At 71.7% G+C, this 55191-nt stretch carries 65 protein-coding genes (2 of these 65 running past the window's edge); 8 read left to right on the top strand and 57 right to left on the bottom strand.

Annotated elements, in window-relative coordinates:
• Positions 1-1033, bottom strand: the 5' portion of a protein-coding gene (locus tag EPO13_03350) for a glycosyltransferase (protein ID TAK70026.1). The gene continues 311 nt to the left of window position 1, outside the view; the window shows 1033 of its 1344 coding nt (coding positions 1-1033); its start codon is at positions 1031-1033; the stop codon falls past the left edge of the window.
• A gap of 255 nt (positions 1034-1288) precedes the next feature.
• Complete coding sequence (locus tag EPO13_03355; protein ID TAK70027.1) at positions 1289-3256, bottom strand: PAS domain S-box protein; 1968 nt, start codon at positions 3254-3256, stop codon at positions 1289-1291.
• Positions 3257-3411: 155 nt separating this feature from the next.
• On the opposite strand from EPO13_03355, the gene EPO13_03360 reads away from it, so the two are divergent.
• Entirely contained in the window at positions 3412-3600 is a 189-nt protein-coding gene (locus EPO13_03360; GenBank protein ID TAK70028.1) for a hypothetical protein, read from the top strand.
• A 103-nt stretch (positions 3601-3703) separates the two neighbouring features.
• On the opposite strand, the gene EPO13_03365 is transcribed toward EPO13_03360, so the two are convergent.
• The 4 genes from EPO13_03365 to EPO13_03380 all read right to left on the bottom strand — a co-directional run bounded on the left by EPO13_03365 (position 3704) and on the right by EPO13_03380 (position 7200).
• A complete protein-coding gene (locus EPO13_03365) occupies positions 3704-3907 on the bottom strand; it encodes a cold-shock protein (GenBank protein TAK70029.1) in 204 nt (67 codons plus the stop codon).
• 235 nt (positions 3908-4142) lie between these two features.
• Positions 4143-5264: a type III polyketide synthase gene (locus EPO13_03370; GenBank protein TAK70030.1), complete on the bottom strand. Its 1122-nt coding sequence runs from the start codon at positions 5262-5264 to the stop codon at positions 4143-4145.
• Positions 5258-6445 carry an acyl-CoA dehydrogenase gene (locus tag EPO13_03375; protein TAK70031.1) on the bottom strand — a complete coding sequence of 396 codons (1188 nt, stop codon included), beginning with the start codon at positions 6443-6445 and terminating at the stop codon, positions 5258-5260. Before EPO13_03375 ends, EPO13_03370 begins: the two co-directional genes overlap by 7 nt.
• Positions 6442-7200: a methyltransferase domain-containing protein gene (locus EPO13_03380; GenBank protein ID TAK70438.1), complete on the bottom strand. Its 759-nt coding sequence runs from the start codon at positions 7198-7200 to the stop codon at positions 6442-6444. Before EPO13_03380 ends, EPO13_03375 begins: the two co-directional genes overlap by 4 nt.
• A gap of 209 nt (positions 7201-7409) precedes the next feature.
• On the opposite strand from EPO13_03380, the gene EPO13_03385 reads away from it, so the two are divergent.
• Genes EPO13_03385 through EPO13_03395 form a run of 3 tightly spaced genes read left to right on the top strand, consistent with a single transcriptional unit; the run spans position 7410 to position 12547 of the window.
• Positions 7410-10163, top strand: a complete 2754-nt coding sequence (locus EPO13_03385) for a hypothetical protein (GenBank protein ID TAK70032.1) — start codon at positions 7410-7412, stop codon at positions 10161-10163.
• A 46-nt stretch (positions 10164-10209) separates the two neighbouring features.
• Positions 10210-10989, top strand: a complete 780-nt coding sequence (locus EPO13_03390; protein TAK70033.1) for a response regulator transcription factor — start codon at positions 10210-10212, stop codon at positions 10987-10989.
• 16 nt (positions 10990-11005) lie between these two features.
• Positions 11006-12547, top strand: a complete 1542-nt coding sequence (locus EPO13_03395) for a HAMP domain-containing protein (protein TAK70439.1) — start codon at positions 11006-11008, stop codon at positions 12545-12547.
• On the opposite strand, the gene EPO13_03400 is transcribed toward EPO13_03395, so the two are convergent.
• The gene (locus EPO13_03400) at positions 12457-12924 is read right to left on the bottom strand and encodes a methylglyoxal synthase (protein TAK70034.1); all 468 of its coding nucleotides are present in this window, start codon (positions 12922-12924) and stop codon (positions 12457-12459) included. The two genes, EPO13_03395 and EPO13_03400, sit on opposite strands and share 91 nt — an antisense overlap.
• A 100-nt stretch (positions 12925-13024) precedes the next feature.
• Entirely contained in the window at positions 13025-13963 is a 939-nt protein-coding gene (locus EPO13_03405) for an aldo/keto reductase (GenBank protein ID TAK70035.1), read from the bottom strand.
• A gap of 61 nt (positions 13964-14024) precedes the next feature.
• On the opposite strand from EPO13_03405, the gene EPO13_03410 reads away from it, so the two are divergent.
• On the top strand, positions 14025-14948 hold the full coding sequence (locus tag EPO13_03410) for a sugar phosphate isomerase/epimerase (protein TAK70036.1): 924 nt from the start codon (positions 14025-14027) through the stop codon (positions 14946-14948).
• A gap of 833 nt (positions 14949-15781) precedes the next feature.
• Entirely contained in the window at positions 15782-16327 is a 546-nt protein-coding gene (locus EPO13_03415; protein TAK70037.1) for a hypothetical protein, read from the top strand.
• Positions 16328-16372: 45 nt separating this feature from the next.
• On the opposite strand, the gene EPO13_03420 is transcribed toward EPO13_03415, so the two are convergent.
• The 4 genes from EPO13_03420 to EPO13_03435 all read right to left on the bottom strand — a co-directional run bounded on the left by EPO13_03420 (position 16373) and on the right by EPO13_03435 (position 20775).
• The gene (locus tag EPO13_03420; protein ID TAK70440.1) at positions 16373-17233 is read right to left on the bottom strand and encodes a hypothetical protein; all 861 of its coding nucleotides are present in this window, start codon (positions 17231-17233) and stop codon (positions 16373-16375) included.
• A 200-nt stretch (positions 17234-17433) separates the two neighbouring features.
• Positions 17434-18264, bottom strand: a complete 831-nt coding sequence (locus tag EPO13_03425; GenBank protein TAK70038.1) for a pilus assembly protein TadB — start codon at positions 18262-18264, stop codon at positions 17434-17436.
• 28 nt (positions 18265-18292) lie between these two features.
• The gene (locus tag EPO13_03430) at positions 18293-19477 is read right to left on the bottom strand and encodes a TadA family conjugal transfer-associated ATPase (GenBank protein TAK70039.1); all 1185 of its coding nucleotides are present in this window, start codon (positions 19475-19477) and stop codon (positions 18293-18295) included.
• Complete coding sequence (locus EPO13_03435; GenBank protein ID TAK70040.1) at positions 19474-20775, bottom strand: hypothetical protein; 1302 nt, start codon at positions 20773-20775, stop codon at positions 19474-19476. Before EPO13_03435 ends, EPO13_03430 begins: the two co-directional genes overlap by 4 nt.
• 78 nt (positions 20776-20853) lie before the next feature.
• Here EPO13_03435 and EPO13_03440 point away from each other — a divergent pair, with 78 nt between their 5' ends.
• A complete protein-coding gene (locus EPO13_03440; protein ID TAK70041.1) occupies positions 20854-21762 on the top strand; it encodes an HAD-IB family hydrolase in 909 nt (302 codons plus the stop codon).
• 727 nt (positions 21763-22489) lie between these two features.
• Here EPO13_03440 and tsaE read toward each other — a convergent pair.
• The 10 genes from tsaE to EPO13_03490 form a co-directional block, all read right to left on the bottom strand.
• Positions 22490-22999 (bottom strand): tRNA (adenosine(37)-N6)-threonylcarbamoyltransferase complex ATPase subunit type 1 TsaE, encoded by a 510-nt coding sequence (tsaE, locus tag EPO13_03445; GenBank protein ID TAK70042.1) that lies wholly within the window; start codon positions 22997-22999, stop codon positions 22490-22492.
• Entirely contained in the window at positions 22996-23607 is a 612-nt protein-coding gene (locus tag EPO13_03450) for a uracil-DNA glycosylase (protein TAK70043.1), read from the bottom strand. The genes tsaE and EPO13_03450 overlap by 4 nt, the downstream gene beginning before the upstream one ends.
• A complete protein-coding gene (locus tag EPO13_03455; GenBank protein ID TAK70044.1) occupies positions 23595-24725 on the bottom strand; it encodes an alpha/beta hydrolase in 1131 nt (376 codons plus the stop codon). Before EPO13_03455 ends, EPO13_03450 begins: the two co-directional genes overlap by 13 nt.
• 46 nt (positions 24726-24771) lie before the next feature.
• Positions 24772-25899, bottom strand: coding sequence for an alanine racemase (gene alr, locus EPO13_03460; protein TAK70441.1), 1128 nt, complete (start codon positions 25897-25899; stop codon positions 24772-24774).
• A gap of 47 nt (positions 25900-25946) precedes the next feature.
• A complete protein-coding gene (locus EPO13_03465) occupies positions 25947-27524 on the bottom strand; it encodes an NAD(P)H-hydrate dehydratase (protein ID TAK70045.1) in 1578 nt (525 codons plus the stop codon).
• A complete protein-coding gene (locus EPO13_03470; protein ID TAK70046.1) occupies positions 27521-27967 on the bottom strand; it encodes a holo-ACP synthase in 447 nt (148 codons plus the stop codon). Before EPO13_03470 ends, EPO13_03465 begins: the two co-directional genes overlap by 4 nt.
• A 15-nt stretch (positions 27968-27982) precedes the next feature.
• Positions 27983-29833, bottom strand: coding sequence for a glutamine--fructose-6-phosphate transaminase (isomerizing) (glmS, locus tag EPO13_03475; protein TAK70047.1), 1851 nt, complete (start codon positions 29831-29833; stop codon positions 27983-27985).
• 59 nt (positions 29834-29892) lie between these two features.
• The gene (locus tag EPO13_03480; protein ID TAK70048.1) at positions 29893-31254 is read right to left on the bottom strand and encodes a phosphoglucosamine mutase; all 1362 of its coding nucleotides are present in this window, start codon (positions 31252-31254) and stop codon (positions 29893-29895) included.
• Between the two features lie 74 nt (positions 31255-31328).
• On the bottom strand, positions 31329-31826 hold the full coding sequence (locus EPO13_03485) for a 30S ribosomal protein S9 (protein TAK70049.1): 498 nt from the start codon (positions 31824-31826) through the stop codon (positions 31329-31331).
• A 27-nt stretch (positions 31827-31853) separates the two neighbouring features.
• Positions 31854-32303, bottom strand: coding sequence for a 50S ribosomal protein L13 (locus EPO13_03490; protein TAK70050.1), 450 nt, complete (start codon positions 32301-32303; stop codon positions 31854-31856).
• A 350-nt stretch (positions 32304-32653) separates the two neighbouring features.
• Here EPO13_03490 and EPO13_03495 point away from each other — a divergent pair, with 350 nt between their 5' ends.
• Positions 32654-33367, top strand: a complete 714-nt coding sequence (locus tag EPO13_03495; GenBank protein ID TAK70051.1) for an NYN domain-containing protein — start codon at positions 32654-32656, stop codon at positions 33365-33367.
• Positions 33368-33504: 137 nt separating this feature from the next.
• Here the strand turns inward: EPO13_03495 and truA are convergent, their stop codons facing one another.
• From truA to EPO13_03670, 35 genes are all read right to left on the bottom strand, one after another.
• Positions 33505-34395: a tRNA pseudouridine(38-40) synthase TruA gene (gene truA / locus EPO13_03500; GenBank protein ID TAK70052.1), complete on the bottom strand. Its 891-nt coding sequence runs from the start codon at positions 34393-34395 to the stop codon at positions 33505-33507.
• Between the two features lie 71 nt (positions 34396-34466).
• On the bottom strand, positions 34467-35084 hold the full coding sequence (locus tag EPO13_03505) for a 50S ribosomal protein L17 (GenBank protein ID TAK70053.1): 618 nt from the start codon (positions 35082-35084) through the stop codon (positions 34467-34469).
• A gap of 80 nt (positions 35085-35164) precedes the next feature.
• A complete protein-coding gene (locus EPO13_03510; GenBank protein TAK70054.1) occupies positions 35165-36178 on the bottom strand; it encodes a DNA-directed RNA polymerase subunit alpha in 1014 nt (337 codons plus the stop codon).
• Between the two features lie 61 nt (positions 36179-36239).
• Complete coding sequence (locus tag EPO13_03515) at positions 36240-36866, bottom strand: 30S ribosomal protein S4 (GenBank protein ID TAK70055.1); 627 nt, start codon at positions 36864-36866, stop codon at positions 36240-36242.
• Positions 36867-36884: 18 nt separating this feature from the next.
• Positions 36885-37292, bottom strand: coding sequence for a 30S ribosomal protein S11 (locus EPO13_03520; GenBank protein ID TAK70056.1), 408 nt, complete (start codon positions 37290-37292; stop codon positions 36885-36887).
• Positions 37293-37359: 67 nt separating this feature from the next.
• Complete coding sequence (locus EPO13_03525; GenBank protein ID TAK70057.1) at positions 37360-37740, bottom strand: 30S ribosomal protein S13; 381 nt, start codon at positions 37738-37740, stop codon at positions 37360-37362.
• 175 nt (positions 37741-37915) lie between these two features.
• Positions 37916-38029, bottom strand: coding sequence for a 50S ribosomal protein L36 (locus EPO13_03530; protein ID TAK70058.1), 114 nt, complete (start codon positions 38027-38029; stop codon positions 37916-37918).
• 86 nt (positions 38030-38115) lie between these two features.
• Entirely contained in the window at positions 38116-38337 is a 222-nt protein-coding gene (locus EPO13_03535) for a translation initiation factor IF-1 (protein TAK70059.1), read from the bottom strand.
• A gap of 436 nt (positions 38338-38773) precedes the next feature.
• Entirely contained in the window at positions 38774-39619 is an 846-nt protein-coding gene (gene map, locus EPO13_03540; protein TAK70060.1) for a type I methionyl aminopeptidase, read from the bottom strand.
• A 1-nt stretch (position 39620) separates the two neighbouring features.
• On the bottom strand, positions 39621-40190 hold the full coding sequence (locus EPO13_03545) for an adenylate kinase (protein TAK70442.1): 570 nt from the start codon (positions 40188-40190) through the stop codon (positions 39621-39623).
• Positions 40187-41551, bottom strand: a complete 1365-nt coding sequence (gene secY, locus EPO13_03550) for a preprotein translocase subunit SecY (GenBank protein ID TAK70061.1) — start codon at positions 41549-41551, stop codon at positions 40187-40189. Before secY ends, EPO13_03545 begins: the two co-directional genes overlap by 4 nt.
• 161 nt (positions 41552-41712) lie before the next feature.
• Positions 41713-42153 (bottom strand): 50S ribosomal protein L15, encoded by a 441-nt coding sequence (locus EPO13_03555; protein TAK70062.1) that lies wholly within the window; start codon positions 42151-42153, stop codon positions 41713-41715.
• 1 nt (position 42154) lies between these two features.
• The gene (locus EPO13_03560; GenBank protein ID TAK70063.1) at positions 42155-42337 is read right to left on the bottom strand and encodes a 50S ribosomal protein L30; all 183 of its coding nucleotides are present in this window, start codon (positions 42335-42337) and stop codon (positions 42155-42157) included.
• Positions 42337-42936 (bottom strand): 30S ribosomal protein S5, encoded by a 600-nt coding sequence (locus EPO13_03565; protein TAK70064.1) that lies wholly within the window; start codon positions 42934-42936, stop codon positions 42337-42339. The genes EPO13_03560 and EPO13_03565 overlap by 1 nt, the downstream gene beginning before the upstream one ends.
• 43 nt (positions 42937-42979) lie before the next feature.
• Positions 42980-43360 carry a 50S ribosomal protein L18 gene (locus EPO13_03570; GenBank protein TAK70065.1) on the bottom strand — a complete coding sequence of 127 codons (381 nt, stop codon included), beginning with the start codon at positions 43358-43360 and terminating at the stop codon, positions 42980-42982.
• A gap of 2 nt (positions 43361-43362) precedes the next feature.
• Complete coding sequence (locus EPO13_03575) at positions 43363-43902, bottom strand: 50S ribosomal protein L6 (GenBank protein ID TAK70066.1); 540 nt, start codon at positions 43900-43902, stop codon at positions 43363-43365.
• 14 nt (positions 43903-43916) lie between these two features.
• On the bottom strand, positions 43917-44315 hold the full coding sequence (locus tag EPO13_03580) for a 30S ribosomal protein S8 (GenBank protein ID TAK70067.1): 399 nt from the start codon (positions 44313-44315) through the stop codon (positions 43917-43919).
• A gap of 66 nt (positions 44316-44381) precedes the next feature.
• On the bottom strand, positions 44382-44567 hold the full coding sequence (locus EPO13_03585) for a type Z 30S ribosomal protein S14 (protein ID TAK70068.1): 186 nt from the start codon (positions 44565-44567) through the stop codon (positions 44382-44384).
• 2 nt (positions 44568-44569) lie between these two features.
• Complete coding sequence (locus tag EPO13_03590) at positions 44570-45145, bottom strand: 50S ribosomal protein L5 (protein TAK70069.1); 576 nt, start codon at positions 45143-45145, stop codon at positions 44570-44572.
• Positions 45145-45507 (bottom strand): 50S ribosomal protein L24, encoded by a 363-nt coding sequence (locus tag EPO13_03595; GenBank protein TAK70070.1) that lies wholly within the window; start codon positions 45505-45507, stop codon positions 45145-45147. The genes EPO13_03590 and EPO13_03595 overlap by 1 nt, the downstream gene beginning before the upstream one ends.
• A gap of 4 nt (positions 45508-45511) precedes the next feature.
• Positions 45512-45880, bottom strand: a complete 369-nt coding sequence (locus EPO13_03600; protein TAK70071.1) for a 50S ribosomal protein L14 — start codon at positions 45878-45880, stop codon at positions 45512-45514.
• Between the two features lie 91 nt (positions 45881-45971).
• Positions 45972-46256, bottom strand: a complete 285-nt coding sequence (locus EPO13_03605; protein ID TAK70072.1) for a 30S ribosomal protein S17 — start codon at positions 46254-46256, stop codon at positions 45972-45974.
• Entirely contained in the window at positions 46253-46486 is a 234-nt protein-coding gene (locus tag EPO13_03610; GenBank protein TAK70073.1) for a 50S ribosomal protein L29, read from the bottom strand. The genes EPO13_03605 and EPO13_03610 overlap by 4 nt, the downstream gene beginning before the upstream one ends.
• On the bottom strand, positions 46486-46908 hold the full coding sequence (locus tag EPO13_03615; protein TAK70074.1) for a 50S ribosomal protein L16: 423 nt from the start codon (positions 46906-46908) through the stop codon (positions 46486-46488). The genes EPO13_03610 and EPO13_03615 overlap by 1 nt, the downstream gene beginning before the upstream one ends.
• A 2-nt stretch (positions 46909-46910) precedes the next feature.
• Positions 46911-47750 (bottom strand): 30S ribosomal protein S3, encoded by an 840-nt coding sequence (locus EPO13_03620; GenBank protein TAK70075.1) that lies wholly within the window; start codon positions 47748-47750, stop codon positions 46911-46913.
• Between the two features lie 7 nt (positions 47751-47757).
• Positions 47758-48138: a 50S ribosomal protein L22 gene (locus EPO13_03625; protein TAK70076.1), complete on the bottom strand. Its 381-nt coding sequence runs from the start codon at positions 48136-48138 to the stop codon at positions 47758-47760.
• 79 nt (positions 48139-48217) lie between these two features.
• A complete protein-coding gene (locus tag EPO13_03630; protein ID TAK70077.1) occupies positions 48218-48499 on the bottom strand; it encodes a 30S ribosomal protein S19 in 282 nt (93 codons plus the stop codon).
• An 8-nt stretch (positions 48500-48507) separates the two neighbouring features.
• Entirely contained in the window at positions 48508-49344 is an 837-nt protein-coding gene (locus EPO13_03635) for a 50S ribosomal protein L2 (protein ID TAK70078.1), read from the bottom strand.
• A 39-nt stretch (positions 49345-49383) separates the two neighbouring features.
• Entirely contained in the window at positions 49384-49683 is a 300-nt protein-coding gene (locus EPO13_03640; protein ID TAK70079.1) for a 50S ribosomal protein L23, read from the bottom strand.
• Positions 49680-50354 carry a 50S ribosomal protein L4 gene (locus EPO13_03645; GenBank protein ID TAK70080.1) on the bottom strand — a complete coding sequence of 225 codons (675 nt, stop codon included), beginning with the start codon at positions 50352-50354 and terminating at the stop codon, positions 49680-49682. Before EPO13_03645 ends, EPO13_03640 begins: the two co-directional genes overlap by 4 nt.
• 2 nt (positions 50355-50356) lie before the next feature.
• Entirely contained in the window at positions 50357-51001 is a 645-nt protein-coding gene (locus EPO13_03650) for a 50S ribosomal protein L3 (protein ID TAK70081.1), read from the bottom strand.
• Positions 51002-51017: 16 nt separating this feature from the next.
• Positions 51018-51326 (bottom strand): 30S ribosomal protein S10, encoded by a 309-nt coding sequence (locus EPO13_03655; protein ID TAK70082.1) that lies wholly within the window; start codon positions 51324-51326, stop codon positions 51018-51020.
• A 108-nt stretch (positions 51327-51434) separates the two neighbouring features.
• Positions 51435-52631 carry an elongation factor Tu gene (gene tuf, locus EPO13_03660; GenBank protein TAK70083.1) on the bottom strand — a complete coding sequence of 399 codons (1197 nt, stop codon included), beginning with the start codon at positions 52629-52631 and terminating at the stop codon, positions 51435-51437.
• 135 nt (positions 52632-52766) lie between these two features.
• Positions 52767-54866, bottom strand: a complete 2100-nt coding sequence (fusA, locus tag EPO13_03665; protein ID TAK70084.1) for an elongation factor G — start codon at positions 54864-54866, stop codon at positions 52767-52769.
• A 48-nt stretch (positions 54867-54914) separates the two neighbouring features.
• On the bottom strand, positions 54915-55191 hold the 3' portion of the coding sequence (locus tag EPO13_03670) for a 30S ribosomal protein S7 (protein ID TAK70085.1). It continues 194 nt past the right edge of the window; only the last 277 of its 471 coding nucleotides appear in the window; its start codon lies off the right edge, out of view; the stop codon is at positions 54915-54917.

A 55191-nucleotide genomic window follows, 5' to 3' on the forward strand; every position in this document is an offset into this window, starting at 1 on the left:
CGCCGCAGGCCATCGCGTGCAAGGCGATGGCCGGACCATCGGCCGCCCCGGTGAGCAGGCACACGACGTCGGCGGCCGGGATCCACCCCGGATCACCCGGGGATACCCGGGTCACGCTGACCACGTCGTGCAGACCGAGGCGGTCGACCCGAGCCGAGATGTCGGCGAGGTCGGACGTTTCCCAGGGTCCAAGCAGCTGCAGGTCGAGGTGCACCCGCGGCGACCGGGAGGCTGCCGCGAGAGCCAGTGCGACCGCGCCGCGATCGGTGGCCGCGACCGGGACCGCGACATGCAGCGGGTCTCGGCTGAGCCGGGGCGGAACCTCGTGCCAGGGACACGGGCTCACGCCGGGCCCGAGGACCGTCACGCGGCCGAGCGGTACGCCGAGCAGGTGCAACCGGTGCGCGTCGGCCGCCGACCGAGGCAGGCAGTGGTCGGCCGCGCGAGCCACGGCCAACTCCAGCCGCGCCCGGGCCGGATGCTCGGCTGGCTCGGCTGCCGCCGTACGACGCTCCTTCGCCGGCAGCACCGTCGCCGCCCGAGCCCCGCGCTGCGCCGAGGCGAGGCCGGACGGTACGCCGCGGGACTCGGCCGAAGCGACACCGCGCGGCCCACCGGCGCTGGCGAGGTCGGGGAGCCGCTGCAGGCACGCCACTGTCGTCCCGGCCACCGCGGCACGGACAGCCAGACCCGCGACCCACGTCATGGCCACCACGGCATCCGGCCGGCCGGCGGCAATGCGGTCTCCGAGGCCCTCGGCGTACTGCCCGACGTGGTCGATGAGGGCACCGGCGGACGTCCGACCGGTCGGGCCGGCCACCACCCGCTCGACGGTGACGGCATCGACCACCTGGGTACCACGCCGACGTGCCCCGGAGCGCCGGGTGACGACGGTGACGTCGTCCCCCAGCGCCGCGAGGGCAATCGCGAGCGCCGGGAGTTCGGGGTCGTCGACGACGTCAGCCTGATCGCGTACGCCGTCCGTCCAGGCGTCGACGTGGGCCGAGTCCAGGCTCGCCAAGAGCAGGTGCACGCCGCCTCACTCCGTCTCGATCGTCGTTGATCACTACGGCGTGCGCAGTCAGGCAGGTCCGGGCACGGGCGGCCCGATGTCGGGCTCGGGGCGACCCGGTGGGTCCAGCGGCTGCGGCACCGGATCCGGCGTCGGGGGGTCGATCGGCTGCGGCACCCCGGGATCGGGGGCCGGGGGCACGGGGACGGTCACGACGCCTCCTCGAACGGGCCGGCCGCGCAACTGCACGGCCGAGTTCGGGTTGCCCGACCGGGACTACGACGAAACCTCCCGCTGATCGGTGAGCAGCACCAGGGCCACGTCGTCGGTGAACGGGCCGCCGTTGCGCAGGTACACCGCGTGCGCCAGTCGTTCCAGGTCCTCGCCGTCGCGCCAGCGGCCGGCCGACAGGATCTGCAGCAGGCCCTCCGTACCCACCCGGCGACCGGCGGGACCGGCCTCGCGGACGTCGTGCGCCTCGAGGATGCCGTCGGTGCACAGCAGCAGCGCCCACCCCGCCGGGAGGTCGACCACCGTCTCGGTCGGTGTGATACGGGGGCCGTCGCCGTACCGCAGCAGGCCCAGCGGCGGGACCGGAGCCGCCGGCAGCACCCGCGGCCCGGCGCCGGGCTGCAGCAGGAGCGCGGCCGGGTGCCCGGCACAGACGTACCGGACGGTCTGGTCGTTCGGGTCCACGCAACCGGTGAGGGCGGTGACGAAGAAGCCCGGCGCCGGGGCGCGTTCGCGCACGATGACGTCGAGCGTCTCGACCCAGTCCCGCGGCTCACTGCCGTCGGTGAGTGCCGCACCGAGCCAGCCACCGCGCAGCACGGCACCGAGCGCGGCCTGCTCCGCCCCGTGCCCGGAGACATCCCCGATGATGAACGAGACCGCGCCGGTCGGGCCGACGACGAGGTCGAAGAAGTCGCCGCCCAGCACCAGCCGGTGCTCGCCGGGGATCGACAGCGTGGCCACCCCGACCCGGCCGGGACCGATCGACGGGTTGGGGACGAGCCCCTCCTGCAGCCGCCGCGACAACTCCGCTGCCTGTTCCTGGGCCCGATGGCGGGCGGCGGCGGCCTCGGCCAGCGCGACCTGCGTGGCGAACCGTTCGAGTAGGGCGAACCAGCGCGGGCCCGGCGCGGGCCGAGGCTGCGGCCAGGAGGCAACCACCACGAGTTGGCGACCTGACGAGACCGCCACCCGGACCGCCGCGCCGCGCCGCTGCTCGGCCGGGTCGGCCGCCGGCACCACGTCGGCACCGGACCACCACAGGCCGGGATCGGCGATGGCCGGCGGCGATGGCGGCGGGCCCTCGGTGCCCGATCGCGCCCGCAGCCTGCCCCCCTCAGCCGACATGTCCCAGTAGGACATCTCGCCGTCGAACAGTTCGTGACCGAGCTCGCACGCCTGATGCAGCAACTGGTCGACGTCGTCGATGGTCAGCAGGTCGGCGAGCCGCTCGACCATGTGCGTCGAGATGGCCAGTACGGCGTCCCGGTCGGCCTGTTCCTGCCGCCGTTCCGTGGCGTCGACCACCACGCCGGCGGCGCCCAGCACCGCGCCGGACGCGTCGAGGAGCGGTTCGCCGCGCAGTTCGACCCACAGCGGGCGGCCGTCGGCCCGGACCATCCTGAACTCCAACGAGAACCGGCGGGTGACGGACGGGAGCTCGGCCAGCTTGGCCGCGATGTCGTCGCGGTCGGCGGGGTGGACGACGTCCAGGAAGCCGGTCACTCCCGGGCTCAGTACGGCGGAGCCGAGCAGCGCGGCGACGCCGTCGGTGTGCACCTCACCGGTCGCGGCCTCCCACTGCCAGGTCGCCGTCGCGCCCGCGGCGGCCGCGATCGACCGGCGCTGTACAGCGGCGTGCGCGGTCGCCAGCGACCGGGCCTGCGCGACGATCGCCGCCTGCTGCCGGCGACGTACCCGGGCCACGGCGTATCCGATGGCGGTCGCCAGGGCTACGACCGTGATCCGGCCGATGGTCGCGCCTTCGCCGAGGACGCCCGCGGTCGCTGCCACGATCACGGCCAGCGCCGTCATCAGCACGCCGACCAGCAACGTGACGGCAGGCGTGGCGACCAGGGCGATCACGATGACGGGCACCAGCAGGTAGCCCACCGCGTTGCCGGAGTACCGGATCAGCGGGATCAGCCCGGCCGCCGCCACCAGCGCGCCGACGACGTACCAGACCTGCGCGCGGATCTCGGCGAGAACGCGGTGCACGGCGGCGGGTCGCACGGCGCGGATACCCCCAAGGGACGAGGTGGAGGCGGAGCTTAACGTCGCTCGGGTGGCCGGTGGCCAGACCACGGGCGGCCGTTGTCCGCGCCCCGGGCGTGCGGCGCACTAGGGTCGGCCGGGGCGCCGCCGGAGCGCCGGAACTGGGAGCCCCCGTGTCGACTGGATTGTGGGTCCTCGTCGCGCTCGTCGCGGTCGTCTGTTCGGTCCTCAGCGCGGTGATCGCCGCCCGGAAGGGCTACGGGACGGTCGGGATCGTCGGATTCGCCGTCGTCGGGTTCGTGCTGCCGCTAGTGGGACTGGTCGTGGTGGCGCTGCTCGAGCCGCAGGACAGCCGGGCCTAGGCCAGCCCCAGCCGGCGCAACGCCCCCCGGACGCCGAACAGGGGCCCCGCCGGTCGGGCGGGGCCCCTGTTCGATTCGGCCGTGACGACCGGCAGCGCGTCGGTCAGACGGCGCGAACCTGGTCGGCCTGCGGGCCCTTCTGGCCCTGCACGATCTCGAACTCGACACGCTGGTTCTCGTCGAGCGAGCGGTAGCCGTCGGACTGGATCGCCGAGAAGTGCACGAAGACGTCGGGTCCTCCGCCGTCCTGCGCGATGAAGCCGAAACCCTTCTCGGCGTTGAACCACTTGACGGTTCCCTGAGTCATTGCGATCGAACCTTCCACTGGGCTGGCGAGGGGGCACCGCGCCACCCTCGGGCTGCAACCGAAGACTCGTCCTGCGCCGGGCTGGAAGGCCCTGAGACGACAAGAACGCCCTGCGGATCACACTCCGCGGGCGTTCTCAGAAGACCTCGTGGACATGCACCTGCAACCGGGCGCGACGCTAGCACAGGGCGGATGCCGGCGCAGCCGATGCGCTCCGGTGGGGCCGGTGCACACCTCAGCCGCCGCAGGGCCGAGCCCGCAGCAGCATCGCCGCCAGCGTCAGGCCAGGGCCGAAGGCCAAGGCCACCAACCACGAACCCGGGGCCGGTGGACGCCGGCTCAGCTCCTCGTCGAGGACCAGCAAGACGGTCGGGGACGAGCAGTTGCCGTGCTCGGCCAGCACCCGCCACGACGAATCCAGCGCACCGGCGGCCAGCCCGAGACGATCGGCAGCGACCTCGAGAATGCGTGGGCCACCCGGGTGAACCGCCCAGGACTCGACCGCGGACCGTGTGACACCGGAGCGCGCCAGCAACTGCTCGACCAAGGGGCCGACGCAGTCGGCGAGCACGTCCGGAACCGCGGCGGACAATCCCATCCGGAAGCCGAGATCGGTCACGTCCCAGGTCATCTTGTCCGCGTGGGCAGGTTCGGTCCGCACCACGAGGTCGACGATCTCCAGCCGGCCGGCGGCCAGCCCGCCCGGCGTGGGCTCCGGCGCCGCGCCGGGCGCCGGTTCCGGGCGGACGACGACAGCGGCTGCGGCGTCACTGAACAGCGCGTGAGCCACGACCTGGTCCAGCTCCCGCGACGGCGGCTGCGCGTGCAGGCTTGTCAGCTCGCAGCACAGCACCACCGAGACCTGGCCGCGGGACCGCACGAAATCCATGGCGACACCCAGCGCCGGAATCGCTGCGTAGCAGCCCATATGCCCGACGACCAGCCGGTGGGCGTCGGCGGGCAACCGCAGGTCGCGGGCCAGCGCGATGTCCAGGCCGGGCGTGGCATATCCGGTGCAGGACACCACGATCAGCTGCCCGACCTCGCCCGGGTCCACCCCGGCGGCCTCGAGGGCCGCCGCCACGGCCCGAGTGCCCAGCGGCACCGCGGCGGCCAGGTAGCGGGTCATCCGCTGGCCGGTCGACCACCCCGAGACGTCCTCGACCAGCGGGTTGACCACGGCGTGACGGCGCCGTACGCCGGAGCCGGTGAAGATCTGGCGAGCCACCGCAGCCCGGCCGGCCGGGACGCGCGCGTGGAAGTAGCCGTCCCACAAGGCGTCCTGCGTGACCGACTCGGGGCAGGCCGAGCCGAAGCCGGCGATGACCGCGGTCGTCGGTACGCCGGCCGTCACCACCGGCGCGGCCCGTCCTCGGCGTCCGGGTCGCCGCCCAGCGCGGCCACACCCAGCCAGTCCGCGCAGACGTCCGACGTCGCCGGTTGCAGTGCGCCGCAACGGGCGTCCCGATACAACCGTTCCAGGGCGTGCCCGCGGCGGGCAGCCGAGGTGCCCGCCGCCTCCAGCATCGACGCGGCGACGTCGGCCGCGGTGTCACCGGCGACGAGTTTGGCGCGCCATACCCAGCGGTTGGTCGCCGGCTCGCCGGGGGCCGCATCGATGAGCGCGGCGGCCCGACGCACGACCTGTCGAGCGGCGCAGACCTGGGCGTCGGCCCGGCCGAGCCGGGCGCGTACCTGCGGAAGACCTTGCAGCCCACGGCTTCCCAGGTGCGCCACGGCCGCGTCCAGCGCCGCCTGCGCCACCCCGACGTACACCGCCGCGTAACTGGCGATCAGCCACTGCGGCATCACCTCGGCCAGCAGCAGGGCCAGGCCCTCCACGCCACCGAGCAACGCGGTGTGGTCGACCACGGTGTCCAGGTGCAGGTCGTGGCTGCCGGTGGCCCGCATCCCGAGGGAGTCCCAGGTCCGTTCCACCACGGTGCCGGGTCCGGCGGGGACCAGGAAGTACGACACGGTCTGCTCGGCGACCGCCGACCGGGCGGCGACGAGGTAGGCGTCGGCGGCCGCGGAACCGGAGACGAACGCCTTCGAGCCGGTGATGCGGTACCCGCCGTCGACCGGGACGTACGACGTACGCAGCTGCGACAGCCGCGCCCCCGCGCCGCGTTCACTCATCGCCACCGCGTAGAAGGCGCCGCCGGCGGCATCGGCAAGGACCTTGTCCCGCACCGCGAACGACGACTCCGGCGCGCCCACGGCATGCGCCAGCGCGTCCGGCGTACGGGCCAGCGCACCGGTCACCGACGCGTGCATGTTGAACACCAGGGCGGTCGCGCCGCTACCGGCGGCCAGGACCATGGCGACCTCGACGTACTCGGCGAACCCGGCACCGAGTCCGCCGAGCCGCGCGGGGACCAGCAGGCCGAGCAATCCGCTGGAGCGCAACGCCGCCAGGTCGGCCAGCGGGAACTCGCCCGGGCCGTCGTTGGCGGCGGCGCGCTCGGCCAGACCGGCAGCGACCCGCCTGGCCGCCTGGACCACCTCCGGTGACTCGGCACCGGGTCCGGTGGTCATCGTTTGACTCCCCACGCCTGGACCAGCACGGCGGTCGACCACGTCGGCACCATGGCACCCGCCGGCGCGCCCGGGCGCCCGGCCCGGCCGGTCCACCAGCGCAGCAGCGACCCGGCGGTCGGCCGCAGCCCGCGCATCGTCAGGGAGACCCCGTGGGCCGCGCAGAGCCGGCGCAGCGCGACGCGGTCGACCAGCAGCGCCGGATCGTGGACGCCGGAGGGGACCCGCGGGAGCCGCTCGGCGAGGTGGATCGCGAGGAGCCGGCTGAGCGCCGTGGCGGCCAGCGTGTCCACCACCAGCAGCCCGCCGGGGCGCAGGATCCGGCACGCCTGCGCCACCACGGCGGGCAGGTCGGTGACGTGTTCGAGGATCTCCCCGGCGCAGACCACGTCCGCGCAGCGGTCCGGCAGCGGCAGCGCCGCGACGTCGGCCACCGCACCGGCCATGCCGCGGTCCCGCGCGACCCGCAGCGCCGAGGACACCAGGTCGACCCCGACATGCCGGTAGCCCAAGGCCTGCGCGTGCGGGGCGAATCCCCCGCCGCCGCACCCCAGATCGACCAGCAGTGAGACCTGCGGCTGCGCGGCCGGGGGCAGCAACCGGGCCCGCGCGGCGGCCAGCCACTGCAGCGGTGCCAGTGGGCCGACCGGGTCCTGCCACGATCCGGCCAGGTCGTCGTAGAGCGCCGGATCGTTACGGCGCCAGCGGCCCGGCCGCCGTCCTGCTGCCGGCGGCTGCGCAGCGCCGGACGACAGTCGCCCGTCCGGCGACGCGAGGACCACGCGGTCAGATTCGCACAGCCGGCCCCGTCCCGCCGCTCACCCGAACAGCGCAGCGTCCCCGGCGACCCCGTACGGCGACGTCCCCACCGCGCCGCGGGCTGCCCGGTCAGCGGGCTCGGGTGGGGCCGCCCGCACCGGCCGATACCCGGACGACCGGGTTGGCAGCAGGCCGAGCCGTTGCGATGGTGCCGACCGTGACGAGCAGAGGGGGAGCCCGGCCGCCGCGTCGCTGGTCGTTCGGTTGCCTGCTCGTCGCCGCCACCGTGACGGCCGGCCTGCTCGGCCCGGCCAGTGCGGCGCAGGCCAAAGTGAAGGCGCCCAAGGTGGATCGCGCCGCTGCGGCCGCGCAATGCCCGATCGGCGCCGGAGCGTCCTCCGGCAACGCGAAACTCGAAGCGAAGCGGGCCGCCGAGCTGTACGCGGGCACCGTCGTACTCGGCAGCTACGGCACGTTCCGGTGGGGCGCGAACCCGTCCTGGAAGCCCAAGCGCACCCTGGACGCGTCGGGCAACGCCAACATGCACGGGCTGGACTACCTGTTGCCGCTGCTGCGCGAAGGCGTCCGCACCGCGAATGCGGCGTACGTCAACCGGTTCTACGCGATCCTGCGCGACTGGGTGAAGGACAACCCCAAGCGGCCGCTGTCGTCCACCGGCGCGTACTCCCAACTGCCGCAAGGACTTCGGCTGGTCACGATGGTCTGCGCGGTCGCCGGTCCGCAGGGCAAGGCCGGCTGGCTGCGCAAGGCGTTGAAGGCGCAGGCGGACGCGGTCGCGAAGGGCCCGTGGGTGCCGGGGAACAACACCGCGCTCGCCCAGTCCCTCGGCCTGCTCGCGGCGGGCCAGACGCTGCGACGCGGCGACCTGGTGAACCTCGCGGCCGCGCGGATCGACGACATCGCCGGACGCGCCCTGACCGCCGACGGGTCCGACCGCGAGAACGCCATCCAGTACGGCCTGACCAACTACGTCTGGTACGGCGAGGCAGCCCAACGCCTGGCCATCGCCGGTCGGCCCACCCCGGCGAACCTCAACCGGATCGCCGCGATCCCGTCGTTCCTGGCCTGGGCCACCCGGCCGGACGGCCGGCTGGAAGCCGTCGGCGACTCCAGCCCCGTCGATCTGCCCAACAGCTTCGGCGACCCGGCGGTGGCGTGGTCGGCCACCCAGGGCGCGGCCGGCGCCCCGCCCTCGACGCTGTTCGCCACCTTCGCCGGCGGCTACGCCTTCGGCCGCAGCGGCTGGGGTACCGGCGCGCGCTCCTTCGCCGACGAGACGTTCTATTCGGTGCGCTACGACGTCCCCGGCGGATCCTCGGCCCACCAGCACGCCGACGCCGGCGCGCTGACCCTCGCCTCGCACGGCGCCCAGCTGCTGTTCGACTCCGGCCCGTACCGCTACGCCAACGACGCCAAGCGCGCCTACGTCCGCAGCCGTGCGGCGCACAACGTCGTGGACCTGCCGGGTGTCCCGTACACCGCCGGAGCGACCGAGGTGCTCCAGACGCGCGGCGGCGCCTCCGACGACCTCACCTTCATCGACCACGGTTACGCCGGCGCCACGGTGACCCGGACCATCCACTACGACCGGGCCCACGACCTGTTCGTCGTCTGGGACACCGCCGAGTCGGACACCCCACGGACGTTCACGCAGAACTGGCAGCTGGGTCGGGACCGCTCGGTGGTGGCGACCAATGCCGCCGGCGGTACCGGCATCGCCACCACCGGCGCCGGCGCGAACCTGACGATGCGCTGGGCGGGCCCGCAGCCCGCGGTCAGCACCGTGAAGGGCCGCAGCGCCCCGATGCTCGGCTGGAACAGCCAGGCGTACGGCGAACTCGTGCCGGCCCCCACCGTGCAGGCCACCCAGACCGGGACGTCGGCCAGCTGGCTGACCGTGCTGGTGCCCCGCCGCGACGGGGTAGCCGACAACCAGATCGTCACGCAGGGCGCCGCCGGCCCGACCAGCGCTGCGGTGTCGATCCAGGCCCCCGGGGTCGACACCGTCATCGAACTGCAGCGGCGGGATCCGGCCGCGACGCTGCCGCTGGCGACGGCCATCGTGACCGGCCCGGCCGACGGCAGCGCGATCGCCGCCACCGGCACCGACGTGACGTGGGCCGTCGGTTCGCCGGCCGGCCGGGCGCAGGTCGCGACGTACCGCGTGGTGGTCGACGGCACCGAGGTGGCCACCGTCGGCGCCGGGACCACGTCGTACCGGCTGGACGGGCTCGGCCAGGGTCCGCACACCGTGCGGGTCGACGTGGTCGAGACCGGATCGGTACGGCGGACCGGACCGACCACGCGGTTCGTGGTCGACACGATTGCGCCGGTCTACGTCGGTACGCCGTCGCTGCGCCTGGACGGCGGCGCGCTGAGCGGCGCGAAGGTGCCCACGACGTTGTCCTGGAACGTGACCGACAACCGGGGCGTGGTCCGGCAGCTGGTCAACGGCGCCGAGGTCCCCGCCGGCTCCACCAGCCGGTCGTTCACGCTGGGCGCCGGTGCCGGCGCGGCGATCGGGCTGCAGGCATTCGACCGGGCGGGCAACGCCGCGAGCCAGGTGGCAGTGACCGGGCCGATCGGGGTGGACCCTCGCGGCTTCACCACCGCCGCCGGCTGGCGCACCGTCGCGCGCTCCTCGCTGCTGGGCGGTACGGCAGTAGCGGCCAAGCGCAAGGGTGTCTGGGCCACGGCCACGGTCTCGGCTCACTCGATCGGGATCGTCGGCAGCAGGATGCCGAAGGGCGGCACGCTGCAGGTCTTCCTGGACGGTGCCCTGGTGGCCACGATCGATCTGCGGGCGCCCGGCCGCCGCGATCGGCAGCTGCTCTGGGTGGTCAACCTGCCGACCACCGGCACGCACCAGCTGGCGCTCAAGGCCAAGGTGAGCAAGAAGCGTCCGCAGGTCGTCGTGGACGGCCTGGTCACACTCTGAGCACGAGCACCTGTCGGTTCATAGGGTTCTCCTAGGTTGCGGCTCGATGCTGGCCGGACGAGGGTCAGCGTGGCCCGCGGCCGGGAGGACCACTGTGGGAACCACGACGTACCTGGGCATCGCCCCCGACGAGTTGCCGATCCGGGTCCTCGTCGTCGACGACGAGCCCGACCTGGCCGATCTGGTGGCCACGGCGCTGCGATTCGACGGCTGCCTGACGGCCACCGCGGGCAACGCCGACGACGCGCTGCGCGCCGCGAGGACACTGCGCCCGGACGTCGCCGTACTCGACGTCATGCTGCCCGACGTCGACGGCCTGGAACTGCTGCGCCGGCTGCGGGCCGAACAGCCCGACCTGCCGGTGGTCTTCCTCACCGCCCGGGGCGAGACCGGTGACCGGATCGCGGGACTGCGGGCCGGTGCGGACGACTACGTCGCCAAGCCGTTCTCGCTGGAGGAACTGCTCGCGCGCCTCGGCGCGGTGCTGCGCCGGTCCGGGCGGGTCCACGACCGCACCACCACACTCGTCGTCGCCGACCTCACCCTGGACGAGGACAGCCGAGAAGTACGGCGCGGCAACGACTCCGTGGACCTGACTCCCACCGAGTTCGACCTGCTGCGCTTCCTCATGCTCAACGCGCGCACGGTCGTGTCGAAGGCCCAGATCCTCGACCGGGTGTGGCGCTACGACTTCGACGGGCGCACCAGCGTGGTCGAGATCTACATCGGCTACCTGCGGAAGAAACTCGACGTCGGCCGCGAGCCCCTGATCCATACGGTCCGGGGCGTCGGCTACGTCCTGCGCCCGCCGCGGGTGACGGGATGAACCGTTGCGGCGCCTAGTGTCCGGCCTGCCGCTGCGGACCCGGCTGGTCGCCGGACTGCTGCTGGTCACCGCCGTGGCCTTCCTCGTCGTCGGGCTGGTCACGACGCTGTCGTTGTCGACGTACCTCGTGCGCCGGACCGACGAGACCGTGCTGAGCGCGGTACCCCCGGGGCCGCCGGGCGGCCGTGGGCCCGCCGGCACCCCCGACCGGATCGCCCTCGACCGAGCCCGGTCGGTCTGGGACCTCACCGTCGCGCTGGACGACGACCAGGCCGTCGTCGTCGCCTATCGCAGCCCGGAGACGCTGGTGCTGTCCGAGGCCGATGTCGCTGCGCTGCAGGCTGTCCCGGTCGGCGGAACCACTCCGGTCACCGTGGACCTCGGAGCCGCCGGTTCGTTTCGCATGGTCGCGCTGCCGTGGGGCGACAGCGGACAGGTGCTCGTCGGCGGTGACTCGCTGGCCAGTGTGTGGGACACGGTCCGACGGCTCGTGCTGATCGAAGGCCTCGTGTTCGCGGCGGTCCTCGTCGTGGTCGGCATCGCCGGCACGGTGCTCGTGCGGCTCTCGCTGCGGCCGCTGCGCCGCGTGGCGACGACCGCGACAGCCGTTGCCGCACTGCCGCTGTCCGACGGTACGGTCGCCATCGACGTACGGGTTCCCGAGGCCGACCCGCGTACCGAGGTCGGGCAGGTCGCGACCGCCTTCAACGAGATGCTCAACCACGTCGAGGCGTCGTTGCAGGAGCGGCAACGAACCTCCGAACGGCTGCGCCGCTTCGTCTCCGACGCCGGACACGAACTGCGGACCCCGTTGGCGGCGATCCGCGGGTACGCCGAACTGTTCCGCCGGGCCGGGCGCGACCATCCCGAGCAGGCCGAGGTGTCGGCGGACCGGATCGAGTCGGCCGCCAGCCGGATGGGCGTCCTGGTCGACGACCTGCTGCTGCTCGCGCGACTGGACGAGGGCCAGCCGCTCACCCCCAGCCCGGTCGACCTCGTCGCGACCGTCTCCGAGGCGGTCGACGAGGCACGGGCCGCCGGACCCCACCACCACTGGCAGATCCGTTCTGCCGCTGGCGATTCCGCCGATACCGGCGGCGACGGCAAGGGACCGGTGTGGGTGCTCGGGGATCCGGTACGGCTGCACCAGGTGGTGGCGAACCTGCTGGCCAACGTCCGGGCCCACACCCCTGAGGGCACCACGGCCACGGTGCAGGTCACGGTCGAGGATGCCCAAGCGGTGCTCGAGGTCGCCGACGACGGCCCGGGGATCCCGGCCGACCTGGTGCCGCGGGTCACCGAACGTTTCACCCGGGCAGACCTCAGCCGCTCACGCGCCTCCGGCGGCAGCGGCCTGGGCCTGTCGATCGTGGCCGCGATCGTCGCTGCCCACGACGGGACGCTGAGCGTGCAGTCCCCGCCCGGAGCGGGTACCCGGGTGACGATGCGGCTGCCGCTCGCCCCGGTTCAGGGAGCCGAGGCCACCGGCAGCAGCTCGGGGTCGACGACGTCGGGATCCAGATCGGGCTCGGCGAACATCGGCGAGGAGATCAGGTAGTCCGCGGTCGCGCGGTTGCACGCGGTCGGGACGTCACGCAGGACGCAGATCCGCAGCAGTGCCTTCACGTCGGGGTCGTGCGGTTGCGGCTGCAGCGGGTCCCAGAAGAAGACCAGCAGGTCGATGTCGCCGTCCACGATGCGCGCACCGATCTGCAGGTCGCCGCCCAGTGGCCCACTGGCCAACAGCTCCACGTCGAGGTCGAGGTTGTCCCGCAACATGGATCCGGTCGTCCCGGTGGCGACGAGGTGATGACCCCGCAGGGTGTCGGCGTTGAACTTCGACCACTCGAGCATGTCCCGCTTGCGGTGATCGTGGGCGACCAGGCCGATGCGGCGGCGAGGTACCCGGTGGTCGGCTGCGGCTCGTAGGTCCATACCGACGACGGTAGGCGGCGCAACGTTGCGCGACGGTTAACCCGACGTGGTGCCGTCATGACGAACTCCGCAGTCGCCGTGACGCTGCTCACGACCCGGGTCAGTCCGGGACGGGCACCAGCGCCGAGATCTCCGCCAACTCCGCGACGGTCGGTACCCACTCGCCGGCGTCGGCGTTGGCCACGACCTGCTCCGGACGGGTCGCGCCGGCGATGACGGACCCCACGCCGGGCAGGGCGGCCAGGCCACCGACGGCGACGTCGAGCACGGTGCGGCCATGCTCGGCAGCCCACCGCTGCAGGGCCTCGATCCGATCGAAGGTCTCGGCCGCCACCGGGTCGCGCCCGGCCAGTCGGGTGCCCGCGACCGGCGCCTCACCGCGGCGGTACTTCCCGGTCAGCAGCCCGTTGGCCAGCGGGAAGTACGGCAGGACGCCGACGCCGTAGTGCACCGCGGCCGGGACCACCTCCCGCTCGACGTCGCGGCGCAACCAGGACCAGTGGTTCTGTGCCGACACGAACGCCGTCAACCCGAGTTCCCGCGCCGTGTGAGCGGCTTCCGCCAGTTGCCAGCCGGTCAGGTTGGAACTGCCGACGTACCGGACCTTGCCTTCGCGGACGAGATCGTCGAGCGCCGACAGCGTCTCCGCGATCGGCGTGAGCGGATCCGGTGTGTGCAACTGGTACAGGTCGATCCAGTCCGTTTGCAGGCGGCGCAGCGACGCGTCGACGGCCCGTCGGATATACGACCGGCCGCCCTTCGCGCCCGCCGCACTGCCGAACATCTCCACGGCGCGATGGCCGAACTTCGTCGCCAGCACGACCTGGTCGCGCCGGCCCAGCAACGCCTGGCCGAGCAGTTCCTCGGAGGCGCCCTGGCCGTAGATGTCTGCGGTGTCCAGCAGCGTCACCCCGACGTCGATCGCGGCGTCCAGCACCGCCCGCGTCCCTTCCAGCCCGACTCGGGCGCCGAAGTTGTTGCAGCCCAAGCCGACGACCGAGACGAGGAGACCACTGTCTCCGAGGGTGCGGTAGCGCATGCGATCACCGTAGGGGGCCGTCCGCGGCCGCCGCACCGCGGGCCAGCGGAACCCTGCAAGGATGCGCTGTCGCTGCCTGCAGGGACGACGCAACCGGACGTACGAGAGGAGCCGCATGGTCGCCGCAGCCGGGTCGCAGCCGATGCTCGTGCTGGCCAATCTCACGCCGCTGCGCGTCGCGACATTCCAGCAGCGGGTCGAGGTCGCCGCCGCTGCCGGCTTCACGGCCCTCGGTCTCAGCCTGACCAGCTATCGCCAGATCCTGGCGACCGGGCTGAGTCCCCGCGAGGTCCGCGCGATCCTGGACGGCAACGGCGTGCGCGTGGCCGAACTCGAGGTGATCATCGGGTTCGCCGCCGATCCGGAAACAGGAGGCGGGGCGCCCGACACTCGAGGTGGCAGCCTCGCCGATCTGGACGAGTACCTCGCCATGGCCGAACTGTTCGGCGCCCGGCACCTGCAGACAGTCGGCTCGTTCCGTGCACCGATCGTCGAACCCGATGTCATCGAGCGCTTCGCGGCGCTGTGCGACCGCGCTGCCGACGTCGGGCTCAAGGTGGCGCTGGAGTTCATCCCGACGACGAACGTGCCCGACGCAGCGACCGCGAACTGGATCGTCACCGAGGCGGGGCGGCCCAACGGCGGTGTCTGCGTCGACGTATGGCACCACGTGCGCGGTGCCAACGACCTGGCTCTGCTACGCGCGATCGACCGTGCCCACCTCGTCTCCATCCAGCTCGACGACGGTCCGATCGACCGGGCCGATCCGGACTTCCGTACCGAGACGCTGCACTACCGGAACGTGCCGGACGAAGGCCAGTTCGATCTCGACGCGTTCCTGGCCGCGCTCGGCGGTGCCGATCCGGCGATCCCGGTGTCGGTGGAGGTCCTGTCCGACGAGCTGGCCGCGGCCGACCCGGTGGACGCCGCCCGCCGGCTGGTCACCGGGACGAAAGCCGTCCTGGCGAGGTCGCAGCCGAGCTGACCGGACAGCCCTTCCCGGACTGGCCTACCCGACCACGTGACCCACCGGCGACACGACGAGCGGGACCACCTCGGGCAGCAGGAACGCCGGCAGCAAGCACGCGGCCAGCGGCGCCACGTCCGGGTCGGCAGCACCCGCTCGTTGAGCCACACCCTCAGCGCGACCGCCTTCGCCGTGCGCCGGAACAGGGTCTGGTCGACCGTTGCCACGCTACGTACGGCGGCGTTAACGTGCGCGCCTAGAGCACGTGCGTTTCCCAGTTCGACGTCCGCACGTCGTGTGAAACGAGGGGGGCACATTGATGCGCGCGTCAAGGATGGTTCTTGCTTCCACACTCGGGATTCCTCCTGTCTGTGGCTGGCGCGGCGCATGCAGGGACGTTCGAGACATTTGGGCAGTGGCCAAACAATCAGCGCGCCTACTGTCTTGGGTCATCGGCTACGTCACACACACACCGGCCCACGGCCATCGTGAGTCGGATCCGAACAGTCCGAACTGCAACGTCACCTCGACCACGCTGCACGAGTTTGGGCACTCGCAGGGGGCTGCTGCACTCGAGCGTGACGACCGCGGTCATGTACCCATAGATGCCAACAAAATGACTCTCCAGCCCGACGGCATCAGTGGGCTGCAGTACTTCTACTAGCCGACGGGGGACGTTCAGCATGAGTCACCAGCGTGTGCTACACCTCGGTATCGCTTGCGCGGGAATCGGTCTCATCGTCGGGTGCGCGGCACCGAGTGGATCTCTCAGGTCATCGACCGAGTCGCCGATCCCGGCTGCTGTGCCGAGTGCCGAGGCTCCCACCGGCGAGCCGACGACAGCCAACAAGGTGACCACCGTCGACACCTCCTGTGTGAACAGGGACATCGCCTGGTGGCTCGTCGGATATCGCAAGGACGCAAGGTACTCGTTGGCCGAGCTCACCGTCAGCTCGCTGGGCAACCCCTTCGATGTATCCCGCCCGGTGGATGCTGGAATCACCGAACGAGAGATCTACACCCGGGCGGGGGTCGTTATCCAACGGACCGTGTTCGGCCCGCCGGTGAAGGCTGACGAAATTGCAGTGCTCGGAGGAACCATCGGAGGCGCGACGTACACGACGGCTAACGGTGTGCCAGGGATGACGCCCGGCTCGCGGACCTTCGCCGTACTTCGTCACGATCGCGACGCCGGCTGGTTGTTGGTGAACTCCTATCTCCGGGAAGGCGATCGCGTGATCTTGAACGGCGGTTGCCAAACACCTGCCGCTGGTCAGCACGCAACCCCGTTCACCGACACGATTCCCGTCCTCAAGGGGGGCGTGGCGGGTGCTGAACGATCGCCGCACGCCGTCTCGATCCCCGTGCAGGAGTTCCTCGCCCCTGTCGGGGGCTAGGGACACCCGGACAGCCCTACTCGGACGGCCCCCACCCGGACGGGCCTACCCGACCAACTGACCCACCAGCGACACGACGAGCGGGACCACCCCGAGCAGCAGGAACGCCGGCAGGAAGCACGCGGCCAACGGCGCGACCGCACGGACGCCCGCCGCTCGGGCCGCCACTTCCACGTGCAGCCGGGCCTCGCGGCGCAGGTCGGCCGCGGCGTGACCGAGCACGGCAGCCAACGGCGCCCCGCTACGACTCGATCGGGCCACCGCCACTGCGATACTCCGCAAGCCGGGCTCCTCACCCAAGACGCTCCACGCCAGCACCGGGTCGGCGCCAAGTCGCAGCGCCGCCACCACATTCCGCAGGCTGCCCGCGGCCGGCTCGCCGATAGCGTCGGCGACGGTCGCCGTCGCCACCACCGTTGGCGCACCCGCGGCCAGGCACGCTGCCAGCAGATCGGCCACCAGCGGCGCCTGGGCGACCAATCGCGACCGTCGCAGCCGAACGTGTCGCGGTTCGAGGCGGCCGAGAATCGGCGGCAGCACGGCCGCCAGCAGGGCACCGACGGCGATCCCGCCGAAGCCGCCGACCACGACCGCAGTGGCCACGCCGGCGAGTGCGCACGCCAGTCGAGTGCGGCGACGAGCGGTGTCCTGGCCCGGTCCATCCTCGACCGTCGGCACAACCAACCCCGGCAGCCCCCATCGCCGCCATCGCCCAGATCGCTGAGGTCGCCCGGGTAGCCCGGGTCGACCCCGACGATCAGGCGGGCCGCCGGTCGCCCGGTCGGCTGCCCCCACCGTTCCGCCGCCGGCACGCGCCGGACCCTCCGGTCTCTCGTTCACGATGCGGCGCAGGCGTTCCCGCCGCTCCGCTCTCCCAGCGATCCACAACCGCCACCCCACGACCATGAGCGTGGTGGCGAGGACGAGTTGTCCACCGGCCGCTGTCACCACGGCCGGGCCGACGCGGTCCCGTCGACTTCGCCGCGACACAGGCTGTCGCGCCGCATCGCACCCGACGACCCGCGGTGACGCCGGGCGCACGCACCCCCATCCGGACGCCCCGCGCTCAGAGCGGACACCTCGCGCTCACTGGGAACATGTCGCGCTCACAATCGCCGCTCCACGCTGCGCGCAATGGCGGCGGTCCACCACAACCCCAGCGCAGTCAGGGCCAGTCCGGCCGCGCCGACGGCCACGCCGGGGATCGTCGTGCACAGCCACTGGACCGGCTCGCCGCCGAGCAGGGTGCCCAGCAGCAGCCCGATCACCGGCAACAGCGCGAGCATGCGCGCGGTGGCCCGCGGACCGGCGAGCTGGGCATCCAGCGCGACCCTGACGTCCTCGGTGGCGCGCATCGACTGGCCGAGCCGGTCGAGGGACGCCGCCAACCCGGCGCCGGCGCCTTCGCCCACCTGCCAGCACGCTGCGACCAGCAGCAGGCCGTCGCAGCCTGGCGCCTGCGCGTCACGACGCAGCCCTGCGGCCACGTCTCCGCCGAGCCGAGCCGCCGCAAGCGCCGCCGGGACAAGGACAGCGCTGCCCAATCCGGTCACGCTGGACGCCACGGAAGCGGGCGTCGAGCCGGCTGCGCTGCGGGCAGCTGGTGCCCCGGCCGCAGCGGCGAGCGCGTCGCGGGGCGGGCGTCCGGCGAGCAGTTCGGCCGACAACCCGTCGCAGAGCTCCCGGACGCCGGTCCGGGCGCGACGGGCCCCCGCCCGCGCCCCCGGACCGGCTCGACCGGCGAGAACTGTCCACCGGACGGCGAGGGACTGCCAGTGAGCGGACCAGCCGCGGAGCCGACCGGTCCGGGTCAGGACCGGACGCGACGGCCACACGGCCACGGCGACCGTGACCAGCACGATCGACGCGAACAGCGCAACCGACGGCGACAAGGCGACTGCCGGCAGTGCTGCGGCTGGCGGTGGGGCTGCGGCCATGGGCCAGCGTGCGACGGCGATTGACATGTCACCGGGCTCGCAGCAGGTCGTAGAGCGCGCCGATGCCGGGACCGCGACGAACCTGTCGTCCGCTGAACCGCAGCGCTGGCACGGCGCGGACGAACTCGTCGGGGCCGCGACGCAGCACATGGATGCCCTCGACCGTCCGTCGTCCGTCACGTCGTCGCTGCAGGTGGACGACGGCGTCCAGGCCTGCTGCGACCTGCGCGTGGACGGCGTCTCGCCCGAGTCCGGCGGCCAGGGCAAGCGCCTCCAACCGAGCCGGCACGTCGGCCGCCGAGTTCGCGTGCAGCGTGCTGCAGCCGCCGTCGTGGCCGGTGTTGAGCGCAGCGAGAAGGTCGACGACTTCGGCCCCCCGGACCTCGCCGACCACGAGCCGGTCCGGCCGCATCCGCAGGGCCTGCCGGACCAGGTCCCGCAGCGTCACCGCTCCCGCGCCCTCGAGGTTGGGCGGTCGCGCCTCCAGCCGGACGACGTGAGGGTGGGCAGGCCGGAGCTCGGCGGCATCCTCGACCAGCACCAGCCGCTCCCGCGGGTCGACCTCGCTCAGCAGTGTCGCCAGCACCGTGGTCTTGCCGGTGCCCGTCCCGCCACTGACGACGTACGCCAACCGGCGGGCCACGATCGCGCGCAACCAGGCCGCGCCGCCGGGCGGAACGGTGCCGACGTCGACGAGTTCGTCGAGCGTGAACGGTCGGCGCCGGCCCACCCGCAACGAGACCAGGGTCTGCGAACCGGACACCGGCGGCAGCACCGCGTGCAGCCGTGTCCCGCCGGGCAACCGGGCATCGACGTACGGCGCGGCTTCGTCCAGCCGCCGGCCGGCCGAGGCGGCCAGTCGCTGCGCGAGTCGGCGGACCGCGTCGTCGTCCCGGAACCGCAGGTCGGCCCGCTGCAAGCCGTGCCCACGATCGACCCAGACCTCGTCCGGCCCGTTGACCAGGACATCGGTGACCTCCGGGTCGGCGACCAGGTCGTCCAGCGGCCCGGCCCCGGTCAGCTCCGAACGCAAGGTCGACACGAGGCTGAGGACCGCGGCGTCGCCGAGGACGACGCCCTCCTGCCGCAGCGCGCTGGCGACCTCGCTGGGGCTGGCCGCGGCGGCGGCGTCGGCGATCAGCCGGGACCGCACCCGGCCCACCAGGTCCTGGGCCTGGCCGTCCTCGCCTGGCACGGCCGATGCGATGCTCATGCCGGCTGCTCCGCGTCGAGGCGACGCAACAGGATCTCGGCGGCCTGCGTCAGCGAACTGCGGGCCGACATCCGCGGCGGCCGGCGGTCCTCGGCCGCGACCGGGACGTTCCGCTGCCGCCCCACGACTGCCCAGACGGGCAACTGCAGGGCGTCAGCGAACGCCTGCGGGTCATAGTCCTTGCCTCCCAACGTCCGCCGGACGACCAGGCCGGTCGCTGCGCTGGGCAGCGGCAGGACCTGGCACAGCCGCTCGGCGGCTGCCGCTGCCCGGACCTGGGTCGGCACCACCAGCACCACCAGTCGCGCCCGGGACAGCGCCTGCAGACTTGCCTCGTCCGCCGTACGGGGAAGGTCGACGACGGTCAGGTCGAAGCCGCGGGCGGCGGCCGCGAGAGCGGCGACCATCGCCGCCGGCGGGACTGCGGTGGCACCGACCCGGTCGTACGACAGGACCGTGAGGTCGCCCACCCGCGGCAGACCGTTGCCGAGCACCTCCCCGGCCAACCGACCCTGGGTCTCGGCCAGGTCCGGCCACCGCAGGCCTGCCGCGTCCTCCGCGCCGAGCAGGACGTCGACTCCGCCGCCGAGCGGATCCGCGTCCACCAGCAGCGTCCGCCGGCGGCGGGCGGCCGTCCGGGCCAACGCTGCGGCCAAGGTGCTGGCACCCGCACCGCCGCGCCCGCCGACGACGCACACGACCGCTCCGTCACGTGATGGCCCGTCGCGGAGATCGGCGAGACGATCGGCCAGCACACCGTCGTCGGCCGGCAGTGCCAGCACCTCCTCGGCGCCCACGGCGACAGCCCCTTCCCAGACGCCGGGGACGCCGAACAGGGTCGGCAAAGCGGCCGGGGCCTGCGAAGCGGCGAGAGTCGGTGATGCGAGGCTCGGATCGGCGGACGAACCGTCGGCCTGCCGGCCGACCACCACGACGCCCGGTCGCCGCACCAGACCCGCCGCCGCGACAGCCGCGACGAGGTCGGTCCCGATCAGGACGAGCGGCACCGCACCCCAACGCGGCCGCAGGGCGGCTACGTGCGAGGCGACCTCCACCTCGACGCCCCCGGCAGCGGCGACCCGCAGCACCTCGTCCAGCAGCGCGGCCTGATCGGTCGCGAGCAGCACCCTGCTGCCGGCATCCCGCTCGGCCTGGTCGTCCTGGCTGTCCGCCTGCCACCGCACCGGTCCCCCTGACCTTCGACGTCCGTGCCGACACGATGCGATGCGACAACGGCCCGCGGCCACCCCGAGACCGTGGCTGTGGAGGACCCGGCCAGGAACCTCGGAGTTGGGGATGACGCCGCTGACCCACTAACGGTCGCTGGGCCGCGAACCTCGCGCGGACATCACCAGCCCGGCGGCATCGCGGGCTCGATGTCCGACGGTTGTGCCTACCATCGATCCGTGACCGACGAGGTACCCGGCAGCGTGCCGAGTCCGGACCATGCCGAGCTCTTTGCGGGCCACCTGTCACCGGTCGACCTGTCGACGGGCGGCCGGGCAGCGGCGTTCTTCGACCTGGACAAGACGATCCTGGCGCGGTCCAGTGCTTTCGCCTTCGCGCGCCCGTTCTACCAAGGCGGCCTCATCGGGCGATCGGACCTGCTGCGCAGCGCCTATGCCCAATTCGTGTACCTGGTCTCCGGCGCCGACCACGACCAGATGGAGCAGATGCGCGCGTACATGTCGGCGCTGTGCTCGGGCTGGGAGGTCGAGCGCGTCCGGCAGATCGTCGCCGAGACGCTCGACACCGTCGTGGATCCGCTCGTGTACGCCGAAGCCGTCGAACTCATCGACGAGCACCGCGCCGCGGGGCGCGACACCATCGTCATCTCGTCGTCGGGTACCGAACTGGTCGAACCGATCGGGGCCCGGCTCGGCGTCGATCTCGCCATCGGGACCCAACTGGCGATCGACGACGGCCGCTACACCGGCGAGATCCTGTTCTACGCCTACGGGGAGGGCAAGGCCGAGGCGATGCGGGCTCTGGCCGCCGAACGGGGCTACGACCTGGCCGCCTGCTACGCCTACTCGGATTCGCAGACCGACCTGCCGATGCTGGAACTCGTCGGTCATCCGGTCGCGACGAATCCAGACGCCGAGCTTCGCCGGGTCGCCGCGGAACGGGACTGGCCGATCCGGGACTTCGCGCGCCCGGTCGCGCTGCGCTCGACGCGGGCCGCCCGGGCCCGGCGCCGCACCGCCGTGGGCGCTGCTGTCGGTGCTGCCGCGGTCGGCGTGGCCTGGTACGCCGCGCGCCGGGTCACCCGCACCCACGGCTGAGCGCCGTCGCCGTAGCCACCGGCTGAGCCGCCATCGCTCGTACCCACGGGATGTCCCGCCGTAGCCCGGGCCCACGCGCTGAGCGGCCGTCGCCGCTGTCGCTGCCGGGGCGTGGCGAGCGGCCTGGCGACACGCCGCGCCGCGGACTGCAGCTGCGGCGTGTCCTTGCGGGAGTGAAGATTTTGCGGCCGATAGGCCTTCCCTCAGCTACCCCGGCGCGCTACACCAGAGTCAGGAACCGCGAGCCCCGGACCTTCCCCGGTCCGTCACCGGCCCCCGGGGAGCGCGGTCCCGCAGGACACACCGGACACAGCGCGTCAGTCGGCTCGACCGGCTGAGGCGGCGCAGACCAGAGCGGGAGGACGGGTACCGACGCGGCGACCAGCCCACGCAGGGCGTCCGGCTCCCGGGTCACCGGGACCGACGAGTCCACAGGTGCACGCCAGGACCCTCGACCCGCACTGGCGACGGCATCCCTCCCCCACGGAGGGGTGCCGTCGTCCTGTTCGGGGGCGCCATGCCGAGCCCGAACGGGCGTCATACCGCCGGGCCAAACGGGCACCCGGTCACGACGGGCGCCCCGGGCACGTATGGGCCCCAGGCCAGGCCGAGCCAGGACAGGGCCCCGAGTCACGACGGCCGCCGCCGGAGAACGGGGCCGCCGCGCGAGAACAGGGCCGTCGCCGCACGACGGGGCCGCACGACGGCGCGGCACGGCGGGACTGCCTCAGCGCAACTCGATCCGGCTCCACCGCGCGCCCACGCCCTCGATGGTGACCCGCCGAGGTACGTCGTCCGAACCGGGCTCGAGCCCGTCGGGCGGCTGCTCGATCGGGACGAGCCGAATCTGCAGCCGGTGCGAGGTCAGGCCGGTGACCCGATCGTCGCCCCATTCGACCACGGTGACCGACTGCGCCACAGTCGTTTCCAGGTCCAGCTCCTCGACCTCGGCAAGCGAGCCGAGCCGGTACGCGTCGACGTGGACCAGCGCCGGACCGTCGTGCAGCGACGGGTGGACCCGAGCGAGCACGAACGTCGGGCTGGTCACCGGCCCCCGCACCCGCAGGCCCTCGCCGATACCGCGGGTGAGCGTGGTCTTGCCGGCGCCGAGCCCGCCGACGAGCACCACCAGGTCACCGGCGCGCAGCATCGACCCGAGCCGCCGGCCGAGTTCGATCATCGAGTCGGCGTCGGGAACCTCGGCGTCGTACACCGTGATCGACTGCGGCTCAGTCATTCCGGGGCCCAGTCATTCGCCGAGCCGGTCACGCCGCCCTCCCGCTCGGCCAGTACGGCGGCGACCGTCTGCAGGTCCGCACGCAGCGCCGCCACCGGGGCACCGCGCGGGCCGAATCGCAGCGCGGCCGACGGGTGGTACGTGACGACGAGAGTGCGCCCGTCCCAGCGTTGCGGTACGCCGCGCAGCTGGGTGAGCCGGGCGCCGGGCCCGAGGAACCACTGGGTCGCCGTACCGCCGAGTGCCACGACGACGCGAGGGTCGATCACCTCGATCTGCTCGACCAGCCAATGCCGGCAGGTCGCGATCTCGGGGCGCTTGGGCGCGCGATTGCCTGGCGGGCGACATTTCACGACGTTGGCCACCGCGACGGTGTGCCGCGGCAGGCCCGCCTGCGCCAACAGCTCGTCCAGCAGCTGCCCACTGCGACCGACGAACGGCTCACCGCAGGCATCCTCGGCCGCGCCCGGTCCTTCGCCGACCAGCAGGACCGCTGCACCGGCGGTCGGGAGCTGACCGGGCACTGCCTGGGTCCGCGTCGCCGCCAGATCGCACGCCGTACACGCCCGGATCGAGCGGGCCAGGCCGGCCCACGTCACCGGCGCGATCCTGGACCCGGCTCGTCGCCGGCTGCAGCTCCGTCGGCTGCCGTTGCGGGGAGATTCGCGCGGACGCGCCGGACGAGGTCACGCAGCTGCGCGTTGACCTCGGCCCACCGTTCGAGTAACAGCATGTGGCCGGTGTCGTCGAGGACGACGAACTCCGCGCCGGGCACCGCGGTGACGATTTCGCGACTGTGCTGCTGCGGGATCAGCAGGTCCGCCCCACCCGCGATCACCACGACCTCGCACTGCTGCAACGGTTCCAGCGCGGCACGCTGGTCGTGGTCGTCGATGGCCGGCAGGAAGTCCGCGACGACGTCGATCGGCGTGGCGTTGTTCATGTCGGCGACGAAGCGGGCCATCGACGCCGGCACGGGCGAGGCGAAGGAATACATCCGCGTCGCGACCAGACCCAGGTCGCTGCCCCGCTCACGGCTGCGGTCGACCAGAGCCGGACGGCGGGCCAAGGCCGCCGCGGCATCGGGCAGCACCTTGTGCACGACCCGGGCCGCCGGCGCCGGCAAGCCGAACGGCACCTCGTCCATCCCGCCCGAGGACGTCGCCAGCAGGGCGACGCCACGGATCCGGTCGCCGAACAGTTCCGGATGCTCGGCGGCCAACGCCATGATCGTCATCCCGCCCATCGAGTGCCCCACCAGGACCACCGGTCCGGTCGGGGCCACCGCCTGCAGGACCGCGTACAGGTCCCGGCCCAGCTGCGGCACGGTGAGCGAGTCCGCGATGCCCTGGTCGCGGGCAGCGCGTTGCGACCGGCCGTGACTGCGCTGGTCCCACAGCACCAGCCGGCCCAACGAGCGCAGGTCGCGACGTTGGTAGTGCCACGCGTCCAAGGTGAGCGCGAAGCCGTGGCAGAAGACGATCGTGAGCCCGGCCGCGGGCGCCGGCGGCTCGTCGACTTCGACGTACAGCTGCAATCCGTCGTCGGCGGTCACCGGCACGACCCGGCCCCGAAGAGCGCCGTACGGCTCACCGTCGTCGGCCGGGCCGATCAGGCGACCGACCCAGGCCTTCTCCGCCAGCATCCCCACGGTGGCGCCGATCGCGACCACGCCGGCCACCGCCGCCCCCAGCCCGGCACCGCGCCCGACCGCCTCCCACCCCATCAGGTGACCCCGTCTATCGGCTCGCGGCGGTCGGATCGCCGCACCATCACAGGGCCCCGACCGGCAACCGGGGCACCCGCGCGCCGACCCGCGTGACGATCTCGTAGCCGATGGTGTGGCAGGCGCGCGCCCAGTCCGCCGCCGTCGGTTCGCCCTGGTCGCCGGGGCCGAAGACCACGACGGTGTCCCCGGCGCGCACCTCGTCGTCGCCCACGTCGACCACCAGTTGGTCCATCGCGACGCGGCCGGCGACGGTACGGCGGCGACCGCCGAGGAGCAGTTCACCGCGGCCGGAGGCGGCCCGCGGCAGACCGTCGGCGTACCCGAGTGGCACGAGGGCCAGCGACGTCGCGCGGTCGGTGACGAAGGTGTGGCCGTACGAGACCCCGTGGCCGGCCGGTACCCGCTTGGTCTGCGCGACCCGGGCCAGCAGGGTCATCGCCGGGACGACGCCCAGGTCGGCCGGCGTGCCCAGCCGGTCCCCCGGCGACAGGCCGTACGCGGCGATGCCGACCCGGACCAGGTCGTAGTGGGTCGACGGCTCCCCCCAGACCGCTCCGGACGACGCGAGGTGCAGCAGGGTGTCGTCCAGCCCGGCCTGCCGCGCGAGCCGGACCGCCGCATCGAAGGCATCACGCTGCCCCGCGGTCACCGGGTGACCCGGGATATCGGCCATCGCCAGGTGCGACCACAGGCCGGCGACCTGCACGATGCCCTCCGCGGCCAGGTCGGCCGCGCGCGCGACGAGCTGGCCCCACTCCGCGGCGCTGGCACCGCCACGGCCCAGCCCGGTGTCGACCTTCAGGTGCACCCGTGCGGGACGGCCCACCGACCGGGCCGCAGCGGCCAGATCGTCCAGCCCCCAACAGGTCCCGGCCGACACGTCGATGTCGGCGGCGACGCAGCCGGCGAGGTCGACGTCGCCGGGCACCGTGACCCAGGCCAGGATCCGACCGGTGTCTCCGCCGGCCCGCAACGCCAGCGCTTCGGCCGGCAGCGCGACGCCGAGCCAGCTGGCACCCCCGGCGCGGGCGGCGCGGGCCGCGCCGAGCATGCCGTGCCCGTAACCGTCGGCCTTGACCACCACCATGACCTCAGCAGCGGTGGCGACCTCGGTAGCTCGAATCACGTTGCGGCGCAGGACGTCGAGGTCCACGACCGCGGCTGCTCGCAGGCCGGCCGGCAACGCATCGGGAGAACCGGCGGCCGGCGGCGGTGAGCTCACCGGCCCATCCTGCCGTCGCCGGAGTCCTCCAGCAGGCCAGGCGACGCCGCGCGTCGCACCTCCAGCAGGCCAGGCGACGCCGCGCGTCGCACCGTCGCCACCGCGGCCGGCAGCGCGTCGAGGACGTCGAGCGCGGTCACCGGCCGGCCACCGGACCCGGCCAGCACCGCGGCACGCCCGTGCACGTGGACCGCGGCGGCGACCGTGGCGGCAGCCTGCTCGGCCGTACCGGGCCGGCGGGCGGCCAGCATCGACCCGACGAGGCCGGCCAGGACGTCGCCGCTGCCCGCGGTCGCCAGTTGTGGCGGTGCGAGCGCGTCGAGGTACGCCGGTCCGCCGGGCGGTGCCACCACGGTGCCCGACCCCTTGAGCACCACGACGGCACGCAAAGCCGTTGCGGCAGCGTCGGTTGCGGCCAGTCGGCCGCCGTCGCCGATGGCCAGGCCCAACCGGCTGAACTCCCCGTCGTGGGGCGTGAGGACGGTGGTCGCGCCGCGCGCGCCGCGGTCGCGCACGAGTCCGGTCAGGCCAGGCTGGCTCGCCAGCAGGGCCAGCGCGTCGGCGTCGAGCACGACCGGGTGGTCGGTCCGCAGCACGGCAGCCACCACCGCCGCGCCGTCGGCCCCGGTCCCGAGGCCCGGTCCCACCACCCACGCGGTGACCCGGCCGTCGGCCACCGGATCACCGGTGACGGCGACGACGTCCGGGTAGGCGCGGACCACGGCGGCCGCCGTGGCGTCGTCGCGGTCGACGTACCGCACCATGCCCGCGCCGCCGACGCGAGCAGCGCCGGTGCACAGCAGGGCGGCCCCGCGGTAGTGGGCAGAACCGGCGACGACTCCGACGACGCCGCGGCGGTACTTGTGATCGGCAGGGCCCGGTCCGGGCAGCTGCCGAGCCGCGTCCGCCGCGTCGACGACCCACGCCGCCGGTGTCTCGGGCAGCGTCTGGCCCAGCCCGATGTCGACCAGCTGCAGCTGCCCGACGTGCTCACGGCCCGGCGCCAGCAGCAGCCCCGGGGTGAGGCACCCGAACGTCACCGTCCGTACGGCGGTGACCGCCGCGCCGGCGACGATCCCGGTGTCGGCGTCGACCCCGCTCGGGACGTCGACCGCGACCACCGGCACCGGCCCGGCTGCAGCGTCCTGCACCAGCCGCGCCGCCGCCTCCCGCAACCCGCCGCGGCCGCCGATGCCGACGATGCCGTCGAGGACCAGGTCGGCGCGCCGCTGCAGCCCGGCGGCATCCCCCGCCGGCCAGGAGCGGCCGCCGGCGGCGTGGAGCCGGCCGAGTGCCGTGGTCGCCACGCGCTCGGAGAGCACTATCGCGTCGACGCGAGCGCCCCGCGCCGCCAGCGCCGCGCCGGCCAGCATCGCGTCCGCGCCGTTGTTGCCGCTGCCGACCCACACCAGCACCCGCGAGCCGGTCACCTTGCCCCGCCGCTGCCGCAGCAGGGTCCCGCAGGCCGCGGCGAGGCCGGCGGCCGCGCGTGCCATCAGGGTGCCGGGCGGCAGCCGGGCATGCAGCACGTCCTCGGCGGCCCGGACCGTGGCGACGTCGTACGCCGGCCTCACCGCGTGCCCATCGGGTCGCCTCCGGCGACGGTGCCCATCGGGTCCCCGCCGGCGACGGTGCCGAACGGGTCCCCGCCGGCGACGGCGACGACGTACGCCACCGCCACGTCACCGTCGTGGCTGAGTGACACGTGCCACCCCGTGACGCCCAGTCCGACCGCGACGGCGGCGACCGTGCCCCGCACGGCGATACTCGGCCGGCCGTTGGCAGCGGTCACCACTTCGCAGTCGTGCCAGCGCATTCCCTGCGGCGCCCCCAGCGCCTTCGCCACGGCCTCCTTCGCCGCGAAACGCGCCGCCAGCGACACCTCCGTGCGCGGGTGGCCGTCGACGGTGGTGCGCTCCGCCGTGGTGAACAGCCGGTCACGTACCCCAGGAGTGCGGTGCAACGTCGCGCCGAACCGCGGCACGTTGACGACGTCCACGCCGATACCCACGATCACGCGATCCGGCCTGTCCTACTCGACCGTGACGGACTTGGCCAGATTGCGCGGCTGGTCCACGTCGTGCCCCTTGGCCGTCGCCATCTCGCAGGCCAGCACCTGCAGCGGGACCGTCGCGACCAACGGCTGCAACAGCGTGGGGCACACCGGAAGCCGCACGACGTGGTCGGCGAACGCTGCCACCGACTCGTCACCTTCCTCCGCCAGCACCACCGTGCGAGCACCTCGGGCCCGCACCTCCTGGATGTTCGACACGATTTTGTCGTGCAGCACGCTGCGGCCCCGCGGCGACGGCACGACGACGACCACCGGCAGGCCGGGTTCCAGCAGCGCGATCGGGCCGTGCTTGAGTTCGCCGGCCGCGAAACCCTCCGCGTGCATGTACGCCAGTTCCTTGAGTTTCAGCGCACCCTCGAGCGCGACCGGATAGCCGACGTGCCGGCCGATGAACAGCACCGAGCGCGCGTCGGCCAGTTGCCGGGCGATGTCGCGGACCCCGGCGACGGTGTCCAGGACGAGGTCGACCTTGGCGGGCATCTCGGCCAGCTCGTCGAGGACCGTCGCCACCTCGTCGCCGAACTTGTTGCCACGCACCTGGGCGAGGTAGAGGCCCACCAGGTAGCACGCGACCACCTGCGTCAGAAAGGCTTTCGTGCTCGCGACGGCGATCTCCGGGCCGGCATAGGTGTAGAGGACCGCGTCGCTCTCCCGCGGGATCGTGGATCCGACGGTGTTGCAGATCGACACCACACGTGCGCCCTGCTCCCGCGCGTGCCGCAGCGCCATGAGCGTGTCCATCGTCTCGCCGGACTGCGAGATCGCCAGCACGAGCGTGCGGCCGTCCAGGATCGGATCGCGGTAGCGGAACTCGCTGGCCAGTTCGACCTCGGTCGGGATCCTCGTCCAGTGCTCCACGGCGTACTTGGCGATGAGTCCGGCGTGGTACGCCGTACCGCAGGCGACCACGACGATCTTGTCGACCTCCCGCAACGCGGCGTCGGTGAGCCGCATCTCGTCCAGCCGTAGCCGGCCGTCCTTGCCGATGCGGCCCAGCAGCGTGTCGGCCAGCGCCTTCGGCTGCTCGGCAATCTCCTTGAGCATGAACAGGTCGTAGCCGCCCTTCTCGGCGGCAGCGGCGTCCCAGCTGACGGTGAACTCGGTGACCCGGCCCGGCCGGCCGTCGAAGTCGGTCACCGTCACCGAGTCGGCGCGCAGCTCGACGACCTGGTCCTGGCCGAGTTCGACGGCGTCGCGGGTGTGCTCGATGAACGCCGAGACGTCCGAGGCCAGGAAGTTCTCGCCGTTGCCGCGCCCGACGACCAACGGCGAGTTGCGGCGTGCCCCGACCACGACGCCGGGCCGGTCGGCATGGACGCAGACCAGGGTGAAGGCCCCGTCGAGTCGCTGGCACACCCGTCGCATCGCCTCGGCCAGATCACCGGCCACCTGCGGCAGCACCGACGCGAGCAGGTGCGCGACCACCTCGGTGTCGGTCTCCGATGCCAGGACCACCCCGGCGGCCGTCAGTTCCTCACGGAGTTCGGCGAAGTTCTCGATGATCCCGTTGTGGATCACCGCGACCTTGCCGTCCTCACTGACGTGCGGATGCGCGTTGGCGTCGGTGGGGCCGCCGTGGGTCGCCCACCGGGTGTGCCCGAGTCCGGTCGTCGACTGCGGCAGCGGGTCGGCGCCCAGCAGCGACTCCAGATTGCCCAGCTTGCCCGAGCGCTTCCGCACGGCCAGCGCGTTGCCGGCGACCACGGCCACCCCGGCCGAGTCGTACCCGCGGTACTCCAAGCGGCGCAGGCCGGCGACGACGACCTCCAGCGCCTGCTTCTCCCCGACGTACCCGACGATCCCGCACATGCGCGCCAGCGTAACCGCGGCACGTCGCGGCAGGCCGTACGCCGGGCGCCCGGCGTACCTCACACCAGCGCGGTCCGGCTCCCCACGACCTCGGCGATCCCGGCGGCCAGCCGCTGCGCCTGGTGCTGCGTGGGCGCCTCGACCATGACCCGCACGACCGGCTCGGTCCCCGACGGACGCAACAGCACCCGGCCGGTCTCGCCGAGTTCGGCCTGCGCGGCGGCGACCGCCGCCGCGACGTCGGCGCGCTGCCCGAGCGCGGCCCGGTCGACGCCCTGCACCGACAGCAGCACCTGCGGGAGCCGGTGGACCACCGCGGCCAACTCCGCCAGCGGGCGGCCGGCACGCGCGACGTTCGACAGCAGCGCCAGCGCGGTCAGCACGCCGTCCCCGGTGGTCGCGTGGTCGAGCATGACGATGTGGCCGCTCTGCTCGCCGCCCAGCAGGTAGCCACCCGCCCGCATCGCCTCCAGCACGTACCGGTCGCCGACCGCGGTCTCGACCACGGTCACCCCGGCCGCGGCCATCGCGTGCTTGAAGCCGAGGTTCGCCATCACCGTGGACACCACAGTGTCGTGGACCAGCGCGCCGGCCCGGTGGGCTGCCACAGCCAGGATCGCCAGGATCTGGTCGCCGTCGACGACCTCTCCGGCGGCGTCCACCGCCAGGCAGCGGTCGGCGTCACCGTCGTGGGCGATACCGGCGTCGGCGCCGGCTGCCAGGACCGCGGCCCGCAGGCCCTCGAGGTGGGTCGAGCCGCAGCCGTCGTTGATGTTGAGCCCGTCCGGTTGCGCGTTGATCGCGACGACCTCGGCGCCGGCGCGGCGCAGCGCTTCCGGGGCAACCAGCGACGCGGCGCCGTGCGCGCAGTCGACGACGACTCGCAGGCCGCGCAGGTCGCCGGCGACGGCGACCAGGTGGTCGACGTACGCCGAGGCCGCGCCCGGGTCCTCCCGCACCCGCCCCACCCCGGCGCCCACCGGCCGGTCCCACGGCTCGCCGATCCGCCGCTCGATGGCGTCCTCGAGGTCGTCGGGCAGCTTGTGGCCACCCCGGGCGAAGAACTTGATCCCGTTGTCGGGCATGGGATTGTGCGAGGCCGACAGCATCACGCCGAGGTCGGCGTCGAGCGCGGCCACCAGATATGCGACGCCGGGCGTGGGCACCATCCGGACCCGTACGACGTCCACTCCGGCGCTGGCCAGACCCGCGACCACGGCGGCCTCGAGGAACTCGCTGCTGGCGCGCGGATCGTGGCCGACGACGGCGACTGGGCGGCGACCGCGGTCACCGGCAGCGGCGAAGACGCCGACGTCGGCGAGCACGTGGGCAGCGGCAACCGACAGGTCCAGTGCCAGCTCGGCGGTGAGGTCGACGTTGGCGAGCCCCCGGACTCCGTCGGTACCGAAGAGCCGGCCCACCAGTCCTCCCGCCGTCGACGCGTCGTTGCCGGTCCACCGTAGGCGCTGGGGGCCTCCGATGGCGTACGGCGCGACTAGCGCTTGGAGTACTGCGGCGCCTTGCGGGCCTTCTTCAGACCGGCCTTCTTGCGCTCCTTGGCCCGCGGGTCCCGCGTCAGGAAGCCGGCCTTCTTCAGGCTCGGGCGGTTGCCCTCGACGTCGATCTCGTTGAGGGCCCGGGCGATGCCGAGGCGCAGCGCGCCGGCCTGGCCGCTGGTGCCGCCGCCGCTGATGCGGGCGAAGACATCGAAGCGGCCGTCGGCGCCGAGGGTCTTGAACGGCTCGTTGACCAGCTGCTGGTGGACCTTGTTCGGGAAGTAGGTCTCCAGGTCGCGGCCGTTGATGACCCAGCGACCCGAGCCCGGCACGAGGCGGACCCGGGCGATGGCCTCCTTGCGCCGGCCGACCGCCCCGGCGGTGCCGAGAGTGACCTCACGGGACACCACCGACGACGATGCCGGGGTCTCGGAGGTGAAGCTGCTGCTGGCCGCGGCGTCGTCGACGTCTGCTGCTGCGGTGGTGGCCTCGGACACTGCCACGCCTTCCCTTCGGTTGTGGGTCTAGCCGGCCTGCGAGATCTGCGTGATCTCGAACGGCACGGGCTGCTGGGCGGAGTGGGGGTGCTCCGGGCCGGCGTAGACCTTGAGCTTGCGTAGCTGCGCGGCACCCAGCTTGTTGTGGGGCAGCATTCCCTTGACGGCCTTCTCGACGGCGCGGCGCGGGTTCTGCGCGAGCAGGTCGACGTACGACGTCGCCCGCAGCCCACCGGGGTAGCCGGAGTGCCGGTAGTCCTTCTTCTGCTCGAGCTTGGCACCGGTCAGCGCGACCTTGTCGGCGTTGATCACCACGACGAAGTCGCCGGTGTCCACATGCGGGGCGAACGTCGGCTTGTGCTTGCCGCGCAACAGCTGCGCCACCTGGGACGCCAGCCGGCCCAGCACGACGTCAGTAGCGTCGACGACATGCCAGGTCCGGGTGATCTCGGCCGGCTTCGGGCTGTACGTGCGCACGGTGCTGCCTTTGTTCGAACGTGTGGGAATCGTGCTGGTGCGATGACCTGCTGTGCCGAGTGACGCCGCCAGCCGGGCCATCGCTGGCCGGCGCGACACAACGACCGGTCAGGCTACCGGCGGCCCGGTACGACGGTCAAAACGGCGTCCAGCAGGACCCGGCGCCGCGGTGCTGGCCGGTCAGGCTGGCGGTCGGCCAAGGTCCCGACCGGTCAGGCTGGCCGGCGGCCAGGCCCCGACCGGTCAGGCCATGGGTCAGCCGAGGGCGGGGACACGGAGGGGCCCGATGTGACTCGGGTCACGTCGTGGCCGTTGCGTGGGGTGGGCGAGGGTTGTACGTTCGTCAGTAGTTGCGGCCCGGTCTTCCCCCTCGGGGGTGCCGGGCCAACATCTTGCGGGGGGCGCTTCGAGTGATCAGGGTCGGCGTCTATATCGACTACAGCAACGTCTACTCGGGTGCACGTGACGCATTCGTTCTGACCGGGCAACCCGGACATCGAGGAAACGTAAATCCCCTATATCTCGCGAAGTGTGTTGCTTTGAATGCGCCGGACGGCACCAAGCGCTCAGACACACACTCGCTCGAGTTTACGAAGGTATTCAGAGGTGCGCCCGACCCACGGAAGGAACCGAAGGCGGCGCTGATGGAGGCCAAGCGCGCGGCGAATTGGGAACGTTGGGGTGCACAGGTTTACCGCCAGACCCTCGACTACGGACAGGGCCGCCCCGTCGAAAAGGGCGTCGATGTCCGGCTCGCAACGACACTAACCATGGACGCCATTAAGAGGGCCATGGACCTAGCGGTTCTAGTGTCGGCGGACAAGGACTTCAGATACGCCCTGATCAATGTCCGCGACCTGCAGCAGGTGGAGCTTGAGGTGGCGATATGGCAGGCAGTACCGGGCGGAAGCGCTATCGGACGCATCGAACTTCGGCCGGAACGTCCCATGGAGCCAGAGGTACCCTGCCATCTCCTGACCAGGAGTGATTTCAGTCGCCTCGAAGACACGGTCGACTACCGCCGGCAGCCTACGCCTCCCGGGTGGAATGCGCCGACAAGCTAGACAAGGCCTCCAACGGCCTCCCTGGGGAAGCAGGAGCATCACTTCAAGCTGATCCACGCCTCAAGCAGGACCCGGCGCCGCGGTGCCGGCCGGTCAGGCTGGCGGTCGGCCAAGGTCCCGGCCGGTCAGGCCATGGGTCACGCTGGCGGGCGCGGCCGGGGCAGTACGTTCCCGGCCGTTGAGCGCACCGCGCGGGTGACCTGCTGCCGGGCGGCCAGGGCGTCGTCCGGCGGATACCGGACCTCCTCGAGCACCAGACCGTGCGCCGGTACGACGGTCACGGCCGGGTCGCGGACCCCCGCGGCCAGCACGGCCGCCGGCCACGACACCGGCCGCCGGCCGTCCCCGACCGCCAGCAGCGCGCCGACCAGTGCCCGGACCATGCTGTGGCAGAACGCATCCGCCTCGACCTCGATGGCCACCAGACCGGCCGCGTCCCGACGGCACGACAGGGCCAGCAGGGCCCGGACGGTCGACGCACCGGGCCGGCGACGGCAGAACGCGGCGAAGTCGTGCTCGCCCAGCAGCGCGGTGGCGGCCTGCTGCATGGCGGACGGATCCAGCCGCCTCGGGTACGCCAGCACCCAGCTGCGCGCCAGCGGATCCCGTCCGGCGGGGTCGTCGCCCACCCGGTAGACGTAGCGCCGGGAGCTGGCGCTGAAGCGAGCGTCGAAGCCGGTCGGCGCCAGGTCGACTCCGCGCACCGCGACGTCCGGCGGCAGCAGCGCGTCGAGCCGGCGCCGCAGCACCGGCAGCGCCAGGTCTGCATCCCCGGTCGGCTCCGGCACCAGGTCGCCGGTCCGGCGGCGGCCGGCCAGGCCGCGCAGCGCCGGCTCGGGAAGGTCGACGTGGATCACCTGGCCCCGCGCGTGGACACCCGCGTCGGTCCGTCCGGCACAGACCACCGGGTGGGGCAGCGTCAGCCGCAGGACCGTGGCCAGGGCGTCTTCGACGACCCCCTGGACCGTCGGCAGACCGGGCTGGGCGGCCCAGCCGGCGTACGCGGTGCCGTCGTACGCCAGCTGCATCCGAACGCGCCGAAGCCCGCCCCGATCGGGGGCGGGCTTCGGCGGCGATGACGGGACAGCTGCCACCCGCTTCAGGCCTTGGTCTCCTCGGCGTCGCCGGACTCGTCGTTCTCGGCGTCCGCCGCGGCCTCGACGTCGGCTGCGGAATCCGCTGCGTCGGCGGCCGTCTCCGGTTCGGCCGCAGCGGATTCCGTACCAGCGTCGGTTGCCGGGGCAGCAGCCGTGTCGTCCGCTGCCGCAGCGGCGGTGTCCGGGGTTGCCGGCGCAGCCGCCGTACGCTCCTTCGCCGCCCGCCGGGTAGCGCCGGTCGCCTCGGCCACCACGGCCTCGGCGAGCGGCTCCACCAGCTCGATGACGGCCATCGGCGCGTTGTCACCCTTGCGCGGGCCCACCTTGACGATGCGGGTGTATCCGCCGGACCGGTTGGCGAACCGCGGCCCGATCTCGGTGAACAGCACGTGCACGACCGACTTGTCCCGCACCACGGTGAGGACCCGGCGCCGGGCGTGCAGATCGCCGCGCTTGGCGAAGGTGATCAGTCGCTCGGCCAACGGCCGCAGCCGCTTCGCCTTCGCCTCGGTGGTGGTGATGCGCCCGTGCTCGAACAGGGCGGTGGCCAGGTTGGACAGCATCAGCCGCTCGTGGGCCGGGCTGCCGCCAAGACGCGGACCCTTGGTGGGCGTGGGCATGGTGTGGCTCTCCTGTCGTGCGTGCTGCGGCGGTGGCCGATGCGGAGGCAGGACCTGCCGTCATCGGCTCCGCGGAACGGTCAGTACTGCTCGTCCTCGGCGAACGCGGCGTCGTCGTCTTCGGCGAAGTACACCGCGGAGCCGGGGTCGAACCCGGGCGGGCTGTCCTTCAGGGCCAGGCCGAGCCCGACGAGCTTGGCCTTGACCTCGTCGATCGACTTGGCCCCGAAGTTGCGGATGTCGAGCAGGTCGGCCTCGCTCCGCGAGATCAGCTCGCCGACGGTGTGGATGCCCTCGCGCTTGAGGCAGTTGTACGAGCGGACCGTGAGGTCCAGGCTCTCGATCGGCGTCGACAGCTGCTCGGCGACGAAGGCGTCGGCCGGCGACGGCCCGATGTCGATGCCCTCGGCGTCGAGGTTGAGCTCGCGGGCCAGACCGAACAGCTCGACCAGCGTCTTGCCGGCGCTGGCGACCGCGTCGCGCGGCCGCAGGCTCGGCTTGGTCTCGACGTCGAGGATCAGCTTGTCGAAGTCGGTCCGCTGCTCGACCCGGGTGGCCTCGACCTTGTAGGTCACCTTGAGCACCGGCGAGTAGATCGAGTCGACCGGGATCCGGCCGATCTCCTGGCCGGGCTGCTTGTTCAGCGTCGCCGACACGTACCCGCGACCGCGCTCGACCACCAGCTCCATCTCGAGCTTGCCCTTGCCGTTGAGCGTGGCGATGTGCAGGTCCGGGTTCCAGACCTCGACCCCGGCGGGCGGGGCGATGTCGGCCGCGGTTACCGCGCCGGGACCCTGCTTGCGCAGGTACATCACGACCGGCTCGTCGTGCTCCGAGGAGACGACGAGGGCCTTGATGTTGAGGATGATCTCGGTGACGTCCTCTTTGACCCCGGGGACGGTCGTGAACTCGTGGAGCACCCCGTCGATGCGGATGCTGGTGACCGCGGCACCCGGGATGGACGACAGGAGCGTCCGGCGCAGGGAGTTGCCAAGGGTGTAGCCGAAGCCGGGCTCCAGCGGTTCCATCACGAAGCGCGAGCGCGACTCGGAGATGGGCTCCTCGACAAGGGTGGGTCGCTGTGCGATGAGCACGGATGTGTCCTCTCCGCGGCATCCGCCATATGACGCCGCGAGCCGGTGGTGCTGGGATCTGCTACTTCGAGTAGAGCTCGACGATCAACTGCTCCTGCACGGGCGTGTCGATCACCGCGCGGGCCGGAAGCGAGTGCACCAGCACCCGCATCCCCGACGGGATGACCTCCAGCCACGCCGGCACCGGACGCTCGCCGATCTCGGCGTGTGCCACGACGAACGGCGTGAGCTCGCGGCTGCCCTGACGGACCTCGACGATGTCGGTCTCGCTCACCCGGTACGACGGGATGTCGACCTTGGTCCCGTTGACCGTGATGTGGCCGTGTCGCACGACCTGGCGGGCCATGTCACGCGACTTCGCGAAGCCGGCCCGGTAGACGACGTTGTCCAGCCGGCTCTCCAGGATGCGCAGCAGGTTCTCGCCGGTCTTGCCGGAACGGCGCTGCGCCTCCTCGTAGTAACCGCGGAACTGCTTCTCCAGGACGCCGTAGATGCGAGCGCACTTCTGCTTCTCCCGCATCTGCAGGAGGTACTCGCTGTCCTTGGTCCGGCCGCGGCCGTGCTGGCCGGGCGGGTACGGGCGGTTCTCGATCGGGCACTTCGGCGACTCGCACTTGCTGCCCTTGAGGAACAACTTCATCTTCTCGCGGCGGCAGCGCTTGCAGTCCGCCCCGGTGTATCGCGCCATCGGTGGTTCTCCTCGGGGTCAGACTCGGCGCCGCTTGGGAGGGCGGCAGCCGTTGTGCGGGACGGGGGTGACGTCGGAGATCGAACCGACCTCGAGGCCGGTCGCCTGCAGCGATCGGATCGCGGTCTCGCGGCCGGAGCCGGGACCCTTCACGTAGACGTCGACCTTGCGCATGCCGTGCTCCATGGCCCGGCGCGCCGCCGCCTCGGCGGCGAGCTGGGCGGCGAATGGCGTCGACTTGCGGCTGCCCTTGAACCCGACCTGGCCGGCCGAGGCCCAGGAGATCACCGCACCGGTCGGATCGGTGATCGACACGATCGTGTTGTTGAACGTGCTCTTGATGTGCGCGTGGCCGTGGGCCACGTTCTTCTTCTCCTTGCGGCGGATCTTCTTCGGTCCTGCCGCCTGGCGGCTCTTGGGAGGCATCTGCTGATCGTTCTCCTGTGCGAGGTCGTCGGTCCGCGGTCACGGGCGCTGCGCCCGGCGGCGGCTACTACTTCTTGCCAGCCTTCTTCTTGCCGGCCACGGTCTTGCGGGGACCCTTGCGGGTGCGGGCGTTGGTGTGCGTGCGCTGACCGTGCACGGGCAGGCCGCGGCGGTGCCGGATGCCCTGGTAGCAGCCGATCTCGACCTTGCGGCGAATGTCGCCGGCGACCTCGCGGCGCAGGTCACCCTCGACCTTGTAGTTCGCCTCGATCCAGTCGCGGAGCCTGACCAGCTCGTCGTCACCGAGGTCGCGTACGCGGGTCGCCGCGTCCACCCCGGTCTCCGCGAGGGTCTGCCGGGCGCGCGTGCGGCCCATGCCGTAGATGTAGGTGAGCGCCACCTCGACCCGCTTGTCGCGGGGAAGGTCGACGCCGACGAGTCGTGCCACGGGCGGTCACTGTCCTTCGGGTCGTCGGGAGGTCTGTGGCGGCACCGTCCCCGTCCGCCCTGGACGGGTCCCCGGCTCCCGGCCGGGGGTGGCGTCCCGTCCTGGCTCGTCCCAGGACGGGGGTCGGGTACCGCTTCGATACGCCCGCGGGAGCGGGCGCGTTCAGCGTCGGGCCTCAGCCCTGCCGCTGCTTGTGCCGGACGTTGTCGCAGATGACCATGACTCGGCCGTGCCGGCGGATCACCTTGCACTTGTCACAGATCTTCTTGACGCTGGGCTTGACCTTCATGATCTCTCCGCAGGGCGTGCGTCGCGGTCGAGCGTGCCTCGCCGCTGCTTGGTCGGTGGTCGTGTGGTCGGTCGGATCGGGCGTGGCTACTTGTAGCGGTAGACGATGCGGCCCCGGGTCAGGTCGTACGGCGAGAGCTCCACCACGACCCGGTCGTCGGGCAGGATCCGGATGTAGTGCATCCGCATCTTGCCGCTGATGTGGGCGAGCACCTTGTGCCCGTTGTCGAGCTCCACCCGGAACATCGCGTTGGGCAGCGACTCGACGATGGTGCCCTCGAGCTCGATGGCGCCGTCCTTCTTGGGCATGTCCTCCGCGCTTCTGTCCGGGGCGTGTGCCCGCGTGCTGGATCGACCGCGCCGCTGGGCGGCCTACGGGTCGTGCTGTCGCCGCCCGGGGCGGCATGTCGGTTGGTGCGTCCTCGGCGCCCACGCAACCGCGGTCGGCTACCGTGGTCGAGGTCGGGCAGGACCGGAACCTCACCGGCACGCGCCCCCGAGCCACGCCCGAAAGCCCGGGCGAACACGTGATGCTGCGTGCCCGCGCGAAAGCGCACCGGGCCGGTCGGCGAGTCTACGGGACGGCGGGCTCGAAGCGGTAATCGCCCCCGGACGAATGATCTGGCGTCAGTCCGCTCCTCAGCCGGTCCCCAGCTGCGGTACGCCGTCGCAGCACGCCGGGCCGCGGCCTGCGGTCGGACCCGGGTCCACCCTCCCTCGGCGACGGGGCTCAATCGGCGAGCGCTCAATCGGCGTGGGCCGCCGGCGACGGGACGCCCAGGGCGGCGAAGCGCGCCGCGCCGCCGTCGAGGGCGGTCAGCACCCAGGGCCCGTCCTCGGTGATCGCCACCGTGTGCTCCCAGTGCGCCGCCACTGCCCCCTGGTCGGTCCGCACGGTCCAGTCGTCGTCGTCGACGTACACGTCCTTGGGGCCGGCCACGACCATCGGCTCCACGGCCAGCGCCATCCCCGGCAGCAAGGTCGGCCCGCGGCCCGGTGCGCCGTAGTTCGGCACCGCCGGGTCCATGTGCATGGCCGACCCGATCCCGTGGCCGACGTAGTCGGACAGGATGCCGTAGGCGCCCGGCGCCGGCTCCAGTCGGCGTACCGTCGCCTCGACCGCGTGGCCGACGTCGGACAGCCGTCCCCCGGCCAGCGCCTGGGCCAGGCCCGCCCACAGCGACTCCTCGGTGACGTGCGACAGCCGGGCCACCTCGTCGCTGAGGGTCCCGACGGCGATGCTGACCGCCGCGTCCCCGTGCCAGCCGTCGACGATCGCCCCGAAGTCGACCGACAGCAGGTCGCCGTCGCGCAGCACCCGGTCGCCCGGGATCCCGTGCACCACCTCGTCGTTGACCGAAGCGCAGATCACGCCGGGAAACGGCGGCTGCCCGTAGTGCAGGAAGCTCGACGTCGCACCCGCCGCCGCGAGTTGGTCGCGTGCCAGCTGGTCCAGCTCGGCAGTGGTGACTCCGGGCGCTGCGGCCTCGGTCAAGGCCTGCAGCGTCGCGGCGACGACGAGGCCGGCCCGCCGCATCACCTGCAGCTGCTCGGCGGTCTTCACCTCGATGCGGTCGCGCCGCCGGAACATGTCAGCCTTCGAGTACGGCGAGCACGCGGGCGGTCACCGCGGAGATCTCGCCGCGGCCGTCGACCCGGACCAGCAGCCCGCGTCCGGCGTACCCGTCCAGCAGCGGCGCGGTCTCCTCGGCGTAGACCTGCAGCCGGCGCCGGATCACGGTCTCGGTGTCGTCGGCACGACCCTGCTCGACGGCGCGGTTGAGCAGCCGGCCGACCACCTCATCGGTGTCGACGGTGAGTTCGACGACGCGGTCCAGCGTGGCGCCGGTCGCCGCCAGCATGCCGTCCAGTTCGGCCACCTGCGCCAGCGTGCGCGGGTAACCGTCGAGCAGGAACCCGGCCGCGGTGTCCGGCTCGGCGAGCCGGTCGCGGACCATCCCGTTGGTCACCTCGTCCGGGACGTACTCGCCGGCGTCCATGTACCGCTTGGCCTCGACGCCCAGCGGCGTACCGGCGCCGACGTTGGCGCGGAAGATGTCCCCGGTGGAGATGTGGGGCACACCCAGCTTGGCGGCCAGCACGACGGCCTGAGTGCCCTTTCCCGCGCCGGGCGGGCCCATGATGATCAGACGCATGGTCAGCGGAGGAACCCCTCGTAGTTGCGCTGCTGGAGTTGGGACTCGATCTGCTTCACGGTGTCCAGGCCGACCCCGACCATGATCAGCAGGCTCGTCCCGCCGAACACGAACTGCTGCCCGACGCCGAGTGAGCCGAAGGCGAAGACGGGCAGGATCGCGATGAGCGCCAGGTAGATCGACCCGGGAGCGGTGAGCCGGGTGATCACGTAGTCGAGGTATTCCGCAGTCGGGCGGCCGGCGCGGATCCCGGGGATGAAGCCGCCGTACTTCTTCATGTTGTCCGCGACCTCGATCGGGTCGAACGTGATCGCGACGTAGAAGTACGTGAAGAAGATGATCAGGATGAAGAACGTCACCAGGTACGGCGTCTCCGTGCCGTTCTGGAAGTTCGCGGCGATCCACTGCGCCAGCGACGAGTCGCTGCCGGTCAGGTTGACGAACAGCATCGGGATGAACAGCAGCGACGAGGCGAAGATGACCGGGATGACACCGGCCATGTTGACCTTCAGCGGGATGTAGGTCGAGGTGCCGCCGTACATCCGGCGGCCCACCATCCGCTTGGCGTACTGCACCGGGATACGACGCTGCGCCTGTTCGACGAACACGACCAGGGCGATGACCACCAGCCCGACCGCCACGGTGACGGCGAAGGCGAAGGCACCCTTGGTCGTCCAGATCTGCAGGAACTGCCCGGGCATCACCGCGATGATCGACGTGAAGATCATCAGCGACATGCCGTTGCCGACGCCTCGGTCGGTCACCAGCTCACCCATCCACATGATCACCGCGGTACCGGCGGTCATGGTGAGGATCATGACGATGATCAGGGACACCGAGGTGTCCGGCAGGATCGTCTCGCTACAGCCGGCGAACAGGCTGCCGGGATTGCGGGCCAGCGCGATGATCGAGGTCGCCTGCAGGATGGCGAGCCCGACGGTGAGGTAGCGGGTGTACTGGGTGATCGTGGTCTGCCCGGACTGGCCCTCCTTCTTCAGGGCCTCCAGCCGCGGGATGACGACGGTGAGCAGCTGGATGATGATGCTCGCGGTGATGTACGGCATGATCCCGAGCGCGAACACCGACAGGTGCAGCAGCGCGCCACCGCTGAACAGGTTGAGCAGGCCGTAGAGGCTGTTGCCCTCGACCACCTTGATGCATCGATCGATCGCGGTGTAGTCGACGCCCGGGATGGGGACGACCGACCCCAGCCGGAAGATGACGATGATCCCGAGCGTGAACAGCAGCTTTTTGCGCAGGTCGGGGGTGCGGAACGCCGAGCCGAAGGCGCTGAGGTTCACGCGTCCTCCTGTCAGCGTGGGGCGGTCGGCGGGAGATCTCCGTACGCCGGCGGCGGCCGACCGCATCGCGCCACCGACTCGGTCGGCAGCGGGCAGGCCGGCCAGACTGCGGCGAGCCTAACGCACCGCTCGGGCCGAATCGGACGCGGCGGCCGACCGCAACGGCGGCCGCTGGGGCCTCGTGACTGTCCGGCCGGCCGCGGCGTACGGCCGGCACAGTCCGATGGTCAGCCGGCCGTGATCGAGCCTCCGGCCGCGACGATCTTGTCGCGGGCGCTGTCGGAGAAGGCGTCAGCGGTGACCTGCACGGCCACGGTGATGTCGCCCTGGCCGAGCACCTTCACCGGCTCGCCCTTGCGCACGGCGCCGGCGGCGACGAGGTCGGCGACGCCGATCGTGCCCCCGTCGGGGAACAGCCGGTTGATGGTCGCGACGTTGACGACCTGGAACTGGACCTTGAAGGCGTTGGTGAAGCCCTTGAGCTTGGGCAGCCGCATGTGCAGCGGCATCTGCCCGCCCTCGAAGCGGGCCGGCACCTGGTAGCGCGCCTTCGTGCCCTTCGTGCCGCGGCCCGCGGTCTTGCCCTTCGACGCCTCACCCCGGCCCTTGCGGGTCTTGGCGGTCTTGGCGCCGGGCGCCGGACGCAGGTGGTGGACCTTGAGGGTCATGTCAGTCGACCTCCTCGACGACCACCAGGTGGGAGACGGTCGTGACCATGCCGCGGATCTCCGGCCGGTCCTCCTTCACCACTGTGTCGCCGATGCGCTTGAGGCCCAACGAACGCAGCGTGTCGCGCTGGCTGCTGGTGCCGCCGATCCGGGACTTCTTCTGGGTCACCTTGAGCCGGGCCATCACGAAGCCGTCCCGGCGACCCGTGCGCGCAGCAACGCTGCCGGGGCGACGTCCTCGAGGGCCAGGCCGCGGCGAGCCGCGACCTGCTCGGGACGCTCCAGGCCCTGCAGCGCGGCCACGGTCGCGTGCACCACGTTGATCGCGTTGTCCGAACCGAGCGACTTCGACAGCACGTCGTGGATACCCGCGCACTCGAGCACCGCCCGCACCGGGCCACCGGCGATGACACCGGTACCGGGCGCGGCCGGGCGCAGCAGCACCACACCCGCAGCGGCCTCGCCGGTGATCGGGTGCGGAATCGTGCCCTGGATGCGGGGCACCTTGAAGAAGTGCTTCTTGGCCTCCTCGACGCCCTTGGCGATCGCCGCGGGCACCTCCTTGGCCTTCCCGTACCCGACGCCGACCTGGCCGTCGCCGTCACCGACCACGACGAGGGCGGTGAAGCTGAACCGGCGACCGCCCTTGACGACCTTCGCTACCCGGTTGATGGCGACGACCCGCTCGACGAACGCGGTCTTCTCCTCACGGGGGCCCCGGTCGCGCCGGTCCCGCCGCTCGTTGCCGCCCGCGCCGCCACCGCGACGCTGCGCTGCAGCCATGGGAATTACCTCTTCTTCGCTCGGTCGTACGGATGAACGGTCATCAGAAGGCCAGCCCGCCCTCGCGGGCGCCATCGGCGAGAGCAGCGACGCGGCCGTGGTACTTGTAGCCGCCGCGGTCGAAGACCACGGCGCTGACGCCGGCGGCCTTGGCGCGGGACGCGAGCAACTCGCCGACCTTGCGGGCGCGAGCCGTCTTGTCGCCGGACAGCGTGCGTACGTCGGACTCCATCGAGGTGGCCGACGCCAGCGTGGCACCCGCGGTGTCGTCGACGACCTGGGCGACGACGTGCCGCGCGGACCGTGTGACGACCAGCCGGGGACGTGCCGGCGTGCCCTGCACCTTCTTGCGCACCCGCAGGTGACGGCGCAACCGGGCGACGCGCGTCCGGCTGCCCGAGCCGAGCTTGGTTGCAACGGCCATGGCTACTTCTTGCCTGCCTTCCCTGCCTTGCGACGGATGACCTCGCCCTCGTAGCGCAGTCCCTTGCCCTTGTAAGGGTCGGACTTGCGCAACTTGCGGAGCTTGGCGGCCACCTCGCCGACCTGCTGCTTGTCGATGCCCGCGACGGAGAACCGCGTCGGGGACTCGACGGCGAAACTGATGCCCTCGGGGGCTTCGACGTGGACCGGGTGGCTGAAACCGAGGGCGAACTCCAGTGCGGTGCCCTTGGCCTGCACCCGGTAGCCGGTGCCGACGATCTCCAGCGTCTTGCGGTAGCCCTCGGTCACCCCGACCACCATGTTGGCCACCAGCGTGCGGGTGAGGCCGTGCAGCGATCGCGACGCCCGTTCGTCGTCGGGACGGGTCACGATGACCGACCCGTCGGCGACCTGGACCTCGATCGGAGCGGCCACAGTGTGGGTCAAGGTGCCCTTGGGTCCGGTGACGGTCACCGCGCTACCGCTCAGGTCGACGGTGACCCCGGACGGCACGGTGATCGGCAGCCTGCCGATGCGCGACATGTGTCTGCCTCCCGCTACCAGACGTAGGCGAGGACTTCCCCGCCCACGCCCTTCTTGGCCGCCTGCTGACCGGTGAGCAGGCCGGATGACGTCGAGATGATCGCGATGCCCAGGCCGCCCAGGACTCGCGGCAGGGTGGTGCTCTTGGCGTACACCCGCAGCCCGGGCTTGGACACCCGGCGAATCCCGGCGATGGAGCGCTCGCGGTTCGGCCCGAACTTCAGGTCGAGCACCAGCGTCTGGCCGACGGCGGCCTCCTCGGTGCGGAAGCCGGCGATGTAGCCCTCGCGCTGCAGGATCGCGGCGATGCCCGCCTTGATCTTGGAGTACGGCATTGCCACGGTGTCGTGGTGCGCGGAGTTCGCGTTGCGCAGCCGCGTGAGCATGTCTGCGATCGGGTCGGTCATGGTCATGACGGTGCAACCTTCCTCGCCGTGGTATCCCCTGCGGATCTCACCGGGGACCTGCGGCGTCGTGGTCTACCAGCTGCTCTTGGTGACGCCCGGGAGCTCGCCGCGGTGCGCCATCTCGCGCAGGCACACCCGGCACAGCCCGAACTTGCGGTACACCGCATGCGGGCGCCCGCAGCGGTTGCACCGGGTGTAGCCGCGCACGGCGAACTTCGGCTTGGCGTTCGCCTTGTTGATCAGTGCCTTCTTCGCCACGGTCAGGACTCCTTGAACGGGAAGCCGAGGTGCCGGAGCAGGGCGCGGCCTTCGGGGTCGGTCGTCGCGGACGTCACGACGGTGATGTCCATGCCACGGACACGGTCGATCCGGTCCTGGTTGATCTCGTGGAACATCGACTGCTCGTTGAGACCGAACGTGTAGTTGCCGTTGCCGTCGAACTGCCGCGGCGACAGGCCGCGGAAGTCACGGATACGGGGCAGCGCGATCGACACCAGCCGGTCGACGAACTCCCACGCCCGGTCGCCGCGCAGCGTCACGTGGGCGCCGATCGGCATGCCCTCGCGCAGCTTGAACTGGGCGATCGACTTGCGGGCCTTGGTGACCTGCGGGCGCTGACCGGTGATGTCGGTCAGGTCCCGGATGGCACCCTCGATCAGCTTGGAGTCACGCGCGGCCTCGCCGACGCCCATGTTCACCACGACCTTGGTCAGGCCGGGGACCTGCATGACGTTCGCGTAGCCGAACTCCTCGCGCAGCGCGGGAGCGATCTCGTCGCGGTAGCGCTGCTTGAGCCGGGGCACGGGACGTGCCGAGGTCTCGGTGGCCGTACTCATCAGATGTCCTTACCGGTACGTCGGGAAATGCGCACGCTGCGCCAGCCGGTGTACGTCGTACCGTCCGGCCGGGTGCGCTCGACCTGCTCGCGCCGGAACCCGACGCGGGTGGGCCGGCCGTCCTCCGGGTCGACGATCATGACGTTGGAGACGTGGACCGGAGCTTCCTGGGTGACGATGCCGCCGGTCTTGGCACCGCGGGCGGACTGGCCGACCTTGGTGTGCTTCTTGATCCGGTTGACCCCTTCGACCAGGACCCGCTCGGACTCGGTCAGGACCGCGATGACCTTGCCCTTGACGCCCTTGTCCTTGCCGGAGATGACCTGGACGGTGTCGCCTTTCTTGATCTGCAGACCTGCCATGGCGCTACAGCACCTCCGGAGCCAGCGAGATGATCTTCATGAAGCGCTTCTCCCGCAGCTCCCGGCCCACCGGGCCGAAGATGCGGGTGCCACGCGGCTCGCCGTCCGCCTTGAGGATGACCGCGGCGTTCTCGTCGAAGCGGATGTACGACCCGTCCAGACGCCGGCGTGCCTTGGTGGTGCGGACGATGACGGCCTTGACCACGTCGCCCTTCTTCACCCCACCGCCGGGGATCGCGTCCTTGACCGTGGCGACGATGACGTCGCCGATACCGGCGTAGCGCCGTCCCGAGCCGCCGAGCACCCGGATGCACAAGAGTTCCTTGGCCCCGGTGTTGTCGGCGACGCGCAACCGCGACTCCTGCTGGATCATTGCTGTGTCTCCTGATCGTCGTGCCGGTTCTCGACGGGGCGAGCCTGGCCGAACTGGTGGCCGGCGGTGCCCGGCCCTCGCGACGTACTGACTACTTGGCCTTCTCGAGCACCTCGACCACACGCCACCGCTTGGTGGCCGACAGCGGCCGGGTCTCCATCAGCAGCACGCGGTCGCCCACGCCCGCCTCGTTGGCCTCGTCGTGCGCCTTCAGCTTGCTCGTGCGGCGCACGACCTTGCCGTACAGCGCATGCTTGAAGCGGTCCTCGACAGCGACCACGACGGTCTTGTCCATCTTGTCGCTGACCACGAGTCCCTCGCGGACCTTGCGGTTGCCGCGCTCGCTCGTCTCGCTCATCCCGACCTTCTCGCTCATGCCGCGCCCTCGTCCTCGACCGGCGTGATCCCGAGCTCGCGCTCACGCATGACCGTGTAGATCCGGGCGATGTCCTTGCGTACGGCGCGCAGCCGTCCGTGGTTCTCCAGCTGACCGGTCGCCGACTGGAAGCGGAGGTTGAACAACTCCTCCTTCGACTCCCGCAGCCGGGCGACCAACTCCTCGTCGTCCAGCGGACGCAAGTCCGTGGTCTTCGTTCCGGCGGCCATCAGTTCTCCCCTGCCACGTCGCGGCGCACGATGCGGCACTTCATCGGCAGCTTGTGCGCGGCCCGCTTGAGTGCCTCCTGCGCGACCTTCTCGTTGGGAAAGCTGAGCTCGAAGAGCACGCGCCCCGGCTTGATGTTGGCGACCCACCACTCCGGCGAGCCCTTGCCCGAGCCCATCCGGGTCTCGGCCGGCTTCTTCGTCAGCGGCCGGTCGGGATAGATGGTGATCCAGACCTTGCCGCCACGCCGGATGTGCCGGTTGATCGCGATACGCGCGGACTCGATCTGGCGGTTGGTGACGTACGCCGACTCCGTCGACTGCAGGCCCCACTCACCGAACACGACCCGGGTGCCGCCCTTGGCAGCGCCACCGCGATCGGGGTGGTGCTGCTTGCGGTGCTTGACCCGGCGGGGAATCAACATCGTCAGGCCTCCGTCGCGGGCTCAGTCGCGGTGGCGGTGGCAGTGGCAGTGGCCGGAGCCTCGGCCGAGGCACCCACCGCAGCGGCCTCCGGTGCGCCGTCCTCGCGCGGCCGGGCCGGACGGCGACCCGCCGGACCCCGGTCGGCGGCCCGTCGCTGCCCGAGCCGGGCCGCGGCGGCCGCGGCTTCACGCTCGGCGCGGCTGGGCAGCGCGTCACCCTTGAAGACCCAGACCTTCACGCCGATCCGGCCGAACGTCGTGCGGGCCTCGTAGAAGCCGTAGTCGATGTCGGCGCGCAGCGTGTGCAGCGGAACGCGGCCTTCCCGGTAGAACTCGGTGCGGCTCATCTCCGCGCCGCCGAGCCGGCCGGACACCTGGACCCGGATCCCCTTGGCCCCGCCCTTGAGCGCGCTCTGCATCGCCTTGCGCATCGCCCGGCGGAACGAGACCCGGCTGCTGAGCTGCTCGGCGACCCCCTGCGCCACCAGCTGCGCATCGGTCTCGGTGTTCTTCACCTCGAGGATGTTCAGCTGCACCTGCTTGCCGGTGAGGTTCTCCAGGTCGCCGCGGATCCGGTCGGCCTCCGCCCCCCGGCGGCCGATGACGATGCCGGGACGAGCCGTGTGGATGTCCACCCGGACGCGTTCGCGGGTGCGCTCGATCTCGACCTTGCTGATGCCGGCGCGTTCCATGCCCTTGGACATCAGCTTGCGGATCTTCACGTCCTCGGCGACGTAGTCGCGGTAACGCTGGCCGGACTTCGCCGAGTCGGCGAACCACCGGGACGTGAAGTCCGTGGTGATACCGAGGCGGAAGCCGTGCGGGTTTACCTTCTGGCCCACGAGTGGGTCACCCCTTCTTGCCGGTAGTCGACTTGCCGGTGGTCGACGCGGCCGCGGGGGCGGGCTCGACGACAACGGTGATGTGGCTCGTGCGCTTGCGGATCCGGTACGCCCGGCCCTGCGCGCGCGGCCGGAACCGCTTGAGCGTGGGTCCCTCGTCGACGTACGCCGCGGAGACGATCAGCGTCGAGGCGTCGAGGTTGTGGTTGTTGGTGGCGTTGGCGATGGCGCTGTCGAGCACCTTGCCCACCGGCTCGCTGGCGGCCTGCGGAGCGAACCGCAGGACGGCCTGTGCTCGCGCCGCCGGCAGGCCGCGGATCAGGTCGATCACGCGGCGCGCCTTCATGGGCGCAACGCGCACGTAGCGCGCCTGGGCCCTGGCTTCCATCGCTGTCCCCTTGCTGTCGGCCGATCTGGTCGGACGGTGCTGCTGCGGTCGATCGATCCCGTGGTGACGGGGTGGGCGCCTAGCGGCGCTTGGACTTGCGGTCGTCCTTCACGTGGCCGCGGAAGGTGCGGGTGGGAGCGAACTCCCCCAGCTTGTGCCCGACCATCTGCTCGGTGACGAACACCGGCACGTGCTTGCGGCCGTCGTGCACCGCGATCGTGTGGCCGAGCATGGCCGGCACGATCATCGAGCGGCGAGACCACGTCTTGATGACGTTGTGCGTGCCCTTGTCGTTCTGTGCGTCCACCTTCTTGGCCAGGTGGTCGTCGACGAACGGGCCCTTCTTCAGGCTGCGCGGCATCGGATTCCTCAGCGCTTCTTGCCGGACTTGCGGCGGCGGACGATGAACTTGTCGCTCGGCTTGTGCGCCTTGCGGGTACGACCCTCGGGCTTGCCGTTCGGGTTGACCGGGTGCCGGCCACCGGAGGTCTTGCCCTCACCACCACCGTGCGGGTGGTCGATCGGGTTCATGGCCACGCCACGGACCGTGGGGCGCTTGCCCTTCCAGCGCATCCGGCCGGCCTTGCCCCAGTTGATGTTGGACTGCTCGGCGTTGCCGACCTCGCCGACCGTCGCCCGGCACCGGACGTCGACGTTGCGGATCTCACCGGACGGCATCCGAAGCTGCGCGTACGGCCCGTCCTTGGCGACCAGCTGGACACTCGATCCGGCCGAGCGCGCGATCTTGGCGCCGCCGCCGGGCCGCAGCTCCACGGCGTGGATCACCGTGCCGACCGGGATGTTGCGCAGCGGCAGGTTGTTGCCCGGCTTGATGTCGGCCGAGGCGCCGGTCTCGACCCGATCCCCCTGCTTCAGCCGGGTCGGCGCCACGATGTAGCGCTTCTCCCCGTCGGCGAAGTGCAGCAACGCGATGCGCGCGGTCCGGTTCGGGTCGTACTCGATGTGCGCCACCGTGGCGGGCACACCGTCCTTGTCCGCGCGGCGGAAGTCGATCAGCCGGTAGGCACGCTTGTGGCCGCCACCCTGGTGACGCGTCGTGATCTTGCCCGAGTTGTTGCGGCCGCCCTTCTTGGGCAGCGGGCGGACCAGCGACTTCTCCGGCTCGGACCGGGTGATCTCGACGAAGTCGGCGACACTCGAGCCACGTCGGCCCGGGGTCGTCGGCTTGTACTTGCGGATTCCCATCGCTCTTCCGTCTCGTCGGTCGTCTCGGCGTGGTCCCGGTCAGCTGACCGGGCCCCCGAAGATGTCGATGCGGTCGCCCTGGGCCAGCGAGACGATCGCGCGCTTGGTCGCCGCGCGACGGCCGAGCCCCTTGCGGGTCCGGACCGTCTTGCCCTGCCGGTTGCTGGTGTTGACGCCGGTGACCCGGACGCCGAACACCTGCTCCACGGCGATCTTGATCTGGGTCTTGTTGGCGTCCGGGCTCACCACGAACGTGTACTTGTTCTCGTCGAGCAGGCCGTAGCTCTTCTCCGAGATCACGGGCGCCAGCAGGATGTCGCGCGGGTCGGGGATCCTCACGACTGCACCTCCGCCTCGGTCGCCACTGCCTTGGCACTCTTGCCCCGCGCCGGACCGGCGACGAAGGTGGCCAGCGCGGTCTGGGTGAACACGACGTCGTCGCTGACCAGGACGTCGTAGGTGTTGAGCTGGTCGACGGCCAGCACGTGCACGGTGTCGAGGTTGCGCAGGCTCTTCCAGGCCACCACGTCGTCGCGCTCGAGCACCACGAGGACGTGCGGGCGGGTGGACACCGAGGCCAGCGTCGTCGCCGCCGCCTTGGTCGAGGGCACCTCGCCGTCGACCAGCGCGGTCAGCACGTGGACGCGGCCCTCGCGGGCCCGGTCGGACAGTGCCCCGCGCAGCGCGGCCGCCTTCATCTTCTTCGGCGTCCGCTGGGCGTAGTCACGCGGCGTCGGGCCGTGGACCACGCCACCGCCGACGAACTGCGGCGCCCGGGTCGAACCCTGCCGGGCCCGGCCGGTGCCCTTCTGCCGGTACGGCTTACGGCCGCCGCCTCGGACCTCGCCGCGGGTCTTCGTGTCGTGGGTGCCCTGCCGGGCCGCCGCCAGCTGTGCGACCACGACCTGGTGGATCAGCGGCACGTTGACCTGCACGTCGAACACGGCCTCGGGCAGCTCGACCTGCCCTGCCGCCTCACCGGCCGGGGTGCGGACCTCGATGCTGGACACCCTCAGGCTCCCTTCGCCGCGGTACGGACGAAGACGAGGCCGCCCTTGGGGCCTGGCACGGCGCCCTTGATGAGCAGCAGACCGTTCTCGGCGTCGACGCTGTGGACCGTGAGGTTCTGCGTGGTCTGTCGTACGCCGCCGAGCCGGCCGGCCATCTTCATGCCCTTGAACACCCGGCCCGGCGTCGCGCAACCACCGATCGAGCCCGGCGACCGGTGCTTGCGCTCGACGCCGTGCGAAGCGCGCAGACCGTGGAACCCGTGCCGCTTCATGACGCCGGCAAAGCCCTTGCCGCGGGTGGTCCCGACGACGTCGACGTCCTGCCCGGCCTCGAAGGTGTCCGCGCCGAGCTCCTGACCGAGGGTGTACTCGGTCGCGTCCTCGGTGCGGACCTCGACCAGGTGCCGGCGCGGGGTCACGCCGGCCTTGGCGAAGTGGCCTGCCAGCGGCTTGGTGACCTTGCGCGGGTCGATCGCGCCGTAGGCGATCTGGACCGCGGTGTAGCCGTCGGAGTCCGCGGTGCGGACTGCGGTGACCACGCACGGCCCGGCCTTGACCACGGTCACCGGGACGACGCAGTTCGCGTCGTCCCAGACCTGGGTCATGCCGAGCTTCTCGCCCAGCACGCCCTTCACGTTGGTAGCCATCGTCACGATGTCCCTGTCAGAGCTTGATCTCGATGTCGACCCCGGCCGGCAGGTCGAGCCGCATCAGCGAGTCGACCGTCTTCGGCGTGGGATCGAGGATGTCGATGAGCCGCTTGTGCGTGCGCATCTCGAAGTGTTCGCGGCTGTCCTTGTATTTGTGCGGCGAGCGGATCACGCAGTAGACGTTCTTCTCCGTCGGCAGCGGCACCGGACCCGCGACCTGCGCACCGGTGCGGGTCACCGTCTCGACGATCTTGCGCGCCGAGCTGTCGATGACCTCGTGGTCGTAGGCCTTGAGCCTGATGCGGATCTTCTGTCCCGCCATGGGGGCGTCCTTCACGTGTCCGGGTGCTGCGGTGGCGATGGTGCTGGCGGCTGGCGCCCGGTGCGCGGCGAGGCAGCCGGGGCTGCCTCGCCGTGCACCGCGATGCGACTACTTGAGGATCTTCGTGACCCGGCCGGCGCCGACGGTCCGGCCACCCTCACGGATGGCGAACTTCAGGCCGTCCTCCATGGCGATCGACTGAATCAGCGCGACCGTCATCTCGGTGTTGTCACCGGGCATGACCATCTCGGTGCCCTCGGGGAGGGTCACCACTCCGGTCACGTCGGTGGTGCGGAAGTAGAACTGCGGCCGGTAGTTGTTGAAGAACGGCGTGTGCCGCCCGCCCTCGTCCTTGGACAGGATGTAGACCTGCGCCTCGAAGTCGGTGTGCGGAGTGATCGACCCCGGCTTGCAGATGACCTGGCCGCGCTCGACGTCGTCCCGCTTGGTGCCGCGCAGCAGCAGGCCGACGTTCTCACCGGCCTGGCCCTCGTCGAGCAGCTTGCGGAACATCTCGACACCGGTGACGGTCGTCTTGGTGGCCGGACCGGGGCGGATGCCCACGATCTCGATCTCCTCGTTGACCTTGACGATGCCGCGCTCGATCCGGCCGGTCACGACCGTGCCGCGGCCGGTGATCGTGAAGACGTCCTCGATCGGCATGAGGAACGGCTTGTCGATCTCCCGCTCCGGGGTCGGGATGTACTCGTCGACCGCGCCCATGAGCTCAAGGATCGCGTCGGCCCACTTGGCGTCGCCCTGCAGCGCCGGCGCGGCCGCCACCCGGACCACGGGGATGTCGTCGCCGGGGAACTCGTACAGCGACAGCAGTTCCCGCACCTCGAGCTCGACGAGCTCGAGGATCTCCTCGTCGTCGACCATGTCGCACTTGTTCAGTGCCACGACGATCGAGGGCACGCCGACCTGGCGGGCCAGCAGCACGTGCTCCTTGGTCTGCGGCATCGGGCCGTCGGTCGCCGCGACCACCAGGATCGCGCCGTCCATCTGGGCGGCACCGGTGATCATGTTCTTGATGTAGTCGGCGTGACCAGGACAGTCGACGTGCGCGTAGTGCCGCGCCTCGGTCTGGTACTCGACGTGCGCGATCGAGATCGTGATACCGCGCTGCCGCTCCTCCGGCGCCTTGTCGATCTGGTCGAACGGCGTGAAGGGGTTGACGTCAGGGTACTTGTCGTGCAGGACCTTGGTGATCGCCGCCGTGAGCGTCGTCTTGCCGTGGTCGATATGCCCGATCGTACCGATGTTGACGTGCGGCTTAGTCCGCTCGAACTTCGCCTTCGCCACGGTGGGTCCTCCTAGACCTTCGTTCTGTCGCCGTCCACTCGGTCCGGCAGTGGGGGTACTACTGGTGGTGGAGAGGGGGCTATTCGCCCCTCGCCTTCGCGATCGATGGGCTCGCCTCGGGGCTCGTTCGCAAGCTCACTCGCCCCTCGCCTTCGCGATGATCTCGGTCGCCACGTTCTGCGGAACCTGGGCGTACGAGTCGAACTGCATGGAGTAGCTCGCCCGTCCCTGGGTCCTGCTGCGCAGGTCGCCGACGTAGCCGAACATCTCCGACAACGGCACGAGCGCCTTGACGATCCGGGCGCCGGCGCGTTCTTCCATAGCCTGGATCTGGCCACGACGGGAGTTCAGGTCGCCGATCACGTCGCCCATGAAGTCATCCGGCGTCGTCACCTCGACGGCCATCATCGGCTCGAGCAGCACCGGACCGGCCCGGCGGGCGGCCTCCTTGAAGGCCATCGAGCCGGCGATCTTGAATGCCAGTTCGGAGGAGTCGACCTCGTGGTAGGCGCCGTCCTGCAGCGTCACCTTGACGTCGACCATCGGGTAGCCGGCCAGGACGCCGTACTCCATGGCCTCCTGGCAGCCGGCGTCGACCGACGGGATGTACTCCCGCGGGATGCGACCGCCGGTGACCTTGTTCTCGAACTCGTACCCGCCGTCGCCACCCCCGGTCGGCTCGACGTCGATGAGGACCTTCGCGTACTGGCCCGAACCACCGGTCTGCTTCTTGTGGACGTAGTCGACCTTCTCGACGCGCTTCGTCAGCGTCTCGCGGTACGCGACCTGGGGCTTGCCGACGTTGGCCTCGACCTTGAACTCGCGGCGCATCCGGTCGACCAGGATCTCCAGGTGCAGCTCGCCCATGCCGGAGATGAGCGTCTGCCCGGTCTCCTCGTCGGTGCGGACCTGGAAGGTCGGGTCCTCCTCGGACAGCCGCTGGATCGCCGTGCCGAGCTTGTCCTGGTCTCCCTTGGACTTCGGCTCGATGGCGACCTGGATGACCGGCGCCGGGAAGTTCATCGACTCCAGCACCACGGGATTGGCCGGGTCGCAGAGGGTCTCGCCGGTGGTGGTGTCCTTCAGCCCCATCACGGCCACGATCTGGCCCGCGCCCACCGCCGAGATCTCCTCACGCTTGTTCGCGTGCATCCGGTAGATCTTGCCGATGCGCTCCTTGCGGTCCTTCGTCGCGTTGAGGACCTGCGAGCCCTGGATCAGCTGGCCGGAGTAGACGCGTACGTAGATGAGCTTGCCGAGGTGCGGGTCGGTCATGATCTTGAAGGCGAGCGCGGCGAAGGGCTCGTCGTCGCTGGGGTGGCGCTCGATCACGACGTCCTCGTCGCCCTGCTTGTGGCCCTTGATCGCCTCGACGTCCAGCGGCGAGGGCAGATACGCCACGACCGCGTCGAGCATGGGCTGCACGCCCTTGTTCTTGAAGGCCGAACCGCACAGCACCGGAGTCAGCTTGCTGGCCAGCGTCGCGCGGCGGATGGCCGCCTGCAGCTCGGCGACCGACGGCTCCTCGCCTTCGAGGTACTTCTCCATCATGTCGTCGTCGGCCTCGGCGATGGTCTCCAGCAGCCGGTCACGCCACTCGCGGGCGGCCTCGGTGTGGCTCGCCGGGATCTCCTCGACGAGGTAGTCCTCGCCCTTCTTGGTCTCCCCGGGCCAGATCAGCGCCCGCATCTCGACCAGGTCCACGACGCCCTTGAAGTCGGCCTCGGCACCGATCGGGATCTGCAGCACCAGCGGTACGGCGGACAGCCGCGACACGATCATGTCGACGCAGCGGTGGAACTCGGCGCCGACCCGGTCGAGCTTGTTGACGAAACAGATGCGCGGGACGTTGTACCGGTCCGCCTGCCGCCACACCGTCTCCGACTGCGGCTCGACGCCCGCGACCCCGTCGAACACCGTGACCGCACCGTCGAGCACACGAAGCGAGCGCTCCACCTCGACGGTGAAGTCGACGTGGCCCGGGGTGTCGATGATGTTGATGTTGTGGCCGCGCCACTGGCAGGTCGTCGCCGCGGACGTGATCGTGATGCCGCGCTCCTGCTCCTGCTCCATCCAGTCCATCGTGGCGGCGCCCTCGTGGACCTCGCCGATCTTGTAGTTGATCCCGGTGTAGAAGAGGATCCGCTCGGTCGTCGTGGTCTTGCCCGCGTCGATATGGGCCATGATCCCGATGTTCCGGGTCTTGGCCAGCGCGAGGGCAGTCTCGGTCGACACCGTGTCTTCTCCGTCGTGTGGGGATGGGTAGTGCGGTCGGCGGCGCTGTTACCAGCGGTAGTGGGCGAAGGCCCGGTTGGACTCGGCCATCTTGTGGGTGTCCTCGCGCCGCTTGACGCTGGCGCCCAGCCCGTTGCTGGCGTCGAGGATCTCGTTCATCAGGCGCTCGGTCATCGTCTTCTCCCGGCGCTGCCGCGAGTAGCCGATCAGCCAGCGCAGGGCCAGCGTCGTACTGCGGCCCGCCTTCACCTCGATGGGCACCTGGTAGGTGGCGCCACCGACCCGGCGGGACTTGACCTCCAGCGCCGGCTTCACGTTGTCCAGC

The sequence above is a fragment of the Actinomycetota bacterium genome (assembly GCA_004297305.1).
Classification (GTDB): Bacteria; Actinomycetota; Actinomycetes; order S36-B12; family FW305-bin1; genus FW305-bin1.

Excerpts from the sequence above, each read along its gene's own strand:
- EPO13_03365 (TAK70029.1), bottom strand. The coding sequence starts at position 3,907 with ATGACTCAGGGAACCGTCAAGTGGTTCAACGCCGAGAAGGGTTTCGGC.
- EPO13_03375 (TAK70031.1), bottom strand. The coding sequence starts at position 6,445 with ATGACCACCGGACCCGGTGCCGAGTCACCGGAGGTGGTCCAGGCGGCC.
- EPO13_03385 (TAK70032.1), top strand. The coding sequence starts at position 7,410 with ATGGTGCCGACCGTGACGAGCAGAGGGGGAGCCCGGCCGCCGCGTCGC.
- EPO13_03390 (TAK70033.1), top strand. The coding sequence starts at position 10,210 with ATGCTGGCCGGACGAGGGTCAGCGTGGCCCGCGGCCGGGAGGACCACT.
- EPO13_03400 (TAK70034.1), bottom strand. The coding sequence starts at position 12,924 with ATGGACCTACGAGCCGCAGCCGACCACCGGGTACCTCGCCGCCGCATC.
- EPO13_03405 (TAK70035.1), bottom strand. The coding sequence starts at position 13,963 with ATGCGCTACCGCACCCTCGGAGACAGTGGTCTCCTCGTCTCGGTCGTC.
- EPO13_03410 (TAK70036.1), top strand. The coding sequence starts at position 14,025 with ATGCGCTGTCGCTGCCTGCAGGGACGACGCAACCGGACGTACGAGAGG.
- EPO13_03420 (TAK70440.1), bottom strand. The coding sequence starts at position 17,233 with ATGGTCGTGGGGTGGCGGTTGTGGATCGCTGGGAGAGCGGAGCGGCGG.
- EPO13_03425 (TAK70038.1), bottom strand. The coding sequence starts at position 18,264 with ATGGCCGCAGCCCCACCGCCAGCCGCAGCACTGCCGGCAGTCGCCTTG.
- EPO13_03430 (TAK70039.1), bottom strand. The coding sequence starts at position 19,477 with ATGAGCATCGCATCGGCCGTGCCAGGCGAGGACGGCCAGGCCCAGGAC.
- EPO13_03440 (TAK70041.1), top strand. The coding sequence starts at position 20,854 with ATGTCCGACGGTTGTGCCTACCATCGATCCGTGACCGACGAGGTACCC.
- tsaE (TAK70042.1), bottom strand. The coding sequence starts at position 22,999 with ATGACTGAGCCGCAGTCGATCACGGTGTACGACGCCGAGGTTCCCGAC.
- EPO13_03455 (TAK70044.1), bottom strand. The coding sequence starts at position 24,725 with ATGGGGTGGGAGGCGGTCGGGCGCGGTGCCGGGCTGGGGGCGGCGGTG.
- glmS (TAK70047.1), bottom strand. The coding sequence starts at position 29,833 with ATGTGCGGGATCGTCGGGTACGTCGGGGAGAAGCAGGCGCTGGAGGTC.
- truA (TAK70052.1), bottom strand. The coding sequence starts at position 34,395 with ATGCAGCTGGCGTACGACGGCACCGCGTACGCCGGCTGGGCCGCCCAG.
- EPO13_03505 (TAK70053.1), bottom strand. The coding sequence starts at position 35,084 with ATGCCCACGCCCACCAAGGGTCCGCGTCTTGGCGGCAGCCCGGCCCAC.
- EPO13_03515 (TAK70055.1), bottom strand. The coding sequence starts at position 36,866 with ATGGCGCGATACACCGGGGCGGACTGCAAGCGCTGCCGCCGCGAGAAG.
- EPO13_03520 (TAK70056.1), bottom strand. The coding sequence starts at position 37,292 with ATGCCTCCCAAGAGCCGCCAGGCGGCAGGACCGAAGAAGATCCGCCGC.
- EPO13_03530 (TAK70058.1), bottom strand. The coding sequence starts at position 38,029 with ATGAAGGTCAAGCCCAGCGTCAAGAAGATCTGTGACAAGTGCAAGGTG.
- EPO13_03535 (TAK70059.1), bottom strand. The coding sequence starts at position 38,337 with ATGCCCAAGAAGGACGGCGCCATCGAGCTCGAGGGCACCATCGTCGAG.
- map (TAK70060.1), bottom strand. The coding sequence starts at position 39,619 with ATGTTCCGGCGGCGCGACCGCATCGAGGTGAAGACCGCCGAGCAGCTG.
- secY (TAK70061.1), bottom strand. The coding sequence starts at position 41,551 with ATGCGGTCGGCCGCCGCCGGCGTACGGAGATCTCCCGCCGACCGCCCC.
- EPO13_03555 (TAK70062.1), bottom strand. The coding sequence starts at position 42,153 with ATGACCCTCAAGGTCCACCACCTGCGTCCGGCGCCCGGCGCCAAGACC.
- EPO13_03560 (TAK70063.1), bottom strand. The coding sequence starts at position 42,337 with ATGGCCCGGCTCAAGGTGACCCAGAAGAAGTCCCGGATCGGCGGCACC.
- EPO13_03565 (TAK70064.1), bottom strand. The coding sequence starts at position 42,936 with ATGGCTGCAGCGCAGCGTCGCGGTGGCGGCGCGGGCGGCAACGAGCGG.
- EPO13_03570 (TAK70065.1), bottom strand. The coding sequence starts at position 43,360 with ATGGCCGTTGCAACCAAGCTCGGCTCGGGCAGCCGGACGCGCGTCGCC.
- EPO13_03575 (TAK70066.1), bottom strand. The coding sequence starts at position 43,902 with ATGTCGCGCATCGGCAGGCTGCCGATCACCGTGCCGTCCGGGGTCACC.
- EPO13_03580 (TAK70067.1), bottom strand. The coding sequence starts at position 44,315 with ATGACCATGACCGACCCGATCGCAGACATGCTCACGCGGCTGCGCAAC.
- EPO13_03590 (TAK70069.1), bottom strand. The coding sequence starts at position 45,145 with ATGAGTACGGCCACCGAGACCTCGGCACGTCCCGTGCCCCGGCTCAAG.
- EPO13_03595 (TAK70070.1), bottom strand. The coding sequence starts at position 45,507 with ATGGCAGGTCTGCAGATCAAGAAAGGCGACACCGTCCAGGTCATCTCC.
- EPO13_03600 (TAK70071.1), bottom strand. The coding sequence starts at position 45,880 with ATGATCCAGCAGGAGTCGCGGTTGCGCGTCGCCGACAACACCGGGGCC.
- EPO13_03605 (TAK70072.1), bottom strand. The coding sequence starts at position 46,256 with ATGAGCGAGAAGGTCGGGATGAGCGAGACGAGCGAGCGCGGCAACCGC.
- EPO13_03610 (TAK70073.1), bottom strand. The coding sequence starts at position 46,486 with ATGGCCGCCGGAACGAAGACCACGGACTTGCGTCCGCTGGACGACGAG.
- EPO13_03615 (TAK70074.1), bottom strand. The coding sequence starts at position 46,908 with ATGTTGATTCCCCGCCGGGTCAAGCACCGCAAGCAGCACCACCCCGAT.
- EPO13_03625 (TAK70076.1), bottom strand. The coding sequence starts at position 48,138 with ATGGAAGCCAGGGCCCAGGCGCGCTACGTGCGCGTTGCGCCCATGAAG.
- EPO13_03630 (TAK70077.1), bottom strand. The coding sequence starts at position 48,499 with ATGCCGCGCAGCCTGAAGAAGGGCCCGTTCGTCGACGACCACCTGGCC.
- EPO13_03635 (TAK70078.1), bottom strand. The coding sequence starts at position 49,344 with ATGGGAATCCGCAAGTACAAGCCGACGACCCCGGGCCGACGTGGCTCG.
- EPO13_03650 (TAK70081.1), bottom strand. The coding sequence starts at position 51,001 with ATGGCTACCAACGTGAAGGGCGTGCTGGGCGAGAAGCTCGGCATGACC.
- EPO13_03655 (TAK70082.1), bottom strand. The coding sequence starts at position 51,326 with ATGGCGGGACAGAAGATCCGCATCAGGCTCAAGGCCTACGACCACGAG.